60 protein-coding genes and 1 tRNA gene (2 of these 61 running past the window's edge) are annotated in these 54,890 nt (G+C 65.0%); 41 read left to right on the top strand and 20 right to left on the bottom strand.

The genetic code is table 11. The features are described 5' to 3' along the window. From der to BN3001_RS03280, 13 genes are all read left to right on the top strand, one after another. Positions 1-1,117: the 3' portion of a ribosome biogenesis GTPase Der gene (gene der, locus BN3001_RS03220; protein WP_058270360.1), read on the top strand. It extends 206 nt beyond the left edge of the window; the window shows 1,117 of its 1,323 coding nt (coding positions 207-1,323); the start codon falls outside the window, past its left edge; it ends in the stop codon at positions 1,115-1,117. Continuing rightward, complete coding sequence (locus tag BN3001_RS03225; protein WP_235815027.1) at positions 1,114-1,803, top strand: glycerol-3-phosphate acyltransferase; 690 nt, start codon at positions 1,114-1,116, stop codon at positions 1,801-1,803. Before der ends, BN3001_RS03225 begins: the two co-directional genes overlap by 4 nt. 1 nt (position 1,804) lies before the next feature. Then, positions 1,805-2,824 (top strand): NAD(P)H-dependent glycerol-3-phosphate dehydrogenase, encoded by a 1,020-nt coding sequence (locus tag BN3001_RS03230; RefSeq protein ID WP_082629947.1) that lies wholly within the window; start codon positions 1,805-1,807, stop codon positions 2,822-2,824. A gap of 8 nt (positions 2,825-2,832) precedes the next feature. After that, positions 2,833-3,510, top strand: coding sequence for a ribulose-phosphate 3-epimerase (rpe, locus tag BN3001_RS03235; protein ID WP_058270361.1), 678 nt, complete (start codon positions 2,833-2,835; stop codon positions 3,508-3,510). Between the two features lies 1 nt (position 3,511). Continuing rightward, complete coding sequence (locus BN3001_RS08620; protein WP_058270362.1) at positions 3,512-3,958, top strand: aminotransferase class V-fold PLP-dependent enzyme; 447 nt, start codon at positions 3,512-3,514, stop codon at positions 3,956-3,958. Positions 3,959-4,106: 148 nt separating this feature from the next. Continuing rightward, positions 4,107-4,730: an aminotransferase class V-fold PLP-dependent enzyme gene (locus tag BN3001_RS08625; protein WP_082629949.1), complete on the top strand. Its 624-nt coding sequence runs from the start codon at positions 4,107-4,109 to the stop codon at positions 4,728-4,730. A gap of 26 nt (positions 4,731-4,756) precedes the next feature. Continuing rightward, positions 4,757-5,482 carry a zinc ribbon domain-containing protein gene (locus BN3001_RS03250; RefSeq protein WP_058270363.1) on the top strand — a complete coding sequence of 242 codons (726 nt, stop codon included), beginning with the start codon at positions 4,757-4,759 and terminating at the stop codon, positions 5,480-5,482. After that, positions 5,479-6,729, top strand: a complete 1,251-nt coding sequence (coaBC, locus tag BN3001_RS03255; protein ID WP_058270364.1) for a bifunctional phosphopantothenoylcysteine decarboxylase/phosphopantothenate--cysteine ligase CoaBC — start codon at positions 5,479-5,481, stop codon at positions 6,727-6,729. The genes BN3001_RS03250 and coaBC overlap by 4 nt, the downstream gene beginning before the upstream one ends. Before the next feature lie 50 nt (positions 6,730-6,779). Then, entirely contained in the window at positions 6,780-7,619 is an 840-nt protein-coding gene (locus tag BN3001_RS03260; protein WP_058270547.1) for a deoxyribonuclease IV, read from the top strand. Next, on the top strand, positions 7,620-9,416 hold the full coding sequence (locus BN3001_RS03265) for an ABC-F family ATP-binding cassette domain-containing protein (RefSeq protein ID WP_058270365.1): 1,797 nt from the start codon (positions 7,620-7,622) through the stop codon (positions 9,414-9,416). 14 nt (positions 9,417-9,430) lie between these two features. Continuing rightward, complete coding sequence (locus BN3001_RS03270; RefSeq protein WP_058270366.1) at positions 9,431-11,179, top strand: ABC transporter ATP-binding protein; 1,749 nt, start codon at positions 9,431-9,433, stop codon at positions 11,177-11,179. Next, positions 11,179-13,041, top strand: coding sequence for an ABC transporter ATP-binding protein (locus BN3001_RS03275; RefSeq protein WP_058270367.1), 1,863 nt, complete (start codon positions 11,179-11,181; stop codon positions 13,039-13,041). Before BN3001_RS03270 ends, BN3001_RS03275 begins: the two co-directional genes overlap by 1 nt. A gap of 82 nt (positions 13,042-13,123) precedes the next feature. Next, positions 13,124-13,690, top strand: coding sequence for a cysteine hydrolase family protein (locus tag BN3001_RS03280; RefSeq protein ID WP_058270368.1), 567 nt, complete (start codon positions 13,124-13,126; stop codon positions 13,688-13,690). Between the two features lie 24 nt (positions 13,691-13,714). On the opposite strand, the gene BN3001_RS03285 is transcribed toward BN3001_RS03280, so the two are convergent. Beyond that, on the bottom strand, positions 13,715-14,497 hold the full coding sequence (locus BN3001_RS03285) for a GntR family transcriptional regulator (RefSeq protein WP_058270369.1): 783 nt from the start codon (positions 14,495-14,497) through the stop codon (positions 13,715-13,717). Positions 14,498-14,686: 189 nt separating this feature from the next. Here BN3001_RS03285 and deoC point away from each other — a divergent pair, with 189 nt between their 5' ends. The 4 genes from deoC to BN3001_RS03305 all read left to right on the top strand — a co-directional run bounded on the left by deoC (position 14,687) and on the right by BN3001_RS03305 (position 16,798). Further along, positions 14,687-15,418, top strand: a complete 732-nt coding sequence (gene deoC / locus BN3001_RS03290; protein ID WP_058270370.1) for a deoxyribose-phosphate aldolase — start codon at positions 14,687-14,689, stop codon at positions 15,416-15,418. Between the two features lie 68 nt (positions 15,419-15,486). Then, positions 15,487-15,915: a kinase/pyrophosphorylase gene (locus BN3001_RS03295; RefSeq protein ID WP_058270371.1), complete on the top strand. Its 429-nt coding sequence runs from the start codon at positions 15,487-15,489 to the stop codon at positions 15,913-15,915. Positions 15,916-16,019: 104 nt separating this feature from the next. Then, positions 16,020-16,096 (top strand) — tRNA-Pro (locus tag BN3001_RS03300). Between the two features lie 255 nt (positions 16,097-16,351). After that, positions 16,352-16,798, top strand: coding sequence for a hypothetical protein (locus BN3001_RS03305; protein ID WP_058270372.1), 447 nt, complete (start codon positions 16,352-16,354; stop codon positions 16,796-16,798). Positions 16,799-16,903: 105 nt separating this feature from the next. On the opposite strand, the gene BN3001_RS08120 is transcribed toward BN3001_RS03305, so the two are convergent. After that, positions 16,904-17,146 (bottom strand): helix-turn-helix domain-containing protein, encoded by a 243-nt coding sequence (locus tag BN3001_RS08120; protein WP_082629951.1) that lies wholly within the window; start codon positions 17,144-17,146, stop codon positions 16,904-16,906. Positions 17,147-17,300: 154 nt separating this feature from the next. On the opposite strand from BN3001_RS08120, the gene BN3001_RS03310 reads away from it, so the two are divergent. Together BN3001_RS03310 and BN3001_RS03315 are read left to right on the top strand one after the other, a co-directional pair. Next, positions 17,301-17,531, top strand: a complete 231-nt coding sequence (locus BN3001_RS03310; RefSeq protein WP_058270373.1) for a hypothetical protein — start codon at positions 17,301-17,303, stop codon at positions 17,529-17,531. 149 nt (positions 17,532-17,680) lie between these two features. Then, a complete protein-coding gene (locus BN3001_RS03315; RefSeq protein WP_058270374.1) occupies positions 17,681-18,169 on the top strand; it encodes a helix-turn-helix domain-containing protein in 489 nt (162 codons plus the stop codon). 43 nt (positions 18,170-18,212) lie between these two features. Here the strand turns inward: BN3001_RS03315 and BN3001_RS03320 are convergent, their stop codons facing one another. The 3 genes from BN3001_RS03320 to BN3001_RS03325 form a co-directional block, all read right to left on the bottom strand. Further along, a complete protein-coding gene (locus tag BN3001_RS03320; protein WP_148362935.1) occupies positions 18,213-18,443 on the bottom strand; it encodes a hypothetical protein in 231 nt (76 codons plus the stop codon). Between the two features lie 16 nt (positions 18,444-18,459). Further along, positions 18,460-18,636, bottom strand: a complete 177-nt coding sequence (locus tag BN3001_RS08325) for a hypothetical protein (RefSeq protein ID WP_156410033.1) — start codon at positions 18,634-18,636, stop codon at positions 18,460-18,462. Positions 18,637-18,864: 228 nt separating this feature from the next. Then, the gene (locus tag BN3001_RS03325) at positions 18,865-19,632 is read right to left on the bottom strand and encodes a DeoR/GlpR family DNA-binding transcription regulator (RefSeq protein WP_058270548.1); all 768 of its coding nucleotides are present in this window, start codon (positions 19,630-19,632) and stop codon (positions 18,865-18,867) included. A 224-nt stretch (positions 19,633-19,856) separates the two neighbouring features. Here BN3001_RS03325 and BN3001_RS03330 point away from each other — a divergent pair, with 224 nt between their 5' ends. Genes BN3001_RS03330 through BN3001_RS08125 form a run of 6 tightly spaced genes read left to right on the top strand, consistent with a single transcriptional unit; the run spans position 19,857 to position 24,177 of the window. After that, the gene (locus BN3001_RS03330) at positions 19,857-20,573 is read left to right on the top strand and encodes a class II aldolase/adducin family protein (RefSeq protein WP_082629952.1); all 717 of its coding nucleotides are present in this window, start codon (positions 19,857-19,859) and stop codon (positions 20,571-20,573) included. 53 nt (positions 20,574-20,626) lie between these two features. After that, positions 20,627-21,079, top strand: a complete 453-nt coding sequence (locus BN3001_RS03335; protein WP_082629953.1) for a PTS sugar transporter subunit IIA — start codon at positions 20,627-20,629, stop codon at positions 21,077-21,079. A gap of 46 nt (positions 21,080-21,125) precedes the next feature. After that, entirely contained in the window at positions 21,126-21,428 is a 303-nt protein-coding gene (locus tag BN3001_RS03340; protein WP_058270377.1) for a PTS sugar transporter subunit IIB, read from the top strand. 47 nt (positions 21,429-21,475) lie between these two features. Further along, a complete protein-coding gene (locus tag BN3001_RS03345; RefSeq protein WP_058270378.1) occupies positions 21,476-22,900 on the top strand; it encodes a PTS transporter subunit IIC in 1,425 nt (474 codons plus the stop codon). A 38-nt stretch (positions 22,901-22,938) separates the two neighbouring features. Further along, on the top strand, positions 22,939-23,610 hold the full coding sequence (locus BN3001_RS03350) for a class II aldolase/adducin family protein (protein ID WP_058270379.1): 672 nt from the start codon (positions 22,939-22,941) through the stop codon (positions 23,608-23,610). Positions 23,611-23,631: 21 nt separating this feature from the next. Further along, positions 23,632-24,177, top strand: coding sequence for a hypothetical protein (locus BN3001_RS08125; RefSeq protein ID WP_197407445.1), 546 nt, complete (start codon positions 23,632-23,634; stop codon positions 24,175-24,177). A gap of 799 nt (positions 24,178-24,976) precedes the next feature. On the opposite strand, the gene BN3001_RS08710 is transcribed toward BN3001_RS08125, so the two are convergent. The 3 genes from BN3001_RS08710 to BN3001_RS03360 all read right to left on the bottom strand — a co-directional run bounded on the left by BN3001_RS08710 (position 24,977) and on the right by BN3001_RS03360 (position 27,366). Beyond that, complete coding sequence (locus BN3001_RS08710) at positions 24,977-25,138, bottom strand: MGMT family protein (protein WP_082629955.1); 162 nt, start codon at positions 25,136-25,138, stop codon at positions 24,977-24,979. Between the two features lie 676 nt (positions 25,139-25,814). Continuing rightward, positions 25,815-26,141 carry a hypothetical protein gene (locus BN3001_RS03355; protein WP_058270380.1) on the bottom strand — a complete coding sequence of 109 codons (327 nt, stop codon included), beginning with the start codon at positions 26,139-26,141 and terminating at the stop codon, positions 25,815-25,817. Continuing rightward, a complete protein-coding gene (locus tag BN3001_RS03360; RefSeq protein ID WP_058270381.1) occupies positions 26,128-27,366 on the bottom strand; it encodes a CHAD domain-containing protein in 1,239 nt (412 codons plus the stop codon). Before BN3001_RS03360 ends, BN3001_RS03355 begins: the two co-directional genes overlap by 14 nt. A gap of 298 nt (positions 27,367-27,664) precedes the next feature. On the opposite strand from BN3001_RS03360, the gene BN3001_RS03365 reads away from it, so the two are divergent. From BN3001_RS03365 to BN3001_RS03430, 14 genes are all read left to right on the top strand, one after another. Further along, positions 27,665-28,216 carry an RNA polymerase sigma factor gene (locus BN3001_RS03365; RefSeq protein WP_058270382.1) on the top strand — a complete coding sequence of 184 codons (552 nt, stop codon included), beginning with the start codon at positions 27,665-27,667 and terminating at the stop codon, positions 28,214-28,216. After that, complete coding sequence (locus BN3001_RS03370) at positions 28,197-29,297, top strand: DUF4179 domain-containing protein (RefSeq protein WP_082629957.1); 1,101 nt, start codon at positions 28,197-28,199, stop codon at positions 29,295-29,297. Before BN3001_RS03365 ends, BN3001_RS03370 begins: the two co-directional genes overlap by 20 nt. A gap of 130 nt (positions 29,298-29,427) precedes the next feature. Further along, positions 29,428-29,751, top strand: a complete 324-nt coding sequence (locus BN3001_RS03375) for an MGMT family protein (RefSeq protein WP_058270384.1) — start codon at positions 29,428-29,430, stop codon at positions 29,749-29,751. Between the two features lie 253 nt (positions 29,752-30,004). Continuing rightward, positions 30,005-30,505: an acyl-CoA thioesterase gene (locus BN3001_RS03380; protein ID WP_197407447.1), complete on the top strand. Its 501-nt coding sequence runs from the start codon at positions 30,005-30,007 to the stop codon at positions 30,503-30,505. A 142-nt stretch (positions 30,506-30,647) separates the two neighbouring features. Next, positions 30,648-33,230: an RICIN domain-containing protein gene (locus tag BN3001_RS03385; RefSeq protein WP_058270385.1), complete on the top strand. Its 2,583-nt coding sequence runs from the start codon at positions 30,648-30,650 to the stop codon at positions 33,228-33,230. 171 nt (positions 33,231-33,401) lie between these two features. Further along, a complete protein-coding gene (locus BN3001_RS03390; RefSeq protein WP_058270551.1) occupies positions 33,402-33,884 on the top strand; it encodes a deoxycytidylate deaminase in 483 nt (160 codons plus the stop codon). Positions 33,885-34,020: 136 nt separating this feature from the next. Next, positions 34,021-34,779 carry a CDP-alcohol phosphatidyltransferase family protein gene (locus BN3001_RS03395; RefSeq protein WP_235815028.1) on the top strand — a complete coding sequence of 253 codons (759 nt, stop codon included), beginning with the start codon at positions 34,021-34,023 and terminating at the stop codon, positions 34,777-34,779. After that, entirely contained in the window at positions 34,776-35,939 is a 1,164-nt protein-coding gene (locus BN3001_RS03400) for a D-alanyl-D-alanine carboxypeptidase family protein (RefSeq protein WP_058270386.1), read from the top strand. Before BN3001_RS03395 ends, BN3001_RS03400 begins: the two co-directional genes overlap by 4 nt. Positions 35,940-35,949: 10 nt before the next feature. Then, positions 35,950-36,786 (top strand): hypothetical protein, encoded by an 837-nt coding sequence (locus BN3001_RS03405; RefSeq protein WP_058270387.1) that lies wholly within the window; start codon positions 35,950-35,952, stop codon positions 36,784-36,786. Between the two features lie 92 nt (positions 36,787-36,878). Further along, on the top strand, positions 36,879-37,259 hold the full coding sequence (locus tag BN3001_RS03410; RefSeq protein WP_058270388.1) for a RidA family protein: 381 nt from the start codon (positions 36,879-36,881) through the stop codon (positions 37,257-37,259). A 48-nt stretch (positions 37,260-37,307) separates the two neighbouring features. Further along, entirely contained in the window at positions 37,308-37,742 is a 435-nt protein-coding gene (locus tag BN3001_RS03415) for an FHA domain-containing protein (protein WP_058270389.1), read from the top strand. Positions 37,743-37,745: 3 nt separating this feature from the next. Continuing rightward, positions 37,746-38,474, top strand: coding sequence for a transcriptional regulator FtsR (gene ftsR / locus BN3001_RS03420; RefSeq protein ID WP_058270390.1), 729 nt, complete (start codon positions 37,746-37,748; stop codon positions 38,472-38,474). 43 nt (positions 38,475-38,517) lie between these two features. Beyond that, positions 38,518-39,057, top strand: coding sequence for an adenine phosphoribosyltransferase (locus BN3001_RS03425; RefSeq protein WP_058270391.1), 540 nt, complete (start codon positions 38,518-38,520; stop codon positions 39,055-39,057). A gap of 181 nt (positions 39,058-39,238) precedes the next feature. Next, a complete protein-coding gene (locus BN3001_RS03430; protein WP_058270553.1) occupies positions 39,239-40,849 on the top strand; it encodes a ClC family H(+)/Cl(-) exchange transporter in 1,611 nt (536 codons plus the stop codon). 226 nt (positions 40,850-41,075) lie between these two features. On the opposite strand, the gene trxB is transcribed toward BN3001_RS03430, so the two are convergent. The 6 genes from trxB to BN3001_RS03460 all read right to left on the bottom strand — a co-directional run bounded on the left by trxB (position 41,076) and on the right by BN3001_RS03460 (position 46,567). Beyond that, complete coding sequence (gene trxB / locus BN3001_RS03435) at positions 41,076-42,023, bottom strand: thioredoxin-disulfide reductase (protein WP_058270392.1); 948 nt, start codon at positions 42,021-42,023, stop codon at positions 41,076-41,078. 267 nt (positions 42,024-42,290) lie between these two features. After that, entirely contained in the window at positions 42,291-43,580 is a 1,290-nt protein-coding gene (locus tag BN3001_RS03440) for a uracil-xanthine permease family protein (RefSeq protein ID WP_058270393.1), read from the bottom strand. 113 nt (positions 43,581-43,693) lie between these two features. Continuing rightward, positions 43,694-45,007 (bottom strand): NCS2 family permease, encoded by a 1,314-nt coding sequence (locus tag BN3001_RS03445; protein WP_058270394.1) that lies wholly within the window; start codon positions 45,005-45,007, stop codon positions 43,694-43,696. Positions 45,008-45,082: 75 nt separating this feature from the next. Further along, positions 45,083-45,535, bottom strand: a complete 453-nt coding sequence (dut, locus tag BN3001_RS03450) for a dUTP diphosphatase (protein ID WP_058270395.1) — start codon at positions 45,533-45,535, stop codon at positions 45,083-45,085. Further along, positions 45,532-45,981, bottom strand: coding sequence for a transcriptional regulator NrdR (gene nrdR / locus BN3001_RS03455; protein WP_058270396.1), 450 nt, complete (start codon positions 45,979-45,981; stop codon positions 45,532-45,534). Before nrdR ends, dut begins: the two co-directional genes overlap by 4 nt. A 151-nt stretch (positions 45,982-46,132) precedes the next feature. Beyond that, positions 46,133-46,567: a LysM peptidoglycan-binding domain-containing protein gene (locus BN3001_RS03460; protein WP_058270397.1), complete on the bottom strand. Its 435-nt coding sequence runs from the start codon at positions 46,565-46,567 to the stop codon at positions 46,133-46,135. A gap of 188 nt (positions 46,568-46,755) precedes the next feature. Between BN3001_RS03460 and lexA the strand changes: the two genes are divergently transcribed. Together lexA and BN3001_RS03470 are read left to right on the top strand one after the other, a co-directional pair. Further along, positions 46,756-47,406, top strand: a complete 651-nt coding sequence (gene lexA / locus BN3001_RS03465; RefSeq protein ID WP_058270398.1) for a transcriptional repressor LexA — start codon at positions 46,756-46,758, stop codon at positions 47,404-47,406. 40 nt (positions 47,407-47,446) lie between these two features. Next, positions 47,447-48,175, top strand: coding sequence for a heparan-alpha-glucosaminide N-acetyltransferase (locus BN3001_RS03470; RefSeq protein WP_058270399.1), 729 nt, complete (start codon positions 47,447-47,449; stop codon positions 48,173-48,175). On the opposite strand, the gene hflX is transcribed toward BN3001_RS03470, so the two are convergent. The 6 genes from hflX to rny form a co-directional block, all read right to left on the bottom strand. Then, positions 48,172-49,518, bottom strand: a complete 1,347-nt coding sequence (gene hflX, locus BN3001_RS03475; protein WP_058270400.1) for a GTPase HflX — start codon at positions 49,516-49,518, stop codon at positions 48,172-48,174. The genes BN3001_RS03470 and hflX overlap by 4 nt on opposite strands. Continuing rightward, positions 49,511-50,473: a tRNA (adenosine(37)-N6)-dimethylallyltransferase MiaA gene (gene miaA, locus BN3001_RS03480; RefSeq protein ID WP_058270401.1), complete on the bottom strand. Its 963-nt coding sequence runs from the start codon at positions 50,471-50,473 to the stop codon at positions 49,511-49,513. Before miaA ends, hflX begins: the two co-directional genes overlap by 8 nt. Further along, positions 50,470-51,837 carry a tRNA (N6-isopentenyl adenosine(37)-C2)-methylthiotransferase MiaB gene (gene miaB, locus BN3001_RS03485; protein ID WP_058270402.1) on the bottom strand — a complete coding sequence of 456 codons (1,368 nt, stop codon included), beginning with the start codon at positions 51,835-51,837 and terminating at the stop codon, positions 50,470-50,472. Before miaB ends, miaA begins: the two co-directional genes overlap by 4 nt. Then, positions 51,834-52,175, bottom strand: coding sequence for a stage V sporulation protein S (locus BN3001_RS03490; RefSeq protein WP_058270403.1), 342 nt, complete (start codon positions 52,173-52,175; stop codon positions 51,834-51,836). The genes miaB and BN3001_RS03490 overlap by 4 nt, the downstream gene beginning before the upstream one ends. Positions 52,176-52,279: 104 nt before the next feature. Beyond that, positions 52,280-53,368 carry an ATP-binding protein gene (locus tag BN3001_RS03495; protein ID WP_058270404.1) on the bottom strand — a complete coding sequence of 363 codons (1,089 nt, stop codon included), beginning with the start codon at positions 53,366-53,368 and terminating at the stop codon, positions 52,280-52,282. Positions 53,369-53,377: 9 nt separating this feature from the next. Next, on the bottom strand, positions 53,378-54,890 hold the 3' portion of the coding sequence (gene rny / locus BN3001_RS03500; protein WP_058270405.1) for a ribonuclease Y. It continues 41 nt past the right edge of the window; only the last 1,513 of its 1,554 coding nucleotides appear in the window; its start codon lies off the right edge, out of view — the gene reads right to left on this strand; the stop codon is at positions 53,378-53,380.

A 54,890-nucleotide genomic window follows, 5' to 3' on the forward strand; every position in this document is an offset into this window, starting at 1 on the left:
GTTCGCGCCGCGCATCCGCGAGCAGGCGCTGGTCGCCTGCGACGAGGCGGACGTCATCGTCTTCGTGGTCGATGGCAGCGTGGGGGTCACCGACGAGGACGAGGAGGTCGCACGCGTCGTGCGCGGCGCCCGCAAGCCCGTCCTGCTCGTCGTCAACAAGGTCGACGATCCCGCGACGCTGCTCGACAGCTGGAACTACTACTCGCTGGGCGTGGGCGAGCCGCGCCCCATCTCGGCGGGCCACGGCCATGGCACGGGCGACCTGCTCGACGAGGTCGTGGCGATCCTGCCGGAGGGGGACGAGCCGGAGCGTGACGAATCGGTGCTCAACCTTGCCATCATCGGCAGGCCCAACGTGGGAAAGTCGTCGCTCGCCAACCGCCTCGCCAAGACGAATCGCTTCATCGTCGCCGACCTCTCGGGCACCACGCGCGACGCCACCGACGTCATGATCAGCTGGAAGGGGCGCACCATCCGCCTGGTGGACACTGCGGGCATGCGCAAGAAGACCCAGGTCCACGAGGACGTCGAATACTACAGCCTCGTGCGGGCCCTGGCCGCCATGGACGAGGCCGACGTCTGCCTGCTGGTGATCGACTCCACGGTGGGCGTCACCGAACAGGACCAGAAGCTCCTGGGCATGGCCGTGGACCGGGGCTGCGCCGTGGTGATCGTGCTCAACAAGTGGGACCTCGTCGACACGGACGAGCGTCGCGACCACGTCATGGACTCCCTCGCCGCGCGCATGGGCTTTGCCTCCTGGGCGCCTGCGATCAACGCCTCGGCGCTCACGGGCAGGTCCATCGACCGCGTCCTCGCGGCCGCCCTCAAGGCCGACGCCGCCCACGCCATCGAGATCAAGACGAGCCAGCTTAACGCCCTCATCACCAAGATTCGCGAGAGCGGCCATACCGTCACGGACAAGGGCCGTCGCCTCAAGGTTCGCTACGGCACCCAGACCGGGCGCCGCCCGCCCGCCCTCACCTTCTGGTGCAACGCCCCCGACCTGGTGAACGACAATTACGAGCGCTTCCTGGAGAATCGCCTGCGCGAGGCCTTCGACTTGGAGGGTACGCCCCTGCGCCTGCGCTTCAGGAGGAAGGACGAGGCAAAGTGACGGGCTCACTCATCCTGACGACGCTGTCGTGCATGCTGGGCGCCTACCTTCTGTGCGGCATCCCCTTTGGCCTCATCGTGGCAAAGAGGTCCAAGGGGCATGTTGACGTCAGGACCGTCGGCTCGGGCAACATCGGCATGACCAACGTCGCGCGGGCGGCGGGCGCCAAGGCCGCGGCGGCCACCTTCCTCCTTGACATGGGAAAGGGCACCCTCTCGATGGCGGCAAGCCGTCTTGCCCTCGCCCATGCGGCGGGCGTCCCCGCCGGCGAGCTGGGCGCGACCGGTGCGCTCGCGCCACTTGCGGCCCTCGTCTTTCTCGCCTGCGTCTGCGGGCACGTCTTTTCGCCCTACCTGCGACTCAGGGGCGGCAAGGGCATCTCGGTGGGCTTCGGCGCGGGGCTGGTGCTCCTGTGGCCCATGTCGCTGGCCGCGCTCGTCATATTCCTCGCCTGCGTCGTTCCCACGCGCTACGTGTCCCTGGGGTCGGTGGCGGCGGCCGTCACCATGCCGTTCGTTGGCCTGCTGTTGGGCATGAGGCCGTCGGCGGCGCTCGTGGTGGCCCTCGCCTGCGGCGTCGTCGTCTGGCGGCACAAGGACAACATCCTGCGCCTGCGGCAGGGGAGCGAGCGTCGCCTTACGACGCGGGAGGGCGCCGGCGCGCGCGACGAGAGGGAGGGGAAGTGACGTGATCGGAAAGGTGCTGGTCATAGGCACGGGGTCCTGGGGCACCGCCGCGGCGGGGCTCGCCGCCGTCAACTGCGCCCAGGTCGTCCTCTGGGCACGCTCGCTCGAGGTCGCCCGGGGCATCAACGCCACTCGCAAGAATCCCCGTCATCTGCGCTCCTATCTGCTGCCATCCAACGTGACCGCCACGCACGACCGGGCGGAGGCGGCCTGCGGCGCCGAGGCGGTCGTGGTGGCCGTGCCCTCCAACCATCTGCGCTCGGTGCTGAAGGGGTTTACGGGCCTCATTGACGCCGAGGTGCCCGTCGTGGTCCTGACCAAGGGGATCGAGCCCACCTCGCACCTGCTCATGTGCGAGGTCGTCGCGGACGTCCTGGGCGGCGAGGCGCGCGTCTGCGCCCTCTCGGGCCCCAACCATGCCGAGGAGATCAGCCAGGGCATGGTGTCCGCCGCCGTCGTGGGGTCCGCGAGCGACCGGGTCGCCGGCCTCTTTCAGGAGCTCTTCCTCAACCCGCACTTCCGCGTGTATCGCACGGACGACCTCAGGGGCGTCGAGGTCTGCGCGGCCGTCAAGAACGTCATCGCCATAGCCTGCGGCCTCTCCGTGGGCTACGGGATGGGAGACAACGCCACGGCGGTGCTCATGACGCGCGGTCTCGCCGAGATGAGCCGCGTCGTGCATGCCCTGGGCGGCAACGCCATGACCTGCATGGGGCTGGCGGGCATGGGAGACCTCGTCGTCACCTGCTCCTCGGGGCATTCGCGCAACCGGACGTTCGGGGTGTCGCTTGCGCGGGGCGCGACGCTCGAGGGCTTTGAGCGGAGCACGGGGATGGTCGTCGAGGGCGCCCGCGCCGTCATCAGCGTCCGGGAGCTCTCGCGTGAACTTCACATCGAGACGCCCATCACGGCGGCCGTTCACGCTATCCTCTATGAGGGACAAGGCTTCGAGGACGCGGCGCGCACGCTGCTCGCCCGCATACCCGACGAGGAGTTCTACGGACTGCCCACAAACGAATAGGGGAAGCTATGACGAGCGATGACGTACTGGTCGCACCTTCGGTGCTCTCTGCCGACTTCACGCGCCTGCAAGAGGAGCTTGATGACGTCAGGGGGGCCGACCTTCTTCACTTTGACGTCATGGACGGGCACTTCGTGCCCAACCTGTCCTTTGGGGTCGCCATCGCCCAGCAGGTCCGGCGCTCAAGCTCCCTGCCCCTTGACGTCCATCTCATGGTCGAGAACCCCGAGGAGGTCGTTCCCTGGTTCCTTGAGGCCGGCGCCGACGTCGTGACCTTCCACTGGGAGGCTCAGACCCATGCCGAGCGCCTCGTTGACCTCATTCATCGCTCCGGCGTCAAGGCGGGCGTCGCCCTCAACCCCGCCACGCCCGTCTGCTGCCTCGAGAGCATCATCGACGAGCTTGACCTCGTCCTGGTCATGACCGTCAACCCCGGCTTCGGGGGGCAGGGGTTCGTGGAGGGCTGCCACCGCAAGCTGCGACAGCTGACGGGCATGTGCCGCGACCACGGCGTCGAGCCCCTCATCGAGGTTGACGGCGGCATCAAGGCCGCCAACGCCTCCCAGGTGGTGCGCGATGGCGCGCGCGTCCTCGTCGCGGGGTCGGCCGTGTTTTCGGGCGACCGCGCCCGCAACGTCGAGGACATCCGTCGCGAGGCCCGTCGGGGCCTGCAAAGGAGCGTCTAGCGTGTCCGCGCCCGACCCCAAGACGTGCGACGACCCCAGGCGCCTCGTCTACCTTGACTACGCCGCCTCCGCACCGATCAGGCCCGAGGCCCTCGATGCCGAGCGCGCCTACGAGGCCTCCGAGATCGCCGGGGTCAACCCCAACTCCCTCCACACGCTGGGACGTCGCGCGGCCCGCGCCCTCGACGGCGCCCGACGTGACCTCGTCAGGGCCCTGGGGGGCGGGTTCAGGCCCCAGGATTTCATCCTCACCTCGGGCGGCACCGAGTCAAACAACCTCGCCCTGTACGGCCTGGCCCTTGGTGCGCGCGGTCGGGATCGCTCACGCCGGCGTGTGGTCATCTCGGCCATCGAACATGACTCCGAGCTGGACGTGGCGCCGTCCCTGCGCGACGCGGGCCTCGAGGTCACGCTCGTGCGGCCCGGCGCGGACGGGTCGGTCTCGTAAGGTAATAATATTACATAGACAACTTGAATTACATATTTTAATTTTCTTACGTGCTTGCCATGCTTAAACGTTTTTATGTCTTTAATTTTTGAATGCTTCGGCGACCACCCAGATCTACACTCTTTCCCCCCACGACGCGGGTGCCCTCATGCACGTCGACGCCTCACAGGCCTTCGGCCGCATACCCCTCGCGCTGGACGACGTGGACGCCGTGACCCTCGCGGCGCACAAGATCGGCGGCCCCGTGGGCGTGGGCGCCCTGGTCGTGAGGAGCCGCTGCCCGCTGCGGCCCCTCACCTTCGGCGGGGGGCAGGAGGCGGGCAGGCGGCCGGGCACCCAGGACGTTCGGGGCGCCCTGGCCTTCGCCGCCGCGGCGCGGGCCGTCTGCGCGCGCCTCGACGACACGCGCGTCGTCGTCTCGTCTCGCGCGCAGAGGCTCTATGACCGCCTGTGCGCCGAAGGGACGGGCATCGTCCCCACGACGACGGCCCAGATGGGCCCCGACCGCCTTCCCGGCATCGTTTCGGTCATGACGGGCCGCCTCGACTCCGAGACGCTCGTGCTCAAGCTTGACGAGCGGGGCTTCGAGGTCTCGGCGGGCTCGGCCTGCTCCTCGGGCTCGCTCGACGCGAGTCACGTATTGTTGGCCATGGGCATACCGCGCGAGCTGGCCCTGGGTGCGCTGCGCATCTCGTTTGACGAGCGCGTGAGCCCCCAGGACCTCGACCGCCTCGCCGACTGCCTGCTTGGCATCGTCGCAGACGCACGCTAGGCGTGCGCCTCACCCAAGGGAGGGACATGAACGATTACGAGGCGCTCCTTTCGTTGCAGGACATCGACCTCAGGCTCATCCGCATCAGCCGCCAGCTCAAGGCCATGCCTCAGGAGCGGAAGATTCAGATGAACGGGCGTTCGCGCAAGCGTCTTGCCAGCGAGCTCTCGAAGATCGTGGGGCTGCGCAAGGACGCGCAGATGGAGCTCGACGAGGCCGACGAGGCCCGCGCCCATCTGGTGGACGTCCAGGCCGAGGTCCGCGAGCGCGCGCTCGCGGAGACTGACCATCGTCAGATCCTGAGCTTCGAGGAGCAGCTCTCCTCGCTTGCCAAGAAGATGGAGAAGAGCGACCACGGGCGCCCTGCCAGGCTTGAGGCCCTTCGCAAGCTCGAGCGGGCCGAGTCGAACACGCACGCGCTGCTCGAGCGTCTTGACGAGCAGAAGCGCGCCCTCGAGGCGTCGCTGAAAGACGAGTCGGCCGACCTGATGGGCGAGGCCAAGGAGCTCGCCGAGCGGCGCCGGGCGCTGTCGCGCGTCGTGGGCCCTGAGGTCATGGGTCGCTACGAGGCCGCGCTCAAGCGCTTCGGCGGCCTCGCCGTCGAGCGCCTTGACGGGGCGATGCCCAGCGTCTGCAGGGTGTCGCTCAGACCGAGCCAGGTCGCGGCCCTCGTCAGGGGCCCCGCCATCGCCGAGTGCCCCTACTGCCACCGCATGCTCGTGACGACGCCTGCGACGGGAGAGGGAAGATGATGAGCGAGACGAGCACGGCGGCGGAGCGTCCGGCCTCGCGCGCGCCCCACGTGCTGCTCGCCGTGAGCGGCGGCATCGCTGCCTACAAGGCCTGCGAGCTGCTTCGCATGCTCCAGAAGGCGGGCTGCGACGTGCGGGTGGTCATGAGCGAGGACGCCGTGCGCTTCGTCGGCGTCGCCACCTTCCAGGCCCTGAGCGGACACCCCGTCGTCACGAGCCTCTTTGGCGACGCGTCCGACCCCATCCCGCACATCTCCCTGTCCGACTACGCCGACCTGTGCGTGGTGGCGCCCGCCACGGCCAACGTGATGGCAAAGATGGCGGCCGGCGTCGCGGATGACGCGCTCACCACGACGCTGCTTGCCGTGCGCTGCCCGGTCCTGATGGCGCCCGCCATGAACGTCCACATGTGGCACCACCCCGCCACCCAGGCAAACCTCAAGACGCTCCTGGGCCGCGGCGTGCAGGTCGTCGATCCCGCCAGCGGCCTGTTGGCCTGCGGCGAGACGGGGCAGGGCAAGCTCGCGGCCGTCGAGGACATCGCCGCCGCCGCCCTGGCGCTCGTGAGCCGTTTTGCCGCGGGCGCCCTGGCGGGCCGTCGGGTCGTCGTCAACGCCGGGCCCACGCATGAGGCCATCGACGCGGTGCGCTTCATCGCAAACTCCTCCACGGGCAAGATGGGCTATGCGATCGCCCGCGAGGCCGCCCTTCAGGGGGCCCAGGTCACGCTCGTCTCGGGCCCCTGCGCCCTGCCTGCGCCCGCCGGCGTGCGCAGGGTCAACGTGGTCTCGGCGGCTCAGATGCTGACGGCCACGTGCGAGGCCTTCGACGCCGCCGACGCCGCCGTCTGCGCCGCCGCGGTGGCCGACTACACCCCCGCCCGCCCGGCCGACCACAAGCTCAAAAAGGGTCGTGAGCCGCTGCGCGCGGTGGAGCTGAGGCAGACCGAGGACATCCTGGCGACGCTTGCCGAGCGCAAGGGCTCGCGCGTGGTCATCGGCTTTGCCGCCGAGACGGACGACCTCATCGCGAACGCCCGAGACAAGCTCGCTCGAAAGGGGGCCGACCTGATCGTGGCCAACGACGTCTCGCGCCCCGACTCGACGTTTGGCTCCGACACCAGTCGCGTCGCCCTCGTCGGGGCAGACGGTGTGGAGCAGCTGGACACGCTCCCGCTCGCGGACGTCGCCCGTGCCGTCGTCGGCAGGCTGGCGCGGCTCCTGGGGACGAGGGGGCGCCTGACGTGACGCGGCTGAGCCTGGGCTGTCACGTGTCCTGCGCCCGAGGCTACGAGGCCATGGGTACGGTCGCCCTCTCGCTGGGGGCGACGACCTTCGCCTTCTTCACGCGCAACCCTCGCGGCGGTGCCGCCAAGCCCCCCGCCCCTGACGACGTCCGTGCCCTGCGCACGCTTCTGGACAAGGAGGGCTTCGGGCGTCTCGTCGCCCATGCGCCCTACACCTACAACCTCTGCTCCGCCAGGCCCGACGTCGTGGACTTTGCCCGGCGGGCCATGCGCGAGGACCTCGCGCGCCTCGAGGCCCTGCCCGGCGGCTACTACAACCTGCATCCGGGCAGTCACGTAAGACAGGGTTCCGACCGAGGCATCGAGCGCATCGTCGAGGGTCTCAACGAGGTCCTCGTGCCGGGACAGCGCTCGACGGTGCTGCTCGAGACCATGGCGGGTAAGGGCACCGAGGTGGGGCGTAGCTTCGAGGAGCTCGCGCGCATCCTGGACGGCGTGCGATACCCCGAGCTCGTGGGCGTGTGCCTTGACAGCTGCCACGTGCACGACGCCGGCTACGACATCGCAGACGACCTTGACGGCGTGCTTGACGAGTTTGATCGCGTCATAGGCCTTGACCGTCTCAAGGCCCTGCACCTTAACGACTCAAAGAACCCCCGCGGGGCGCGCAAGGACCGCCACGAGCGCATCGGCGCCGGGCATCTGGGCCTGGCGTGCTTTGGCCGCATCGTCACGAACGAGCGGCTCGCGCGCCTGCCCATGATCCTGGAGACCCCTAACGACCTCGAGGGGTACCGCCGCGAGATCGCCCTCCTGCGCTCCCTCGCCGCCGAGGGGACGTCCGAGGGCAGCGCGCCGGAGCGACGAGGGACGAAGGAGGGGAACGCGTAGGTGGGCATCCTCATCGGACTGGAGAAGGTCTTCCACGAGTGGCCGGGCAAGAAGGTGCTCGAGGGCGTGACCATCGGCGTCAACGAGGGCGACCGCATCGGCATCGTGGGCAAAAACGGCGACGGCAAGTCCACCCTGCTTGACGTCATCGCGCGCGCCACGCGGCCCGACGCCGGCACGGTCACCTATCGCAACGGCATCAGGCTGGGCTTCCTGGGGCAGACGGACGCCCTGAACGACGATGACGAGGCCCTCTTTGCCATCGTGGGCGACGTGCCGGAGTATGAGTGGGCCTCCGACGCCCGGGTCAGGTCCATCATGGAGGCGCTCGTCGCGGACGTCGGGCGGCACCAGAGGGTGGGGGCGCTCTCGGGCGGTCAACGGCGTCGCGTGGACCTCGCCCGCGTCCTCATGGGCGACTGGGACGTCCTCGTCATGGACGAGCCCACCAACCACCTGGATGTCCAGGCCATCACCTGGCTGGCGGGCCACCTGCGGACGCGCTGGGCAGACGGCGCGGGGGCGCTCATGGTGGTCACGCACGACCGCTGGTTCCTCGACGAGGTCTGCGAGCACATGTGGGAGGTCCATGACGGCGTCATCGACCCCTTCGAGGGCGGGTACTCGGCGTACGTCCAGCAGCGGGTGGAGCGTCAGAGACAGGCCGCCGTCATGGAGGAGCGTCGGCAGAACGTCCTGCGCAAGGAGCTCAACTGGCTCGCCCACGGCGCCAAGGCGCGCAGCTCCAAGCCGAAGTTCAGGGTGGACGCCGCGCGCGCCCTCGTCATGGGCGACCCGCCCCTGCGCAACCAGGTCGAGCTCAGGCGCCTTGCCGTTGGCCGTCTGGGAAAGCAGGTCATCGAGATGAGGGACGTCCGGGCCGGCTACGGCGACGAGGTGGTCCTCGAGGACGTCAGCTGGCTCATCGGCCCCGGCGAGCGCATCGGCATCCTGGGCGAGAACGGGGCGGGAAAGTCCACGCTGCTCAAGCTCATGACCGGCAGGCTCCTGCCTGATCGCGGCTACGTGAAGGTCGGCAAGTCGGTGCGCTTCGGCATCCTCTCTCAGGACCTCGACTTCATGCACGAGCGGGACGACTGGCGCCTGAGCGAGCTCGTGGCCAGCTACAAGCGCTTCGTGCGCATCGACGGCAAGGACACGAGCGCCGATCAGCTGCTGGAGCGCCTGGGCTTTGGGCGGCGCGAGTGGCCAACCCGCATTTGCGACCTCTCGGGCGGGCAGCTGAGACGCCTTGCCATCATGTGCGTGCTGCTCGAGGAGCCCAACGTGCTCGTGCTGGACGAGCCCGGCAATGACCTTGACACCGACATGCTGGCCGTCCTCGAGGACCTCCTTGACGGCTGGCCCGGCACCCTTCTGCTCGTGACGCACGACCGCTACCTCATGGAGCGCGTCACGGACGACCAGTATGCCCTCATGGGGGGAGGGGTGCGCCATGTCCCGGGCGGCGTTGACGAGTACCTTGCCCTGCTGGGGGAGCAGGGCGCCCAGGACCGCGAGTCCTTTCGGCCGTGCCCCGAGCGCGCGCAACGGCCCAAGGCGGGTCTTGGCAACGTCGAGCGCCGCGAGCTCAAGAAGCGCCAGGGCGCCGTCTCGCGACGCCTCGAGAGGCTCCGGGACGCGCTCGACGAGCTGCGCGGGCGCATGGCCGCCACTTCCGCGACCGACTACGAGGCCCTGATGGCGCTGCAGGCCGAGCTTGACGCCACGTCGGGCGAGATCGCGGGCCTGGAGGACGAGTGGCTCGAGCTCGCGGAGCGGCTGGACATCGACTAGGGGCGGAGGATGGCGTGAGGGAGCTGCTGAGGCGTTTCGTGTTCTCGAGCTACCGCGGCCGCGTCGTGGTCGGGGTTCTCTGCAAGGTCGTCGAGGTCGTCTTTGACCTCATGACGCCGCTCGTCGTGGCGCGCATGATCGACGAGGGGGTCAGGGGGCGTGACGGAGGCCTCGTGCTGCGCCTGGGCGCCCTCCTCGTGCTCTTTGCCCTGATCGGCTACGGATTCACCCTGGTCTGCCAGAAGATGGCGGCCCTCGTGTCCCAGGGGACGGGCACCGACCTGCGCGCCGCCCTCTATCGCAAGGTCAACGAGCTGTCCTCGGCCGACGTCGACCGCCTTGGCATACCCTCGCTGGTGACGCGCGTCACCAGCGACGTCAATCAGGTGCAGGTGACGGTGGCGCTCGGGGTGCGGCAGCTCATCCGCTGGCCCCTTCTGGCCCTGGGCTCCATGGTGGCCGCCCTCGTGATCGACCTCAGGCTGGGGTTGGTGTTTCTCGTCTGCACCCCGGCCATAGGCGTGGTCTTCTGGTGGGTCACGAGCCGGTCGGTCCCCCTCTTTCGCGCCGTGCAGACCAAGCTGGACAGCATCGCCCGCATCACGCGCGAGTCGCTCGCCGGCGTGCGCGTCATCCGCGCGTTTGGCCAGGACGGGCGCGAGGAGGCCCGGATGGCCCGCGCCGCCGCCGCCCAGGCGTCCACGGCGATCGCCGTGGGGCGCCTCTCGTCGCTGCTCAACCCGGCCACCCTTCTCGTCATGAACCTTGGCGTCGTGGCCATTCTCTGGTCGGGCGCCTTGCGCGTGGACGCCGGACAGCTCACCCAGGGACAGGTCATGGCCTTCGTGAACTACATGGCGCAGACGCTCGTCTCCGTGGCCTACGTGGCCAACCTGGTCGTGACCTTCACGCGCGGCGCGGCTTCGGCCGGCCGCGTCATGGAGGTCCTTGACTGCGAGGTGACCCTCGATGACGCCGGCAACGCCGAGGTCGTCGCAGTCACTGATGCGCCGGCGGCATGCGCCCTGGAGCTTGAGGGGGTCTCCTTCACCTACGAGGGCGCCCCCGCGCCCGCGCTGAGCGACGTCTCCCTGCGCCTGAGGGCGGGCGGCACGCTCGGCGTCATCGGTGGCACCGGCTCGGGCAAGACCACGCTCGTCTCGCTGCTCCCGCGCCTCTATGACGTCAGCGCCGGGGAGCTGCGCGTCTTTGGGACCGACGTGCGCGACTATCCCTTCGGCCAGCTGCGGTCCCTCGTCTCGATCGTCCCCCAGAAGGCCTCCCTCGTCTCGGGCACCATTCGCAGCAACCTCGTCTGGCGCGACCCGACCGCTGACGACGAGGAGCTCTGGGCGGCGCTCGAGCTGTCCCAGGCGGCCGACTTCGTGAGGGCGAAGCCCGACGGCCTTGACGCGCGGGTCGAGACGGGCGGCAGGAACTTCTCCGGCGGTCAGCGGCAGCGGCTCACGATCGCCCGCGCCCTCGTGGGCGCCCCTCGCGTGCTGGTGCTCGATGACGCGGCCTCGGCCCTGGACTTTGCCACCGACGCGCGCCTTCGCGCGGCCCTGGCCGGCCTGAAAGATCGTACGACCTGCGTCATCGTGTCACAGCGAGTGTCGGCGGTCATGGGAGCCGACCAGATCCTCGTCCTCGACCACGGACGCCCGGCGGGTCTGGGCCCGCATCGCGAGCTTGTGGCGAGCTGCCCGCTCTATCGCGAGATCTGCCTCTCGCAGCTCAGACCCGAGGAGGTGGGCGCCTGATGGCCAACCCGTACGCCGCCGGCGGCTCCGGCGCCGCCATGCTCGCGAACGTCCGGGGCGACCTGGGCGGGGGACCTGACGCCACGCTGGACGGGGAGGGGGGCGGCGGCTACCCCGTGACGGTCGTGGCGCGCCGACTTTTTGCCTACGCGCGTCCCCACCTCGCCGCGCTCACGGGCGCCTTCGTCGCCTCGACGGCCTCGGTGCTCCTGCAGCTCTACGTCCCCATTCTCGTGGGCCGCTCCATCGACTGCCTCGTCGGCGCCGGCAGGTCCGACCTGGCTGGACTCGCGCCCGTCCTGCGCGAGCTCGCCCTCGTCGTCATTCTTGCCGCCGCCTTCCAGTGGCTTGCCGGCTACTGCACGAGCCGCCTGAGCTATCTGACGGTCCTCGACCTCAGGGTGGACGCCTTCGCAAAGCTGCGTCGCCTGCCGCTCTCCTTCATGGACGCGCATGCCCATGGCGACCTGCTGCAGCGGGTGGCCACCGACGTTGACCTCGTGGGGGACGGCCTCCTCCAGGGGCTGACCCAGCTTTTTGGCGGCATCGTCACGATCGTGGGCACCCTCTGCTTCATGTTCTCGCTCTCCGTGCCGGTTGGGCTGGTCGTCATGGTGGTCACGCCCCTCTCGATCGTGGTGGCCGGCGCCATCGCGCGCCGCTCGGCGTCGAGCTTTGCCGCGCAGCAGCAGACTCAGGGACAGCTCGGCGCCTACGTCGAGGAGATGGTCACAAACCAGAAGCTCGTCCTGGCCTTTGCCCGCGCCTCTGCCTGCGAGCGGGAGTTTGGCGCCATCAACGCTCGCCTGTACGAGGCGGGCCAGCGCGCCCAGTTCGTGAGCTCGCTCTCGAACCCCTCCACGAGGCTCGTGAACAACGTCACCTACGCCATCGTGGCCGTGGTGGGCGTGAGCTGCGTGATCGTGGGATGGCCCAGCGTGCTCACCGTGGGACAGGTTCAGAGCTTTCTCTCGTACGCCAACCAGTACATGCGCCCCTTCAACGAGGTCTCCGCCGTCGTGACCCAGGTCCAGTCCGCCTTTGCGAGCGCACGTCGCGTGTTTGCCCTGCTTGACGCCGCCGAGCTGTCCGCTGACCCCGTGCCGGGCGCGCGCGTCGCGCATCCTCGGGGCGCCATAGACGTCGACCACGTGGATTTTTCCTATGTGCCCTCCCGTCCCCTCCTGCGCGACGTGTGCCTCCATGCCGAGCCCGGCAGCCGCATCGCGCTCGTTGGCCCCACCGGCTGCGGCAAGACGACCCTCATCAATCTCCTTTTGCGCTTCTACGAGGTCGACGCGGGCAGCATCAAGGTGGACGGCATCGACGTGAGGGACATGACGCGCGCGCACCTGCGCTCCCTCTTTGGGATGGTGCTCCAGGAGACCTGGCTCTTTGAGGGAAGCGTGCGCGACAACATCGCCTACGGCCGACCGGACGCCAGCCCCGCGGAGGTCGAGGATGCCGCCCGCAGGGCCCATGCGCACAAGTTCATCATGCAGCTTCCCCAAGCGTACGACACCCTGCTGGGCGAGGACGGCGGCTCGCTGTCACAGGGGCAGCGGCAGCTGCTCTGCATTGCTCGCGTGATGCTCGCCGACCCCGTCATCCTCCTTCTTGACGAGGCCACGAGCTCCATCGACACCCGTACCGAGCTTCAGGTGCAGGACGCCTTCGACACGATGATGGAGGGGCGCACCTCGCTGGTCGTGGCCCATCGCCTCTCGACCGTCCGCGCCGCCGACGTGATCCTGGTCATGAGAGACGGGCGGATCGTGGAGCAAGGGACGCACGAGGAGCTGCTCGGGGCGGAGGGCTTCTATGCCCACCTGTACGAGAGCCAGTTTGAGGGCGTTCGCTAGGCACGACGCGGGCGGGGGGTCGCGGACCCAAGTTCATGCCGACCGCCGCCCTGACAGTTGACATACGAAGAGGGGAGCAACCATGCAGATCACGAGGACGAGGACGGCCCTGCTGGTCATCGACGCCATCGAGGCGTCGGACGCGGTCTATGAGCCCGACCGAGCGACGGCGGCGTATCGCGCGGGCGTCGCGCGAGTGGTGGACGCCTGTCACGAGGCCGGCGTGCCGGTGCTCTTCTGCAACGACGCGCATCTGCCGGGGCTGGACCAGGAGCTGAGGCTGTGGGGAGACCACGGCATCGCGGGCAGGACGCGCATCTTTCCCGAGATCGATCGCAGGGAGGGGGACCGCATCGTTCCCAAGCGGCGCTACTCGGCCTTCTTTGGCACTGACCTTGATCTGACCCTGCGGGAGCTGGGCGTGACCTGCGTCATCGCGGTGGGGGCTGACACCAACATCTGCGTGCTCCATACCCTCGCCGACGCCTACTTCCTCGCCTATGACTCCATCGTGGTCGAGGACGCCACGCTCACCTTTCTCTGCGGCACGCAGGAAGGGGCGATCGAGCACTGCGTGAAGTGCTACGGGAGCCAGGTCGTGACCGTCGCCGAGCTCGTCGGCGCACTCGGCGAGCACACGACTGCCTGACGGCCGCGCCTGTCGGGCCGGAGCCTAGGTCGTGATCTTTGACATGGTCGTTCCGTGCGTGTCCAGCGTCAGCTGGAAGCGATTGCGGTCGGCGCGCAGGATGATGACCGAGGCCTCGAAGGGTCGCCCGTGCGCGTCGAAGGTCGTGCGCAGCGTGCGCAGGGCGGCCATTCCGGGCGACAGCTCCAGGACGGAGGCCTCGCGGGCGTCAAGGTTGATGGCCTCGTAGACCTCGACCGCCCGCGCGGGCATGCGGCCCGACGCCTCGGCGATGAGGGTGTAGAGCGACGACTCCAGGGCCTTCTCGTCGATCTTGGGACAGACGGCGACGGGGACGTAGGCGACGACGTACTGCAGGGGCTTGCCGTCGGCGTAGCGAACGCGGCGAATCTCCCAGACCTCCGTCCCGTCAGGCACGTCCAGCCGTCTGGAGATGCCGGCCCTTGCCTTGACGCGCCCGAGGCGCAGCACCTTTGAGCTGGGAACCTTGCCGAGCGCGGATATCTCGGCCGTAAAGTTGAAGGACGTCTCGAGCGTGTGGGACTGGCGCTGGTAGACGACGAAGGTGCCCCGTCCCCGCTTGCGAATCACGTGCCCCTCCCTCACCAGGTCCGCGAAGCAGCGTCTGACGGTGCCGCGCGAGAGTCCGAGCGCGCGGGCGATGCTCTCCTCAGTGGGAAGCGGCGTCGTCTCGTTGAGCGCGCGCGTGGCGACGACCTGCAGGATGCGCTCCTTGAGCTGCTGATAGAGGGGTTTGGCGAGGCTTGGGTCAAGCGGCTCGGCAGCCAGAGCGGTAAGGGGGTCCATGGGAGCTCCTTAGGATACCTATTAGTATATAAAGTACTGTACATAATAGCGTATTTCTCGTTCAGGCGCCGCGGCGGCGTCCGCCGTCGTACAGTACAGATGGCCGCCTGCTCGGCGGCAGACAGACGCCGTCAGGGCCTTAGGCCCGGACCATAGGATTGCCCTTGCGGGGGCAGAAAGGGGAGCACCATGAAGCCGACGAAGAAGGCAGCCGAGATGACCGTCCGCGAGCTCGCCCGCTACATCGACCAGTCAGTCCTCAAGCCCGAGTTCACCGTCGACGACATCAAGCGCTACTCCCAGGAGGGCATCGACTTCGGCTGCGCCACCATCTGCATCAACCCCTCGAGCCTGCCCATCGTCGCGCCCATGGTGGAGGGCACCGACACGGGCCTCTGCGTCGTCTGCGACTTCCCCTTCGGCCTCTCCACGACCGAGTCAAAGGTCAGGCAGGCCGAGACCTACTGCTCCCAGTACACGATCGAGGACCTCGACATCGTCGCCAACTACGGGCGCCTGCGCTCCGGCGACCTGGACTACGTCACCGCCGACATCAGGGCCGTCGTCGAGGCCTGCCACAAGCACGGCACGAAGGTGAAGGTCATCATCGAGACCGACGCCCTCACCCTGGAGCAGGTCGCCGCCGGCACCCGCTGCGCCGTGGCCGCCGGCGCCGACTTCATCAAGTCGTCCACCGGCTTCTTCACCGGCGGCGAGCAGCGCGGGGCAACGACCGAGGTCATCCGGGCCATGATGGACGCCGGCGAGGGCAAGATCGCCGTCAAGGGCTCCGGCTGCATCCGCACCCGCGAGCACTTCCTCGAGCTCATCGACATGGGCATCGACCGCATGGGCGTGGGCTTCCGCTCCACCCCCGTCGTGCTCGACTGCACCGTCGAGGACGCCAGGAAGCTCGGCTAGGTTCCATACCGCCAGGACGACGGGTCCCGCCCATCCTTGCTGGCCGTTTCGTTCGAGGGGAGTATTCCATGGCTGAGGAGCTGAGGGAGAGATCAGGAGAGAGAGCACAGGATCCTGTGACGGTGCATGTGGTTTCCGACTCCCTGGGGACCACCGCGACCGCCCTTGTTAAGGCGGCGGCTGTGCAATTTGCCGTGGGAACGGTGAGCGTGAGCTGCCTCTCCCATGTGAGCAATGTGGCACAGGTAGAGGAGTATCTCTCTCGCTTTGCACCAGAGGGACACGGCACCGCGCTCTTTCACACCATCCTCGACCCTCAACTGCGCGAGGAGATTCGCCACACGCTCGAGGACCGGAACATTTCCTCGGTGGACCTCCTGGGGCCGACAGTGGGCATGATCTCCCGTCTTACGGGGGTGGACCCGCTCAACATCCCCGGGCTCGTGGTCGATCGCGACGTGGACATCGTGTGCCACGTGGACGCCCGCGAGCTGTAGGGGAGGGCATCGTGGCACGTCAGGGGTGAGAGGAAATTTCTTCTTGCCACCGGCGGTGTTGAGTGTTAGATTATGTATTCGCGCACCAGCACGGTGGGCAACGGCGGGTGGTGGCGCAGCTTGGTAGCGCACTTGACTGGGGGTCAAGGGGTCGCTGGTTCGAATCCAGTCCACCCGACCAGAAAACAGCAGGTGGGACGGGGTAAAACCCGTCCCACTTTTTGTTTGAAGAGGGTTACAAACCACTAAGAGCCACTAAGCCCTAGCGCAAATTGACATAAATGCATAAAAATATGCATCCGTTCCGCTTTCCTACTAATTGCCACTGTCTACAGTTGCCAACTTAGTTTTCTCTTATATGATTAACTCACTATGAAGTCAATCGTATGCTATGTGACATAGATTTTCTACCGTAGAGAGAAGAGTAGGAGACGACATGCGCAAGATAATCAAGGGGAGGCTTTACGACACAGACACGGCGGTGCCGCTCACCGAGACCATCGCGTCGGGAGGCATCGACAACGTTTCGCGATGCGAGGAGAGGCTCTACCGCAAGCGGACCGGCGAATTCTTCCTGTGCGGATGGAGCGGGCCTTTGGGGCGCTACTCGAAGCCATGCGGCGAGAGCGGCTTTGGCAGCATGCAGGGAAGCGGGATCATCCCCCTCTCGCAGGAGGCCGCGCGCGAGTGGGGCGAGTACAACCTCGACACGGAGGACTACAAAAAGATTTGGGGCACCCCGCCGGAGGACGAGACGCGTCAGATAGGTGTGCAGGTGAGCGAGGCCACCTACCGCGCCATAAAGCGCGAGGCCGCCGACCTCGGCATTACGATGGGCGCCGTCGTGGACCGTCTCGCGGAGGCACTCCCGTTCGCCGACTAGGAGTGGCCGCCCGACGCGCTCGTAGGAGCAAACCCCGCCTCGGCGGGGCATTTTTTGTCGCTTTTTACCCTTTGCCTCATGGCTTGCCGCTTACCGCCAGAAGAACTAGTGTTCTCTAACTGTAATGCCATCCGAGAACCCCGTTAGAAAATTAGGATTGGAGTTGGTTACGTTGGCAATTGCTACGAGATTTTCGGCACTTGGAGTTCTAAGCCCGCGCTCCCAGTTAGACACGGTTTGCTTATCGACCCCGATACCTTCGCCTAGCTCAACCTGGCTGATGTGCGCCGTAGTGCGAGCAATGCGAATACGGTTACCTATCAATCTCTTGATTTCAGAAACTTCCATCTGGAACTCCTTGCTAGGGTGGTAGGCCGTTATTTATATTGTAGATAAAAAACAGTTGATATAGTAGAACGAAAGGCCTATATTGTTCTTGTCTCTTAGTAGGTCGTTTACCTACTAAGAGACAAAAACCGCCTACCAGTGAGGGGAGCACACCATGAGTGGCATCGAGACAAGGGCATATGCAGACGACGACAGCATCAGGATCTATTACCTTAAGGACGGGGAGACGGTCTGGGCTAGCCGGTACACGAGCCTTGAGGACGCCACCTATGTAGCGCAAGACTTCATCGGCCTTGCCACTCAGTGCATGGACCCCATCGAGGAGGGCTGGCCCGGTGAGCAGCTTGACGAAGCCGCCGAGCTTGGCACCCCCATCACCACCTAACTGCACGACGCCAGGACTGTCGACACCGACTGCATCAGGCCCGAGAAGGCGACCACGGCATACGAGAAGGCCTTCGCGAGGGCGATTTACGAGACCGCAAAACGGAAACGGGGGCGGGGCTGCCTCGACCCCCACATGACTGGAGGCATATGGAGGGCGGCAGGGCGAGGCGCGGCGGGGAGAGCTTCGAGCGCCAGAAGAGGGAGCGCCCGAAGGCGGAGTTTCGCGCCTTGCGCGAGACGATCGGCATGACGCAGGGGTTCCTCGCAAGCGCCCTCATGGTGGGCGACAGGAGCGTGCGCAGGTGGGAGGGGCCGGACGACAGGTACTACCCGCCAGACGACGCCTGGGACCTCGTTGACGCCGCGCTCAGGCGGCAGAGGCGCGTCGTGGCACTCGCCCTCGCGAGGGTGGACGAGACGGCGAGGGAGCGGGGAGGCTACCCCGACGTGGTCACGCTCACGTACTGGTCAAGCGACGAGCAGTACGTGGCGGGCAGCCGCGTTTCCGACGGCGGAGACTGGCGCATGGCGAACGCGAACAGCCGCCTGATAGCCTTCGCGCTCAGTCGTCGCGGCGTCCGCGTCGCGTGGTCGGACGGCCCCACGGCGCCCGGTCAGGAGCGCATCGAGGCATAAGAAAAGCCCGCGCGCCAAAAGACGCGGGGGCATCTCTCACGGTCTACTTTGTCGATACGCTCAGCTCGATGCTGGCGAGCTTGGCCGCGACGGCGTCAGAGACCGCCTTGGCCACGGCTTCTGGGTCGGCGCCCCTCGTCGCCGCAAGGGTCTTCACGGCCTCGGTAAGCACGGCCACCTCGATCACGAGCCTGCCGCAGTAGGTGTCTATGTAGCGTATGCGCTCGGCCAAGCCCGCGCCGCTCGTCTCAACAAGGCGAAAGTCTGCCTGCATGAGGCGCCCACCGGCCTCAACCACCATCTCGGCGCACCCGCTCAAGAAGACGAAAAACAACAAGAAACTTTGTCTTTAGATCTACGAAAGCCATATCATCATATTTACTTGATAATAGAAGATGTTCTGCCAATTCAGCGTTGAAGCATGGAAAAGTCCAGCCAAGGCTGTCTTTTTTGCTATCAAAACGCATGTGGAATCCTAAAGATCAATGGCGTTAAAAGCTAAACACGGACCTTTAGTGTGTGTAGATAAGATCGAGGTCTGGAAACACTTTTTTCTTTGCAGAAAGCCTGGTAGCAAGAGGTCAGATAGGCACTGGAAGCATCATAAGGTGCAGGATGAAGGGTGGTCCATCTGTGGGGCGTAGCCGCGGGTAGGTTGTTATTCTCTGTGTAGGAGATGCACGAGGTCTTGAGACTCAGACTTCGTCCGTATCGATCAGAAGGCAATCTGCCCTGTCCAGGCTTTCATGCCACCCTTTGCTCAGAGGCTCATCGGTGATTATCCCCGTCGCTTCCGTGAAGTCGCAGAGATGGACAAAGGACGTGTTATCGAACTTGGAATGGTCTGCGACAAAGTAGGTATGCTGCGAATGTTCGAGAACAATCCTTCTGACATCATTCCAACGGTCGGTGGAATCTGTGATGCCGCTGTTCAGGGATAGGGATCGGCAAGAGAGAAATGAAGTGTCGACGTAATAGCGCGCTATGGTCAGTTTTGCTATAGGTCCGTAAAAGGCCTTCTCCGTTGGGGAATAGTTGCCACCGATGCCAATGAGCTTGATGTTCGAACACTTTGCAAGCATGTTCAGAATCATCAGGTTGTTGGTCAGGACCGTAATTCGCATGTCCTGCAGAACCTTCGCTATATAGAAGCAGGTCGTCGAGTTATCCAGGAAAATGGTGTCCCCGTTACTGACAAAACGTAGACAGCGCGCAGCGATGATTTTTTTGCTGTGGCGGTAGGCGGTCGTTCGGATATTGACATCTACAAGATTGTCAACACCTGTCTGGACATATGCTCCTCCATAGGAACGCCTGAGAGTCCCTTTGGATTCGAGGTCCTTGAGATCTCTCCGGATGGTTTCGTCCGTCACCGAAAAGATCTGGGCAAGTTCCGTTACAGAAGCGCTCTTCTTTTCGCGAACGATCTCTGCAATTTTCTGACGTCTGACCGCACCAATCATTGTCCACCAGTCCGAGGGCATAGAGAATCACGTTAAGACACTAATTATTACTCTTTTTGCTTGTTCTTGTACGTCTTTTTATGAAAACCCGTTCACCGAAAAATCAACAATATATGACACAAATCAAAAAGAATCTCACATAAACAAAAAAGAAACGTGTAATATCAGGCAATGTACTATGTGTTCTTGTTGATAGATGTTGATTTTGAGAGGTGGTGAATTCAATGAAACAGATATTCATGTCTGAAAAGGAGGCTCGTCAGGCAATTGTCGAAGTAGGAAGGCGCATGTATGGTCATGGCTATGTCGTCACTAACGACGGTAACATTTCCGTCCGGACTTCTCGATCGGAGATAGTTGTTACGCCGACTGGTGTTTCCAAGGGATTCATGACGCCAGAGATGATGGTGAAGATGAATCTAGATGGCGAAGTGCTTGATGCAAAGGACACAAAGCCTTCCAGCGAAGTGAAAATGCATCTGCGTGTCTACGCAGAAGACGACAATGTGACGGCGGTTGTCCATGCGCACCCCATCTACGCGACGTCCTATGCAATTGCGGGCATTCCGCTGGATGAACCGATTTTGTCTGAAGCGATGCTCCAAATAGGAGCTGTGCCTATTGCAAAATATGCGAAGCCCGGAACATATGATGTTCCGGATGGCATCGCGGCGTTCGTGAAGGGCTATGGGGCAGTACTTCTCTCGAACCATGGCGCCCTGACATGGGGGACGACGCTCGGTGAAGCATTTTCCCGCATGGAGGTGCTCGAGAACTATGCACATATCAGCTTTGTTGTAGGCCTGCTCGGTGGTGGACGAGGTCTTGATGCGGAACAGGTAGCCGGGCTGGCCGGAATCCGGAAAGAGATGGGTCTTGCGGCGATTTCCATGCCCGTGGGTCGGCAAGAAAAGGAAAACGGAGAAGACCTGATTCCGTAAACGTCACGGATTCTGCAGGTGCGCGCAACGAATGTGGTGAGGGGTATTTCGAAATGCTGTTGAGGAAAGAACTTGTCTATGTCAATCTCAAAGCTTTGTCAAGAGAGGACTTACTTCGAAAGCTTGCAGGTGAATTTCTGAAAGAGGGGTTGGTCAAGCCGTCTTTTCCCCAGGCGATCCTTGACAGGGAGGCAGTTTATCCCACAGGACTTCCTGCTGTTGCGTTTGATATAGCCATTCCTCATTGTGCAGCTTCGAATGTCAACGAAACGTCTATGGCGGTTGCTACCCTGGAACATCCTGTGGAATTCCAGCAGATGGGGTCAGCAGATATAACGCTGCATCCTGAAGTCGTTTTCATGCTTGCCATCCAGGATCCCGGCAAGCAGTTGGAGATGCTCCAAAAGATCATGGGAATCATACAGGATCGCGGGCTGCTCGAAAAGATTCGCAGCTCGAAGAATGCCGATGAGCTGTATGGTTTGCTGTCGCCAAAGGTCAATTAAGGTCAGGCTGTCGGAAGGACCGGCAAAAGCGAGAAAGGAAGCAATCATGCTCAAGAAAGTAAAGTTCCTGTCAGTGTGCGGTTCAGGTGTGGTGACCTCCCACATGATGGCCAATAAAATCGTCGACATGCTCTCTGATGAGGGCTATGACGCAGAAGCTGACGAATGCAACCCCTCCGAGCTCGATGGATATCTGATGCGCGGAAACTATGATTTCATTGCCAATTCGAGCCCCATTGGCGACGCGCATGGAGTGCCTGCATTCTCCGCAATGGGCCTCATCACGGGACTGGGAGACGAGGAGTTTTTGAAGCAGGTGCTTAATCTTCTTCAGAAAAAAGACAAGTAAGTGCTTTTGCTCGGGCAGCAAGCTTGGATATAACAGAAAGGGAAAGAATGGACGCATTCCTCAATGCCTTGAATCTGTTCTTCACGACATTCAAGGCTGCCGTTTTTGTTCCTGTATTCATTTTCATCATTGCCCTTGCCATGGGCGTAAAACCCAAGAAGGCCTTCTTCTCTGCGCTGTCAGCTGGTGTAGGCCTTGAGGGCTTTTCGCTCGTTATCGGCACGTATAGCCCGATTCTCCAGCCTATCGTCGACAACATGATCAATTCGGTTGGTATCAATCTTCCTGTCGTTGATCTTGGCTGGCAGACTACTTCCATCATTGCCTATTCCTATCAGGTTGGCATGATCTACATTGCAGTTGCAATTGCCCTGCAGGTCATTCTCTATCTTGCAAAATTCACGACCATTTTCCAGGCAGGAGACCTCTGGAACAACTACTCGTACTTTGCATGGGGTTCCTGCCTGTTTGTACTCACGGGTAATTTCTGGCTTGCAATGGCATGCATGATCGTACAGCAGCTCTACACGCTGCTCTGCACCGAAATAATCGCTAAGCGTTGGTCTACCTACTACGGTTATCCCAACTGCTCCATTGCGTCTCTTCACACTGCAACCTGTGGCATTATCGCGGTTCCCCTAAATCTTCTTCTTGATAAGCTCGGCCTCTACAAGACCAATGCTGATCCCCAGACCCTTCGCCAGAAGCTCGGCTTCATCGGCGAGCCTATGACCCTTGGTCTATTCCTTGGGCTTCTGATTGGCGTCATTGGCGACTTCAATAAGTTGGGAGAGCTTGCTACTTGGGGAGAGATTACGACTTGCGGCATCGCCACGGCAGCTGTTATGGCAGTGTTTCCGAAAGTATCCGGCATCTTTGCCGGATCTTTCTCGGCCATTACCGAAGCCGGCAAGAAGAAGATGAAGAAGGCCGGAGCCAGCAATCGTGAGTGGTATCTTGCCGTCAACGATGCTACGGGCTACGGCGAGGCCGCAACGCTAATCACCGGCATCTTGCTTATGCCGGTTACGCTGCTTGTCGCATTCATCCTGCCGGGCAACCTCACGCTTCCAATGCTCGATCTCGTTGCTATTCCGTATATCATCCAGCCTTTCGTTGCCTGCTCCAACGGAAACATTGTCAAGTCGTTCATCGGTGGCTTGGTTTTTATGATTATCGACCTGTACTGCTGCTCGTTGACAGGCGCTGCATTCACGCAGGTGGCAATCTCTACCGGCATTGATATTGGCTCCTACGGCATGATTACCTCCCTTGTCATCCTTGGACAGCCAGTCGGAGCCATCATCTTCCTGGCATTTCTTAGCCAGAACCCCATTATTATTGCGATCGTGATTGCCATCTACGCCGTTTGCTACATTCTCGTTCACAAGAACATGGCATCCATCCATGAATTTATCGAGAACTCTGCAGTGAACCACCAGATTGGTGCTCCAACAGCGACGGTCGAATAGCGGTTTTCCGACGTTATCAAAGAAGGAGACTCGTTTCCATGCCTTCATCTAAAGATGTGAAGCCCGATCTTCAGGAGCTTGTTAGACTCTCGGGTGTCCGGATGATTGATTCTGGTCTTACTGTGGCAACTTGGGGCAACATCAGCTGTTGCGACAGAGAGACGGGCCTGATGTATATCACGCCCAGCGGTATGAACTACCATGAGATAGTCTATGATGATATCAATGTATACGATTTAAAAGGCAACCTTGTCCAAGGCCATCGTCGTCCGTCTATCGAGCACGATATGCATCGCGGCATGTACAATGCGCGCCCCGAGATATCGGCTTGTGTGCATACCCATCCCATTTTTTCAACCGTATTTTCGTCGATGGGTGAGAACATTCCCATTAACCTTCACGATGAAGCAGCGCAGGCGTTAGGTGATACCGTGCGCTGTGCGGACTACTGCCTTCCGGGGACGATCGATCTGGCAAGTGCTGTAGTGAGGGCCATGGGGGAAAAGGCAAATGCATGCCTGCTCCGGAATCATGGAGCCGTGTGCATTGGTGAAGATATGGACGGTGCGTTCAAAGTTTCGACTGTCCTTGAAATGGTCGCGGAGATTTATTGGCGCATTCGCGCTACAGGTAGCACCTATGTCCCCATATCTGATGAAAACGTCGCTGCGATGCAAATGTTTGTCAAGACTAAGTACGGCCAGTATTAGATTTGCATGGAGAGACAGGCCATGAAGTATACATATAAGTTCAAAATTGATGTGCCTACTTTTCGGAAGGCGCTGTATTTCAATGCCTTTGCTCGTAACCGTGCTCAGCTGGGATTTGTGGCCGCTGCATGGGCAGGAGCTGCAGTCCTTGCCGGTTTGGACCTATTTGGCAGGCTAGAACTTACCAATGTTGTCCAGATTTGCTACATCGTGGTACTTCTCTCAATGCCGCTTCTTATCTTCTCGTGCGAGCGCGGGTGGCGTGAATATCGGGATAGTGGGCTGCAAGAACGCGAACGAAGCGTTTCTGTCAGTGAAGACTGGGTGAAGTTTTGCATAAGTGGAGATGCAAATTCAGATAAGGTCGAGTGGCATAATATATCTGCTATTTTCGAACTTTTTGATGAGTTCGTCATCTACCGTGATGCCGATCAGATGGTTGTTCTCCCAAAATCAGTGATTAGTAATGAGGATATGCTAGTTCTACGCAGCCTGTTCATCAGGAAGTTGGGAAGAAGCTATAAGCTGCGAGCTTCTGTACCTGAAGGAGCATGTATTAAAGCATGATGACGAACGGGGATTGATCCAATTTCGGAGCAGAGGGGCTGTATGCCTCTCTGCTTTTTGCTTTATTACATTTTTACCTATGTTGTCGTCCTCTTGGCTGAGAAGTCCGGCTTACTGAACTCGAGAAAGGTCCATGGTCTCGAAGTGGGTGGTGTTTCTCTGGAACCGGATGGCGGATTGAGCCATTGAGGGATGCGTTATTGGGTTGCTTTTCCACCAGTCGAGTATCTCTCGCTGCTCTTTTTGCAGAGCCTCCTGCCATGGTCTTCATCTCCCACGCGCCGAAATGCTCGCTGAGTTCATGGAAATCTACTGCATCCATTTCTGTTATTAAGGGTTTAACTGGAACTGGAGCTGCGAAATCTATGCAAAACCCCAAGCATCTCGATAGCCTCTCATGTAATTCCAAAGACGTATGATCCGCATAGATTTTAAAACTTGCTGTCCATGACATTTACAGGGATTACAGGACGAGGACCAGAAATACGAGACAGGAAGCTGCTGCTTGCGACTGACAGTATGTGATCCGGAGCACAGTTGTTTTTGTCCCTCGAGCCTCCAGGCCCTCCAAGCTGCTGACTCTCCAAGATGTCTAGGGTTCCGTTCCCAATGAGAGCGGCTTATAAGCTTTGCTGTCATATGGATGCTAAAAATTTGGAAATTTGTCAGTTTTAAACATAATAAGTTGATTTGTATGGCAATCAAAAATGTTCCAGCGACAAGCGCATGGCATGCAGGCTATCGCGTAATTCCTGGATTCTGCGAATTGTTTCATCCTCACGGATGCTCGAGGTTTCTTTCATGATGCCCTCGTGCTAAAGGTAATCTTTTCATCGATGCCGCTGCTGAAGTTTGTCAGGTTGTCGTTGATTCCAATGACGCAGTGGCAGGCAACAATGACGGGATAGATGTTGCGGATGATGGCACCTCCGACGACATGAGGAGACAAGCGCCTTCCTATCTTTTTTCATGATGTCCTTGGTTATGTCGCCGTGGGTCATTGTTTTGCCGCAGGGAATAGCGAGCTGGACAGTGCGGACACTTCTCTGGACTTGGTGCCGCATGGCGCCAAGGGAGGTTCTCAGGGATCGGGACGCCTGTCTGCAAAATGGCGGTCCAGTCTGTCTCGCTCCTTCTGCAGAATGTCCAGATCGTTTCTGCTTTCCATCGTGTCGCCCAGGCCAAATCCGAAACGGTGGGCGCTGCCGACGATGGGGTGGGGCATCCCCTGAAATACACAGGCCATTCTTCCTGTTGGCCAGGCATGCCTTTACGACCGTCCTCTAGACGGCATCCGTCTTGGCTCGTGCGTCTGTTCCTGCTCCCGGCGTCTCTCGCCCGGAAGGATGCAGACGGAAATATCCGTCGCATTTCATGTGCAGAGGATGGTCCATGGTGCAGAAGCCTGCTGCCGGTCGAGAAATATCGGATGTGGGATCCCAGCTGCTGTCATTATTATGGTGTGGAAAGAGACAATGTGAAAGCCTCTTCGTTACGTTCGAGAGTGCATATGCATCCGTTATCGGTTGCAAGAATAGGAGATGCTCAGAGACTCCTGGCGCAGCGGGTGTCGGAAGGGCAACCCCCCTTTACTCATGATTTCAATTGCCGAACCGTCATCGCGTTCGAGCAGCCCTTTAGTCTACCGACATGGGAGCCGTGCTTAAGCGTCCGAGATTCGAGATCTCCAGCACACACTTCGCTCGTTTGGCAAAGAAGAGCGCCCGGTACGCGCATGCTGTAAAGAGATAGGACCCCCGCGAGAGGTACCGCATGGCCTTGGCCTTGGGAAACGCGATTTGCCTTTTTGGGGTGAGCTTCGGCTTCTTGATCATCCGTACATCCACCATCTCCACCCTTCCGACGTGTTTCGCGGCCGCCTCGGCCCTGGTCGAGCTGCAGTCGGGGATGAGGGCGACGCCTCGCGCGTCCTGGACCACATCCAGGTGCTCATGCCCCTTCAAAGAGCCCCCCTGTCGCCCTCCACGTCTTGAGGCCTTCCATCAGCACGTGCTCGTCGGCCGCCTGTCTCTCCGCCATGTGCTCGAGCTCCGCGCACCACGTCTGACCCGCGCTGCAGGCCAGCCTCCCCAGCAACTGCTGGTTGGTGCGGGCGTCGCAGAGCTCCCCCAGGCGCGTCTGCAGCTCCTTGAGTCGTGGTTCCGTCCCCTCGAGGGACTCGGGGCATCCGAGGCTCTCGATGACGTACCGCAGCCGCTTTGTGGCCTTCCTGAGCTCGTGCGTTGCCGTGACGTTCGCAAAGTCATGGGCGTCGAGTCGCAGCTGGAGGTTGAGGGCCTCATTAAGACAGGTCTCGTCCCCATGGCGCGCCAGGGCGTCCTCGTCGAGCTCGAGCGCGCCGAGGGCTTCGCGCAGGGAGCCGAGCCTGGTGGGCAGCGTCCCGTCCACCATCGCGTCGAGAAACCCCTCCATAGACGTCGCACGTCGCTGCATCAGCCTCGTGACCAATGCCCGCGCTGCGTCCGTCGTCAGCTGTCCCGCCTCTTCCGCCTCCTTCAGGCGTGCGCACAGCACGTCGGTCTCGCGCACGTCCGATAGGCTTCGTGCGAGATCGCGCAGGATCTGGCGCGCCTGGCGGTTGGGGGCACTCCTTGTCCACGGCCGCATGAAGTCAAGCAGGGAGCGCAGGGTTCGTGCCCTCACCCGCACGTCATGAACGGACTCCCCGTCGCCGCCCTGAAGGAGGCGCAGGAGTGCCGCGCGAAGTGCTCGTTCCAGCTCGTCCAGGTGTCGTGTCGCTGACGTCTCGGCATGCTCGCGCGTCGCTGACGAGCGAAAGAGGTGCGTCCGCCCGCTCTCGTCGATGCTCCAGCGAACCTGAGAGGAGGGTGCGTCGCCATCCAGGTCGAGCAGCACGGCAATGCGGTCTGACCCTCCCGTCGAGCAGAGGCAGCGATACGTCTTTCTGAACAGCCTTCGCGGCTGTATGACGGCAAGCCGCCCTTCATAGCCCATGACGGCGGCGAGGACCTCCCCCAGGCCGGGGCCGGGCGCACGCTGCAGCCGTGAGCCGGGTGGCAGCAGGCCCTCGCCGGGCTCCGCCGACGCGAGCCAGCGGGTCGGCAGGTCGCCCGCAAGCAGCGAGCAGCGCCTGAGCAGCTCTTCCGAAGAGACGGCATGTCCCGACGTCCGCCGTGGCTCTGTGAGGAACAAGACCCAATGGTCCATGGCGCACCCCCCTTGCACGGTCGTTTCGCATGGCCTCGGCCGTTCGCGCTCATGCCTCAAGTATCGCCCTTGGTCGGGCACCAAAGGCGCGCATGCGGGGGAGAGGCGCGGCGGCGTCGGGGAAGGCGACACAGCCCCGGCCCGCGCGACGATCGCGTCGCAGGATGAGGGGCTGCGGGCGCATCGGCGAGTGACATCGGCGTTCTTGTCAGCTTTGGCACCGTGCGTCGTGTCATACGTAGAGAGGGTCCCTGCTCGGGTATGACGACGAAAAAGAAGGCATGTGCGCGGAGGAAGCATGTTCACACTGACGAGAGATTCCGCCCGACGGGGCCGACGGAAGCGAGGACGAGCCGAGCAGCTGGTGGAGGCCTATGCCGACCTCATTCTGCGCCTGAGCTACAGCTACCTGCGCTCCACGCAGGACGCGGAGGACATCTGCCAGACGGTGCTGCTTCGGCTTCTCATGACCGACCCGCCCATACGCGACGAGGAGCATGAGCGAGCCTGGGTCATTCGCACCACGGCAAACGCCTGCAAGGACGTCCTTAAGTCAGCCCGACATCGTCGGGTGGTGGCACTTGACGCCATCGGCGAGGTCCAAGGCCCGGCGACGGACGACCCCGCCGAGCTCGCGAGCGACGCGGGCGCGGAGGCGCTCGCCGCCGTTATGGAGCTGCCCGACGTCTACCGCGAGGCGGTGCACCTGCACTACGTGGAGGGATGCCCCATAAGGGAGGTCGCCCGCCTCACGGACTCTACGGAGGCGGCCGTCACCAAGCGTCTGAGCAGGGCACGCAAGATGCTGCGCACAAGATTGGGGGAAGACCATGGCCGAGCCGATGGATGACTACAAGAGACGGATGAAGGCGCTGTCGTTCTCTGACGAGGCAAAGGGGCGCCTGGTGACGAGGCTCGTCGAGGCGTCGACGCAACAACGGGCGGGGGAGGCGGACTGCCGTCGGCGCCACATGGCGCTGAGGCCCGTTGCGGCGGCTGCCGCCCTTGTCGCGGCGTGTGCCCTCGGCGGTCTGGGCGTGGCATATGCCGGCGGCTCCCTCGTGAGCGTGTCGGACTTCTTCGGGGACGTCTTCCAGGGCGCCCCGGCACAGACTGACGTCGTCAACAAGGTGGGACGTCCCCTGGGCGCCGTCGCGCATGCGGACGGCATCAGCGTGAGCGCCGACGCCGTCATCGGTGATGGCAAGAACGTCGCCGTGGTGTACAGCATCACGCGCGACGACGGCAGGCCCCTGGTTGGCGCCGAACGGGGTGGCGACGCAATCGTCCCGCTCATGTTCTCGACGAGCGACCTGCGCATCGCGGGCGTCACGGGAAGCTACGGCAGCAGCTACTTCTACGACGCGGACCCTGCGGACCCCTCCGTGCAGTACGTGCAGCAGCTGTCGATGAGCGGGAGCTCAATCGTCGGCAAGACGGCTCACGTGACCTTGGCCGGCCTCTCTGCGACCGACGCCGCTTCGCAGCAGGCCACGCCCCTCTCGTCCGGCAGCTGGAACCTCAAGTTCGACATCAACTACGAAGACAGTGCACGGGCGCTGCCGGCGGGTGAAGACATCACGTTCAACGGGCTCTTTGCCACCGTGAGCGAGGCGTCCGTCTCGCCGATCGCGCTCAATCTGCGCTACGTCGTCCATGATGCGGCGGGCCTGCCCGCGGACGCGCCGAGCGGAAAGCTGCCCGCATACATGGAGGAGCGCACAAGGCAGCTCCTTGACCTGGGCACCATCACCATCACCATGGCAGACGGAAGCGTCGTCACAATCAAGGACAACGGCGGCGGCATAGTCTCAGAGCCCCGCGACGGCGTGATCGAGGTCGAGAAGAGCGTCTTTCTGCCGCAGGGAATCGACGTCGGCCGGCTCGCCTTCGTCACGGTGGGCGGCGCGACCTTACCCGCAGGCGCATAGCGTCCCCGTCCGACATCATCGCACGCTCAGAGGACGTGGCTTGCGCACTGCGTGTCGGTGGCTCACGATGGGCACGACGACAGGAGGGGCGCGACGGACGACGTCGCGCCCCGCACAGGGGGAGGCAGACATGGCGCGCGCCGACGGCGGATTCTTTGATAGATGCTATGAAGTGGTCCGACAGATACCGTGCGGACGGGTGGCAAGCTATGGGCAGGTGGCAGCGCTGATGGGTGAGCCGCGCAAGGCGCGTTTCGTGGGCTTTGCGCTCCATAAGAGCCCGGGTGCGGCAGCGGGCGTTCCCTGCCATCGTGTGGTCTTCAAGGACGGGATGCTGGCGCCGGGCTTTGCCTTTGGCGGTCCCGACGCCCAGAGAGATCTGCTCGAGCACGAGGGCGTGGCATTTTTACAGGACGGGCGCGTGGACATGGAGCACTGTCAGTGGCTCAAGTAAGTCTCAAATAAGTCTTAGGCAAGTCTATATCATGTCGTACCCATATCATTCAAAAACTCTCAAGTAACTCGTAAGTCACCAGATATAAGACCCTTTTTCATGCCGCACCCCTACGACCCGACACCAACGCGATCCATCAGTCGTCGCACCGCGCATCGCTTGTGAGCGACCTCGTGATCTTTAGGCAGGTAAGCCTCACGACATGCCGTAGACTGTGGGCGTCGGGTCCATGCAGTCGGAGAGGGGGCCGCGTATGGCCATGGAACATGAGGAGCGACGTCCCTGCAAGAGACGGGAGGACTCCCTGACCGAGACGGTCCATGTGGTCATGCATGCCGACGCCAACCCCGGGGGGCGTATCTTTGGCGGCAGGCTCATGGAGTGGATCGACATGGTGGGAGGTATCGCCGCCATCAGGCACTGCGGCGGTTCCGTGACCACGGCCTGCGTGGACAACCTCAACTTCATGGCGCCCGCCTACGTGGGCGACATCGTCGTCATGCGCGCCTTCGTGACCTTCGTGGGCCGCAGCTCCTGTGAGGTGCGCGTCGAGACCAACGTCGAGAACGTGGCGACGGGGGAGCGTACGCTCATCAACACCGCCTACCTCACGGAGGTCCATGTGACGCACGAGGGCCTCGTGGCCCCCATACCCTTTGGACTCGCGCTTGACGACCCCGACGTGCGTCGGGAGTGGGAGCTGGCCCTGCGCCGCCGGGAGATTCGGGGGATCCGCCGCTCGTCGGGCGTATAGGATTGCGGGGGCGTGGGGCGGGGGTGCCCGTCCATAGCGAACGACTCGCACCGACTTCTTCTGTCACCGACTTCCCTGATATACGATGGTCGTATCAGCCACTCTTCAGTTCTCAGCCACCATTCGAAGAAGGTCGTGCTCGATGATGTCCTCTCGCCTCGCCTCGCTCGGTGTCGCCGCGGCCCTCATGCTCGGGCTGCTCAGCGCCACCCCCGCCAACGCAGCTGACGTTGCGCCCGCTCTTGCGCCGACGCCATCACAGGGGCAGCCCGTCGCCAGCGACACGCTCGGCGCCCCCACGAAGGACCTTGGCGAGCAGCCGGCCCTCCGGCCGGACGACCTGCCCGGCGAGACGCCCGCTCCGCAGGACTCAGGCGCCTCTCTTCCCGCGGCGCCGCAGAACGACCCCGTCTTCCTGGGACGGCCCGTCCCTGCCGTCCCGACCGCCGACGAGCTGGCGTCACGCAACGTCGACGGGCGCCTCCTGGCGCCAGGCACCTACGCCGTCCACGCCCTGGGCAAGTCGCTCGACGTCGCCGGGGGCAGCGACGCGGACGGCGCCAACGTCCAGCTGTGGCAGGACAACGGCACCGCCGCTCAGCAATGGCAGGTGCTTGTCGATGCAAAGGGATACGTGACCTTGCGCAATGTCCGTTCGGGCAGATGCCTTGACGTTACCGGGGGGCGCGCCCGCGACGGCGCCAACGTCCAGCAGTACGGCGGCAACGGAACCATCGCCCAGTCGTGGGTGATCGACAGGACGGATGCCGGCCTCGTGCTGCGCCCCGCGCTCGACTGTGGCCTGGCGCTCGACGTTGCCGGGGGCAGCGACGCGGACGGCGCTAACGTCCAGCTGTGGCAGGACAACGGAACGCCGGCGCAGGTCTGGTCGTTCACCCTCTCCGACCTGGGCAAGGCGGTCGCCCGCAACGAGGGCGGCGCCATCTTGGGGTCGGGGACCTACGTTCTGACGGGCGAGGGGTCCGGCAAGGTCGTCGACGTGGCGGCGGGAAGCTACGAGGCCGGCGCCAGGGTCCAGACCTACGAGCGAAACGGCACCGGGGCGCAGAGCTGGATCGCCACGGTTGACGAGCAGGGCTACGTGACGCTCTGTAACGCCCAGTCGGGGAAGGTCCTGGACGTGCGTCACGGCATCGGGTGCGAGGGGACTCCCGTCCAGCAGTACGATCCCAACGGCACGGGCTCCCAGAGGTGGGTGGCCCTTCCCTGCGGAGCGGGTCTCGTCTCGCTGCGCTGCGCCCTTGACCTGACGCTTGCCCTGGACGTCCGGGCGGGCTCACTGGCAAACGGCGCGACGCTCCAGCTCTACGCCGCCAACGGCACGCAGGCGCAGGCCTGGCGCCTTGAGGCGGCGCCCGCCGCCGCAATCGCCCCAGGGTGGCACCGCCTGGCCCCCCTCGCGGACCTCACGCGGTCGCTTGACGTTCCCGGCGGGTCGACGAGCGCCGCAGGCCTCCAACTTTACGCCGCCAACGGCACGCAGGCGCAGTCCTGGTGGGTGAGGCATCTGGGGGGTTCGAGCTACGCGCTTCAGGCGAGCTGCTCGGGCCTCTATCTTACCGACGACGATGGCCGGCGTCAGGCGCCCGACGCGGGTGCGCGGAGTCGCTGGGGCGTCTCGTACGCCCCGTCAGGCGGCTACGTGCTGACCAACGAGGCGACGGGTGCGCGCCTCGACCTCGGTCAGGGTGCGCGCTGGGCCGCCCTGTGGGCGACGAGCGGCGTGCGCGCCGGCTTCTACGAGGTCTGCCTGGCCGCAAATCCCTCGCTTCGTCTTGATGACGAATACGCCTCCAAGACCCCTGGGACCAGGGTACAGCTTTGGTCGGGCAACGGCACCCTTGCCCAGCGATGGTGGCTTCGCGAGGCGGGAGGGGGCGCACTCACGCTCACCAACTGCAACTCCGGGCTGGCCCTCGACGCGCGAGGAGCAAATCTCGGTTCCGGGACGGACGTCCGGCAGTGGCCCCGCGGCGGCGGTGCGACGCAACGCTGGCTCATCACCATGGGCGCCTCGGGGCTCGAGCTGCGCTCGGCCGCCGAAGAGGCGGTGCTCCAGGCCTGTGGCGAGACGATGAGTGCCGGCGCGGGCGTGCGGCTCTTTGAGCCCGACGGATCTGTCGCCCAGTCCTGGCGTCTTGCTGCGGCGCCGGCGCCCTCGAAGATCGGCTATCAGAACCCGGCGGGCCACTACCAGGTTTCGAGCTGGAACGTCGTCGTTCCCGGCGGCCACGGCATCTTTTCCTACGCCTCGCCAAGCGTGATCGGGCTTGAGGCCACGCGCGAGGACTGCGTTGACGCGTTCGTGCGGCGCGCGTACGACTATCTTGGCACCCCCTACGTGTGGAACTACTCCTGCGCCCCCGGGGTGGGCGTGGACTGCATCGGACTGGTGTTTCAGTGCGCCTACGCGACGGGCATGGACCTGGGTAGCGCTGTGTACGAGAGCGACTTCAACCCCTGGAGCCATGTGTCGTCAGGCCCCCGGGGCTGGCACAGCCATGACGCCAACAACTTCTGGAACTACGCACGGGCGCAGAAGGTTCCCTACGAGGACCTCCGACGCGGCGACGTCATCTCCTATGCGGGCCATGCGGCCATCTACGTGGGCGGCGGCAAGATGATCGAGGCGTATTCGCGCGCCACGGGGGTGAGGCTCACGGCGGTGCGCCCGGGCCGTGGCTGCATCAGGCTCTTCAGCTAGAGGTCGTACCAGTTCGGGGGCCTTGGGCCGAGGCCGCGTCGATGGCGCGTCGGCCGCTCGCCGCGGCGCCCCCGCGCCGAGTGGAGCGTCTTTCTTATGGGGTGAGGGGCACGTCCTCTTTTTGACCCTCTATACTGCTCAATGTACGCTCAGGACGACGAGAGGGGCACCATGCCGGGCAAGCGAAGCGACGTCATCTCGTGGGACGAGTTCTTCATGCGGGTCGCCATCGCGGCGAGCCTCAGAAGCAAGGACCCCAAGACCCAGGTGGGTGCCTGCATCGCCGACACCAACCACCGCATCCTCTCCGTGGGGTACAACGGCACGCCCTCGGGCATCACGGATGACGCGTTTCCCTGGGAGGACTCCGATGACCCCCTCTTTGACAAGCACAACTACGTCATCCATGCCGAGGCCAACGCCCTGCTCAACTATCGCGGCTCGCTCAAGGACGTGCAGGGGGCTACGGTCTACGTGACGCTCTTCCCCTGCCAGGAGTGTGCCAAGATGCTCATCCAAGCGGGCGTCGGCGAGGTCGTCTACCTGGACGACAAGTACCATGACACGCTGGGTGCACAGGTCTCTCGCACCGCCCTCGAGACCTGCGGGGTCACGTATCGCAGGATCGAGCTGAGCGACGACGCGCTCGGCTAGGAACATGAGCGCCTGCTCACGGCACGGCTACGGCGCTCTCGCGCGCGGCGCGAGGTGACGAAGGCGTGATTGCCGCCTTGGGCCCATGTACGCGCACCCACCCATCGGGTAGGATAGTGCACCGTAATGACGTCACGTGGAAAGGCCCGAGGTGTCCGAGAAGACGACGCGCATGCTCGATGACGTCCGTGGTCGCGTTGACCCCGACGTCCTCGCCGCGCAGCAGAGGGGGAGCGTTGCCGCCCCGGTGGGCACGCCGGACAATCCCTCCGACCGCGTCCTCACGCTCGCCAATCTCATCACGGCCTGCCGCCTCGCACTGACGGTCGCGTTTTTGGCGCTGTTCGTAAGCGGGGTCAACCGGTCGCTCGCCCTTGTCTGCTATGCCGTCGCCGCGCTCACCGACTTCGTTGACGGGCAGGTCGCTCGCCGCACGCAGACCGTGAGCTGGCTGGGCAAGATCATGGACCCCGTCATGGACCGCGTGCTGCTCTTTACGGGCGTGCTGGGCCTCATGGCCACAGGCGAGCTGCCCGCGTGGGTCGCCGCCTTCGTGATCCTGCGCGACGGCTACCTCTTCGTGGGCACGCTCATCCTGCAGCGCTACCGTCGGCGCCCGGTTGACGTCATCTACATTGGCAAGGTCACCACCGCGCTGCTCATGTCCGGCTTCGTCCTCATGCTCCTCGGCGTCCCGCACATGGGCGGCCTGGGCGTCACGGGGGCGTCCTGGCTTCCCGTCCTCAATGCCCATGGGGGTTCCGTGGGCGTGCTGCTCGTGTACGCGGGCGTGGTGCTCTCCGCCATCACGGCGGGCGTCTACACCGCAACCGGCATCCGGATCATGAGGCGCGCCCGCGCCACGCGCAGGGGCGCGGAAGGGGAAGCGTCATGACGAGAGAGGCGCGCAGACGCCCGTCACGGCTGCTCCTTACGCTCGCTGTCATGCTCATGGCGGCACTGCTGACGCCCGCGAGGGCATGGGCCGACGAGCCCGCTCTGAGCGAAGCCCAGGCCTATGTCCTTGTTGACCAGGGCGGCAACGTCCTTGCCTCCCAAAACGCCGACCAGCAGATGGAGCCCGCCTCCATAACCAAGATCATGACGGCGATGGTCGCGCTCGACTCGGGCAAGGACCTTGACGACGCCTGCACCCTCACGCGGGTGACCTATGACTCCAATGCCCAGCTCGCGGGCATCGCGACGGGCGACGTCATCAGCTTCAGGAACCTCCTGCAGGTCATGCTCGTCTATTCCGCCAACGACGCGGCCGACAACGTCGCCCTGGCCGTCTCGGGGTCCACGGAGGACTTCGTGGCGCGGATGAACGAGAAGGCCCGCGAGATCGGCATGACGAACACGCATTTCTCCAACACGCACGGGCTGTCCGAGGACGCTCACCGCTCGACCGCCGAGGACCTCGTCAAGATGGGCGCATATGCGCTCGAGCACTATCCCTTCATCGCGCGGACGGTGCGCATGCGCTCGGTCACGGCGACCTTCGCGGGGACGCAGACGACCTACGCCTCCACCGACGAGCTCATGGACAGCTACGCGGGGCTGATCGGCATCAAGACGGGCTCCGTCGAGTCGGGCTACACCTTCCTCGGCTGCTCGGAGCGCAGCGGCGTCAGGCTCTATAGCTGCGTGTTGGGCTGCGCCACCAACGCCGGGCGCTTCGGGGACACGGCTCGCCTCATGGACTGGGGGTACGAGAGCCGCTACCAGCGCAGGACGCTGTCGCGCGCCAAGCTCCCCGTGCGCATCGTCAACGCCTCCACGAGCTTCTTCGGCCGCCTGCTGGTCGTTGCCGGCATGGATGCGAGCGGCCTCGTCCTGCCCGAACGAGACATCGCGTGGAGCTCGACGATGCTGCTGCCGGGGTCGTTGGTTGACCCCGGATCGGGGTACGGGAGCAGCGTCTGGACACAGGACGGGCGCACGGTCTGCGCCGAGACCTATCTGGCCGACACGCAAACGCGTGACCTTCCCCAGGTCAACGTGTTCGCGCTGCCGCTCTTCGTCAACATGGACGAGCTTCTTGGCGCGGCATGAGGGGAGGGCCATGGACCTGACGACGCTCAAAGATGAGCAGCTGGCGCTCGGCGCCCGCTTTGAGGGGGAGGGGGGCACACTGGCATCCCCCTCGTCCTATGTGGGAGAGCCCCGTCCTGAGGACCTTGAGGACGGCGTAGCCCTGGTGGACCTGAGCGGGATGCTCCTGCTTCTTGCCTCGGGCGCTCAGGCGGCGTCCTTTGGCGGACTCGCGCTCGCCGGGCCCAAGCTCGCCGTGGGCGACTGCGCCCTCCAGGCGTCGCTGCTGGGCGACGGGGCGCTGGCGTCGGTCCCCCTTGTCGCGCGCACGGGTGACGCGGAGCTGCTCGTGATGGACCCCTGGCCGCGTCACGAGCTGTTGCGCTCGTGGCTGGGCTTTCTGAGGGACGTCGAGCAGGACGGCGTGAGGCCTTTCGAGAGCCTCGACCTTGACGACATGAGCGATCGTCTCGTGCCCCTGGCCCTCGTCGGCTCGACGGCGCGCCTCGTCCTTCAGGACTACGTCCGAGGCACGGAGCGCCTGCCGGAGCCGGGCGAGGTGGTGAACCTCGACCTGGACGGTCACATCACGACCATCGTGGCGTCCCCCGCAGGCGCCGGGGACGCGTGTTTGCTGCTGCTCGTGCCGCCCGCCTGCGCACGTGTCGTGTGGAGGAGCCTGCTCTCCTTTGCCGTCGTGACGCCCCTGGGGCATGAGGGCTTCCTCTCATGGTCCCGGCGACGGTGGAGGGCGCTCAGAAGCTGCGCGTCGCAGGACAGAATACGGGTGCCGCGCGCGCAGCTGGAGCGCGACGGGCTCGTGCGCCCCGGGCGCGACTTCGTGGGCGCACGAGGGTTGGATGACTGACGGCCCCACAACGGCCTCGGCGCCAGGGGCCCTTCGTGCGCCGTGGGCCGTGCGACTGCCGCAGGCGAGGATGGCGACCGGAAGGAAGGCATATGAAATACTCGATCAACGCACCGCACGTTCCCGACGCCCCGGGCCCCTTCTCGATGGGCACCACCGCGGGGCGCCTCATCTTCACGGCCGGTCAGGTCGCCCTTGACCCGCGCCATCCCGACCGAATCGTCGAGGGTGGGGTGGCGTCGCAGCTGGAGCGCATCCTTGACATCGTCGAGGAGCTCCTCGGGGAGTGCGACTGCTCGGTCGTGGACGTCGCGAAGGCGACGCTGTACCTCGCCTGCCTTGACGACCTGCCCGAGGCCGAGGCCGTCATCTCGCGGCGCTTTCCCGCGCCCGCGCCGGCGCTTTCGGTGGTCGAGGTCTCGCGCCTCCCCCTGGGCGCACTTGTCGAGATGGACTGCATCGCCTGCAGGTAGTAGGGTTAGAATAGCTGTGCTAGCACCTTGATGATGGGAGCGTGCACTATGGATCAGACCAAGAAGAACGGCGCGGACATGGACGCCACCGAGATCTTCAGGATGCCGTCCACGGACTCCACGTCGCCCGACCTCATCGGGGGCGCCACGCCCGCGCGGCCGACGCTCTCGATCGTGAAGGGTCCCCAGACGGGATCCGTCTTCGAGCTGGGCACGGTGGAGATCTCCATCGGTCGCGACCCCTCCAACGCCGTCTTTCTCAACGATATGACCGTCTCGCGTCGCCATGCGCGCATCGACCTGTCGGGCATCTCGTCCGGCTACGCCACGATCGAGGACCTGGGGTCGCTCAACGGCACCTGGGTTGACGGGGCCATCGTGAACAAGGCGGTCCTCAAGGACGGGTCCACGGTGCAGATCGGCACGTTTCGCATGGTCTTCCACACCAACCGGAAGCCCACGAGGATCGAGACCGGTGCCTAGCCCATGCCAGATGCCGGGTATCTCACGATAGGGAAGGTCGTCAAAAGGCTGCAGGCGCAGTACCCGGACCTCTCCATCTCAAAGGTGCGCTACCTTGAGGACGAGGGGCTGCTCACGCCCTCGCGCACCCCGTCGGGCTACCGCCTGTACTCACAGTCGGACATCCATCGCCTGGAGACGATTCTCTACCTGCAGAAGAATCGATTCATGCCCCTGCAGGTCATCAGGGACCAGCTGGAGGGCAAGAGCGGCGACGCGCTGTCAGGGGCCCTCGCCGCCAGCCTCACGGAGGCGCAGCAGGAGGGCGCCGCGGCCCAGGACCGCCTCTATCCCATCGATCGCGTCCCCGAGCTCTTCGGCACGTCCGTGAGTCTGGTGCGTCAGTGCTCCGACGCCGGGCTCATCGTCCTCAAGAAGTCGCCGCACGGTCGCGACCTGGTTGACGGGCACGACATCCCCCTCATACGAACCTGCAACGAGCTCCAGCACTTTGGCATCGCCCCCAAGAACCTTCGCCAGTACGTCACGGCGGCCAACCGCGAGAGCGCCCTCTTTGAGCAGGCCCTCATGGTGTACGCACGCAAGGCGGGCGGCGTCGAGATGGAGCATACGAACGAGACGCGCGAGCAGTTTGCCAACGCCCTCCAGCAGATACTGATACTTACGAGCCAGGTGCACGACACCCTGCTCAAGCGGCAGATCAGACGGGCCTTCTCACAGATGGGGGAGTAGGAGGCCGCCTGGCTTGACCGCACGATTGACGAAAGGACCTTTCATGCCCCAGGACGACGGCACGCTCGAGAGCCACATCATTGACATACCGGACTATCCCGAGCCGGGCGTCGTCTTCAAGGACATCACGCCCCTTCTCGCCTCGCCTGCGGGATTGCGCGAGGCCGTCGATAGGATGGCGGACCACTTTACGGACGCGGGAATCACGAAGGTCATCGGTGCGGAGGCGCGCGGCTTCTTGGTGGGCGCCCCGGTTGCCTACAAGCTGGGGGCCGGCTTCGTGCCGGCCCGCAAGCCCGGCAAGCTCCCTCGCGCCGTGTATAGCGAGTCGTATCTGCTGGAGTACGGCACGGACGAGCTTCAGATACACCAGGACGCCATCCAGGCGGGCGACAGGATCCTCATCGTGGACGACCTCGTCGCGACGGGCGGCACGGCGGTGGCGACGGCCAAGCTTGCGACCAAGGCCGGCGGGGAGGTCGTGGGCTTTGCCTTCCTCCTCGAGCTTGCCTTCCTCGACCCGCGTACGACCATCGGGCGGGAGTTTTCCCAGGAGGTCTTCACGCTCGTGACGGTCAGCTAGGCACCGTCCTGCCGGCTTGCGACGGTCGCCTGAACCCCTTGCGCCGCAGCTCTGACGGGTCACGTCGGCTTTTTCGTCGCCGACTGTCGCGAGGGCCGCGTGCCACCCCACGCATCGTGGCGCGTCGCTCCCACCAAGGGATATGATGGAACCCTCGCACGCGAGGGAGGGAGAGGGCGCGATGCCCAACAATCGAGCGGACAAACAGGTGAGCAGGCGCTTCTCGCGGCGCTTTCAGGTGGACATGATCTGGGAGGGGGCCCTTGTGGGCCTGGCGGGAGGTGGCGTCGTCACGCTGTATCGCCTGAGCCTCACCCGCGCCGAGGTCCTTTTGCGCCAGCTGCTTGCCCTCATGCAGCGACAGCCCCTTGCTATCGTGGGCCTCGTGGCCCTGCTCGTCGTCTCGTGCCTGATCGTGGCAAAGCTGGTGAGCTGGGAGCCGTATACCCAGGGTTCGGGCATTCCCCAGATCGACGCCGAGGTCATGGGCCGCATCGACATGCCCTGGCATCGGGTGGTGCTGGCAAAGTTCGTGGAGGGGACCCTCCTGACGCTCTCGGGCCTCTCGCTGGGCCGTGAGGGTCCCAGCGTGCAGCTGGGCGGCATGGGCGGCAAGGCCGTCTCGCGGGCGCTCAAACGCGGCAGGGGAGAGGAGCGTCTGCTTGTCACCTGCGGGGCGGCGGCGGGCATGTCAGCCGCGTTCCATGCGCCCCTCACGGGCGTGCTCTTTGCGGTGGAGGAGATTCACAAGGAGTTCACCCCGTCGCTCATCGTCTCGGCCATGGCGTCGGCCGTCGCCGCGGACTTTCTCGTCTCGCAGGTGCTCGGCGTCACGCCGGTGCTGCAGCTGCGCTTCGTGCGCGACCTGCCGCATGCCTACTATCTGGCGGTGCTGGGACTGGGGCTGCTCTGCGGCGTCCTGGGGTCGCTTCACAACCAGGGCATGTTCCTGCTGAGCGAGCGGGCCTTCGCGCGTCTCGGGCGCCTTCCCTTCGTGGTGCGCCTCGCCGTGCCCTACCTGCTCTCCGGCGTCGTGGCATGCGTCGCTCCGGTGCTCTTGTGCGGTGGCGACGCCATCGTCGAGGTCCTCGGGAGGCCCGACGCGCTGCCCCTGCTGACCATCGTGGGCCTGCTGGTGGGGAAGTACCTCTTCACCAGCGTCTCCTTTGCATCGGGGGCGCCGGGCGGCACGCTGTTTCCGCTCTGCGTCATGGGAATGCTCATCGGTGCCCTCTACGGGAGCCTTCTCGCGCACGTCACGGGCATCCAGGGCCTCTTTGTCGTCAACTTCATGGCCTTGGGCATAGCCGGCCTGTTCTCCTCGGTCGTGCGTGCGCCCGTCACGGGCGTGGTGCTCGCCTTTGAGCTCACGGGGAGCTTCAGCGCGCTGCTGGCGGTATCCATCGTGTCCATCGTGGCATACGTGATCGCCAACGTGCTGGGCAGCGACCCGTTCTACGAGCACCTGCTGGCAAACCTGCTGGGCGTGAGGAAGGTCACCTCGTCCGTGCGCGGTAACGTGACGGGCGAGAAGGCCCTTCATTCCTACACGGTGGGCGCGGGCAGCCGCCTTGAGGGCAGACGCCTGTGCGACGTTGACTGGCCGGCGTCCTCCCGCATCGTGACGATCGACCGCATGGGCACGGACATCGTGCCCACGGGCTCCACGATGCTCGAGTCGCTCGACAGCATCCTGGTCATCATGGACGCCGACAGCGAGGACCAGATTCAACCCAAGATATGGGACCTGTGTCGGAGCTCTCTGGCTACGGCGCGCACGCCGCGACGCTAGCGTCGCACAAGGAAACGGCGGTGTCGCACAAAAGGGCACGACGCGTCTGTCGTCACGTGTGCGACCCCACTCGGTCCACCCGGGACCCGTCCGCGCCTGCGAGGGTAGGCGAAAAAGGCCCTCGCAGGCGCGATCGGAGGCAGGACCCCAGGCTCCTAAAGCGGGCGTTTCTTTTACTTTACATAAGATATATTATCATATTTTTAGGAGGCGGCGGAGGGGGGTGCTAGCCCTCGACGGGCTGTCCCAGATACGACGCGACGCTCGTCGCGGCGATGGCGCCGTCCGCAGCGGCCGTCACGATCTGTCGCAGGCTCTTCTGCCTCACGTCACCAGCGGCAAAAAGGCCCGGAACCGTCGTCTCCATGCGCTCGTTTGCGACCACATATCCCTGGCGGTCAAGCTCAACGAGGTCCTTGACGAGTCCGGACGCAGGCACGCGACCCACGAAGACAAAGACGCCAAACGACCCCTTGTCGAAGGTCTCGGTGGTCAGCGCACCCGTCTCGTTGTTGCGGAAGGTCACGCTCTGCAGCAGCCCGTCTCCCCCGACCGCCGTGATACTAGTTAGGTACCTAACTTCTAGTTTCTCGCTCTCGGCGACCTGCTTCGCCACGGAGGCCTGGGCGCGCATGTGGTCCTTGCGGACGACCATGGTCACCTTGTCGGCAAACTTGGTGAGAAAAAGGGCCTCCTCGGCCGCGGAGTTGCCGCCGCCGATCACGAAGACCTGCTTGCCGCGGTAGAACATGCCGTCACACGTGGCGCAGTATGACACGCCATGACCGCCAAACTCCTCCTCGCCGTCAAAGCCCGCATGGCGCGGCGTGGCGCCGCCGGCGAGGATGACCGCTCTGGTGACGTAGCTCGCTGCGGAGGTCGTCACGGTGAAGAGCCCGGACGACTCGTCGCGGCTGATGGAGCGTACGTCCTCCATGACGATGGCCGCTCCCAGGTCCTTGGCCTGCCTTTGCATGGCGTCGGTGAGCGAGAAGCCGTCGGTGTGCGGCACGCCAGGATAGTTGTCAACCTCGTTCGTGAGGATGACCTGCCCGCCGACGGCCTCCTGCTCAAGCGTGACGGCGTCAAGCAGCGCTCGGGCGGCGTAGATGGCGGCGGAGAGCCCCGCCGGGCCCCCTCCCACGATGACGAGGTCCCTGATGTTATCTGTCATGAGGCAACCCTTCGTTGTTGCGATGGCACTACAGGGACTGTTGTACCCAACTACGGGGCTCAACCATGGGCGGGTCGGTCGCGACATGACGCTCGTCCTGCCTGACGGCGCGCCCGGTGCATGGCAACAATTGGCCGCTGGCGGCGCAACATGGCGAGTTGGCGCGTGCGACCTGCGTCAACGTAGCCAAACACGACATTGATACCAAAACGTGGCGGCAAACGGCCTAATGTTGGTATGTCCGTCGTGTTTTGGCCACGAAGGACGTCACGATGACGATGACTCCACGTCCGACTCCGCCTTCGAGGCTGCCGGCGAGGAGGGCAGGATGAGGTTGAGCGCGATGCCCGCGAGCGCCGAGGTGGCCATGCCAGGCAGCGTGTAGGAGCCCAGCGGGATTGCCGCACCCGACGTCTCCATGCCGACGCCCAGGATGATGACGACGGAGGCGATCATGAGGTTGCGGTTCTCGTCAAAGTTCACGCGATTTGCCACGAGCATGCGCAGCCCGTTGGAGGCGATGAGACCAAAGAGGAGAAGGCTCACGCCCCCCATGACCGGCGTGGGGATGGTGCTGATGAAGGCGGCGAGCTTGGGGCAGAAGCCGCCCACGAACAGGGCAAAACCAGCGGCGTACCAGAACACCTGGGTCGCATACACGCGCGTGACGCTCATGACGCCGATGTTCTCGGCATAGGTGGTGGTGGGAGGGCCGCCGAGAAAGCCGGAGATCATGGTCGAGATGCCGTCACCGGCCAGGGAGCGCGGCAGCATGGGACGATAGTCGCGTCCCACGATCTCGCCGACGGCAAGCAGGTGGCCGATGTGCTCGATGACGACGACCAGCGCGACCGGCGCGACGAGCGCGACGGCGCCCGGGTCAAGCTGGGGCATCTGCACGGGAGGCAGGCCCAGCCAGGCGGCATCGGCGACGGCCTGCACGTTCACGAGCCCCAGGGGGATGGAGACAAGGTAGCCGACGATGATGGCCAAAAGGATGGGAAGCGTTCCTAGGAGGCCTCCCCTGCTGGAGAACGCGACGGCGGCAATAAGCGTGACGGCGGCGACGAGGGCGCCCTCGGCGACGAACGAGTCCGTCGCCGCGTTGAGGGCCATCCGCACGGCCGTGGCGGAGAGGCCCACGCCAATGACCACCATGACGGATGCGACGAGCACGGGCGGCAGAAGCCTGTCGAGCCATCCCGTGCCGACGAGCTTGATGATGCCGGCAACGACCAGAAAGACGACGCCCGCCGCGACGACGCCCGAAAGCGCCGTGGACAGGCTTCCCGTGGCGGCGGTCGCCGCGATGATGGGGCTGATGAACGCAAAGGAGCTGCCAAGATAGCTGGGAATCTTGTTGCGCGTGACGAGCAGGTAGCAGATCGTGCCGATGCCCGAGCACATGATGGCGACGTTGGGATTCAGGCCCGTGAGGACCGGTACGAGCACCGTCGCGCCGAACATGCTCATCATGTGCTGGATGCCGAGCGGTATGGCCCTCGAGCTGCTCATGCGCTCGTCGACGCCGATGACCGATCGAGTGGTGCGTGCCATGCGTCTCCCTTCATTCTGGGTGTGGTCCCGCGAGGCGAAGGCTTCGCGGCAAGTTACGCCTCAAAGGTCAAAAAAAGGGCCCGACCTCAGTCGGGCCCCGGACGGCCTCGCCGCTAGGAGACGAGGAAGTAGATAACGAAGGCGGCCGCCGCAACCCACATGAGGGGCTTGATCTTCCTGACCTGGCCCGTGGCGAGGGCGACGACGACATAGCCGATGAAGCCCAGACCGATGCCGGACGAGATGGAGTAGGTCATGGGGATGCCGGCGACGATGAGGAAGGCGGGAAGGCCCTCGAGAAGGTCACCCCATGCGATCTCGGCCGCCTCGGACAGCATGAGGTAGCCAACATACACCAAGGCGCCGCAGGTGGCGGCCCCGGGAACCACGGCGATCAGGGGTGCGAAGAACGCGGCGAGGATGAAGAGCAGACCGCAGGACACGGACGTGAGGCCCGTGCGCCCGCCGTCGGCGGCGCCGGAGGCGGACTCGACGAAGGAGGTGATGGAGGAGGCGCCCACGAGGCCGCCCATCCAGGCGGCGCAGGAGTCCACGACGAGAATCTCTCGCATGTTCTCCACGTTGTCGTCCTCGGTGAGGAACTCACCCTGCTTCGCGACGGCCATGGCGGTGCCCATCGTGTCGAAGAAGTCCGACATCATGAGCGAGAAGGCCAGGATGAGCAGGGTGGGCGTCGTGACGACCTTGGCGAGGCCGATGACGCCGGCCTGGTCGGCCTGGAAGGGCGCCCCAAAGGACGAGAAGTCGGGCAGCGAGACGACGCCCGCCGGCATGGCCGTGAGCCCCAGGGGGATGCCCAGGACGACGGCGACGAGGATGCCCAGGAGCAGGGCGCCCTTGACGCCCAACGCCACGAAGGTGACCGTGGCAACGATGGAGATGACACCCAGGATGAACGAGGGGCTCGTGACGTCGCCCAGCGAGACCAGCGTCGCGCCGTCACCGTTGATGATGCCGGCATTGGCGAGGCCGATCATGGCGATGAAGAGGCCGAGCCCCACCGAGATGCCATGGCGCAGCGACACGGGGATGGCGTCCATGATGGCCTCGCGCAGGCCGCACAGGACCAGCAGCAGGATGACGACGCCCTCGACGAAGATGACGCCCATGGCGGCGTGCCAGTCGCCGTCGCAGTACGACGTGGTGGCGACGACGATCATGGAGTTGATGCCGAGCCCGGAGGCCAGGGCGATCGGTCGGTTGGCGAAGACTCCCATGAGAATCGTCATGACGCCGGCGCCAAAGCAGGTGCTGGTGATGGTGGCGGAGATGGGGACGCCCGCGCTCGAGAGAATGAGGGGGTTCAGGGCGATGATGTAGGACATCGCCAGAAACGTCGTCAGGCCGGCGCGAAACTCCTGCGAGAGGGACGATCCCCTCTCGGACATCTTGAAGAGCTGTTCCATGCGTTCCTTCCTTCCAGCATGTTTGGATGGGTCCTTGCCGCCACGACGCTGGCTCGGCGGCATCGTGCGACGGCGTCAGACGCCGCTGGAGCCAAAGCCCTGCGCGCCGCGGTCGGTCTCGTCAAGGGCGCTGACCTCCTTGAGCGTCACGACGGGGACGCGCTTGATGACGAGCTGGGCGATGCGCTCGCCGCGCTCGATGCGGATGTCATGGACCGGGTCAAGGTTGATGGCGCAGACCTTGAGCTCGCCGCGGTAGTGGGCGTCGATGAGGCCGGGGGTGTTGGCCATGGAGAGGCCCTTCTTGAGGGCGAGGCCGCTGCGCGGCTGGACGAAGCCCCCGAAGCCCTCGGGGATGGCGACGGCGAGCCCCGTCGACACGAGGCGCCGCTCAAAGGGCTTGAGCGTCACGTCCTCGTTCGAGCGCAAATCAAGCCCCGCGTCGCCCTCATAGGCATAGCTTGGCAGCTGGACGGTGGGATCGAGGCGGCGTATGGGAAGGGTGATGCGGTCGGGCTGGTGCGTCATCGGGCAAGACTCCTCAGTTCCTCGCTGAATTCATCGACGTCCTTGAAATCACGGTAGACGGAGGCGAAGCGCACGTAGGCGACCTTGTCAACGTCGGCAAGGCGCTGCAGCACCATCTTTCCCAGGTCCTGGGAGTCAACCTCGGACATGCCGTTGTCCCTGAGCTCCGAGACGATCTCGTCGATGAGGCCGTCGAGCTTCTCCATGGGGACGTCGCGCTTGATGGTGGCCGCGACGAGGCCCCGCATGAGCTTGCCCCTCTCGAAGGTCTCCTTGTGACCGTCCTTCTTGACGACCAGAAGGGGCATCTCCTCGCGCCGCTCGTAGGTGGTGAATCGCGTGCCGCAGCGAACGCATTCCCTGCGGCGGCGGATGGCGTCATTGCTCTCGGAGGGACGCGAGTCCACGACCTTGGACTCCTCGCACCCACACTTCGGACAGCGCATGTATCCCCCTATCAAAGTGACAACGGGACGATAGCACAAGACGTCCGGTCGCGGCAGGCCCGAGGTCAATCGTCCTGAATATGAAACAAAGCAGGACGCCGGCAAAGCAAGGCCGCGATGGTGCCTGAGGCTGCCCCTGGGCGGGCCCCTCCTAGGAGGCGGGGACGACGAGGCGGTCCCCCGGCCGGACGCGCGCCCCGTCGAGGCCGTTTTGAACGCCGATCCAGGAGGCGACGTCCTGGGTCGAGACGCCGTCCAGGCGGGACCTTTGGGCGATGTCCCAGACGCTGTCCCCCTGATGCACGACGACGACCTGCGTGGGGGCGGCCTCGAGCAGGGCGGCCGCGCGGCGCTGCGCCCCAGACGAGAGCAGGCCGACGGCCACGAGGGCCGCGAGCGCAAGGACGACGCCTGCCGCGGTGAGGCGCCAAGGCACGCGGGCGTGCCGCGGCCGACGCATGGCCGGGGCGTCCGCGCGGGACCTGCCTCCCGTGATGAGCGTGAACAGCGGGCGCTCCTCGTCCTCGGGGGCCGAGGCGTCAAGGGCGGCAGAGGGCAGGGCAATGGCGGCGATGGCGGTGGGCATGATGGCTTCTCCCCTGTCGTAGGTAACTGGGATAGGTATAGCAGGCGGACCCGACAGGAATGCGATTAGAACACACGTACTTAGAACACATGTGCTATACTACGAACACGCAGGGCGGCTGTCAAGTGAAATAAGAACATATGTTTTCATTCCGCCCCGTCGCTCGGCGACCACCGCAAGGGGGAGACATGTCCAAGGACAAGCTCAGCAAGAGGCAGGCGTCCATCTACGACTACATCTGCGCGTATACGGCCGAGCACGGCTATGCGCCCTCGGTGCGCGAGATCGGCAAGGCCGTGGGGCTCGCCTCCCCCTCCACCGTCCACATGCACCTTAAGGTGCTCGAGGAGCGCCAGCTCATCAAGCGGGCCAGCAACAAGCCCCGCACGATCGAAGTCAAGGGCCCGGAGCGTCCCTCCGACGCCGTCGGCGTGGCCCCCGCCACCCGTGACGTCAACGTCGCCATGCTGTCGTTGCCGCTCGTGGGCCGCGTGGCCGCCGGCACCCCCATCCTGGCCGAGCAGAACGTCGAGGAGGAAGTCGCCCTGCCCGTCAGCCTGGTGGGCGACGCCTGCTCGTTCCTGTTGCGGGTCCGCGGCAGCTCCATGATCAACAAGGGCATCCTCGACGGCGACGTCATCGCCGTCCACGAGCAGCCGGACGCCTCCGACGGCGACGTCGTCGTGGCGCTCGTCGATGACGGAGCCACGGTCAAGACGTTCTATCGCGAGAAGGGCCGGATTCGCCTGCAGCCCGAGAACGACGCGATGGAGCCCATCTACGCCACGAACCCGCGTATCGTGGGCAAGGTCGTGGCGCTGGTGCGCTCCCTTGCCTAGCGCCGCGCGCCCACGAACCCCGCCTGCCCGCCCTGGGCGTTTGGCGACGGTTGACGCCCTCAAGGGGCTCACGGTGATCTCCATGGCCCTCTTCCACTGGTGCTATGACCTGAGTCATCTCTTTGGGGTGCCCCTTGCGTTCTTTCGGCCGCCTCTTCTGGATGTGTGGCGCGCGTCCATCAGTTGGACCTTCCTGTTCGTCGCCGGCTGGATGTGCTCCTACTCACGCAGCCTGCCGCGCCGCGCCGCCAGGTACCTGCTCGTCGCGCTGGGGATATGCGCGGCCACGAGCGTGGCGGGCGTCGATGCGCCCATAAGCTTTGGCATCATCTTCTGCATGGGGGCCAGCACGCTTCTTGCCGCCCTGCTGGGCCGCTATGGCCTCCCGCGAGGAGGTGGGGCCACGACGCTGGCCCTCGTCGCCCTCTTCGTGCTGAGCCTCAATGTTCCTGCCGGCTTTTTTGGCGCGGGACCCGTTCTGATGCGCCTGCCGCAGGGGCTCTACGCCACCCCCTGGCTTGCCTGGCTCGGCTTTCCTGACGCCCTCTTCTGCTCGGGGGACTACTACCCCCTTCTCCCCTACGGCCTCATGTACCTGGCTGGCGCGAGCTTTGGCAGGGGGCTCTCGGCGACGTCGACGCCCACGGCGCTCGGCAGGTCCGTGTGTCGCCCCCTCGAGTGGCTGGGCAGGCACTCGCTCGTGGCGTATCTGGTCCACCAGCCCCTGCTGCTGGCGCTTGGGGCCGCGCTGACAGGCAAGGTCCCTTAGGACCGGCCGTCCTCGACGTCCTGGTCATGACGCTCGCGTCCGCCAGACCGGGTGTCTGCGCAGGCGTATCGCCGGAGCGTGTCTGCCAGGCGTGCGGGCACCCGCGCCGTGACGAGCAGACCCTCCTGCAGGTACTGCTCGCGCATGATCTGGCAGCGCTCATGGATCAGCTTCTGAAGGAGCCCCTTGTCATAGGGGATGAGGACGGTCATGGCCCGGTCGCCCTCGCCCGCCTTCTGCGCCACGCTAACGAGCAGCGCGTCCAGGCCTCGACCGTCCAGCGCCGAGACGAGAAGGGCGCTCGGATGCGCGCCCATGACGCCCGCCAGGTCCGTCTCGTCAAGAAGGTCGCACTTGTTGTAGACGATAAGCGAGGGGGTGTCGGCGGCGCCGATCTGGCCGAGCACCTGATCGACCGCCTCGAGCTGCCTGTCGCGCTGGGGGTCAGAGGCGTCGGCGACCCTGAGGATCAGGTCGGCGGCGCGCGCCTCGGCCAGCGTCGACTTAAAGGACTCGACGAGCGTGGTGGGCAGCTTTTGGATGAACCCCACGGTGTCGGTGAGGGTGACCTTGCGCCCCGCGTCCAGTGACAGCGCCCTCGTGGTGGGGTCGAGGGTCGCAAACAGCTCGTCCTTGGCATACACCTGCGCGCCCGTGAGCCGGTTGAGCAGGGTTGACTTGCCGGCGTTCGTGTAACCGACGAGCGCGACGCGATAGACGCCCGAGTCCCATCGCGCCTTGCTCTGCACGCGGCGGCGCCCCTCGAGCGCCTTAAGCTCGCGCCTCAGCCAGCTGATGCGGTCCCTGATGAGACGGCGGTCAACCTCGAGCTGGCTCTCCCCCTGGCCAAAGCGGCTCCCGATGCCGCCGCGCGTCTGCTCGCCCACGAGGTGGCCCCACATCCCGCGCAGGCGGGGCAGCACGTACTGCAGCTGTGCGAGCTGGACCTGGAGCCTGCCCTCGTGCGTCTTGGCATGCGTGCCAAATATGTCAAGTATCAGGGCGGTGCGGTCGATGACCTTGGTCGGCTCCCCCATGACGCGTTCGAGGTTGCTCTGCTGCGAGGGGCTCAGCTCGTCGTCAAAGATGACGACGTCGGCATGGAGCGACCGTGCCAGGCGGGCGATCTCCTCGGCCTTGCCGCTGCCGACGAGGGTGCGCGGCACGAGACGCTCGAGGCGCTGGGTGACCACGGCGACGACGTCGGCGCCGTCCGTGTGCGCGAGGCGGCCGAGCTCCTCGAGCGAGTCCTCGAGGGACCAGCTCGCGTCTCCCAGATCAACGCCGACGAGGATGGCGCGCTCGCGCGCCGGGGCCGTGGGCCGCGGGGTGAACCTAGCCATCCGCAGCACCGACCTCCCGCGCCTCCGCAAGGGCGTCGAGGACCTTCTCCGCCGTCTCCTCGGGCGTCATGAGATCCAGGTTGAGCGTCCGGGCGCGACCGTCCCTCCTGATCCAGGAGAGCTGGCGCTTCGCATAGCGCCGCGTGCGCGTGACCATGAGGCGTCGCGCGTCGTCGAGCGTGGCCTCGCCGCGCAGCACCGACACAAGCTCCTTGTAGCCGATGGCCTGCGCCGCCGTCGTGTCATCGATGAGGGCCCCCTCCTCCCACAGCCCGCGCACCTCATCGAGAAGCCCCGCCTCGAGCATCTGGTCCACGCGCCGCTCGATGCGCCGGTAGAGACGCTGGCGGTCCATCATGAGCGCGAAGATGAGCGTGTGGTAGCGCGGGCGACGGTCCTTGAGGCCCTCGTGCGTGCGCGCGTAGCTCAGCCCTCGCTCCCATAGCTCGAGGGCGCGCATGACGCGGCGGGAGTTCTGCGGGTGGATGAGGCGCGCGCTTTGGGGGTCGAGCTCTGCGAGTCGGGCATGCAGGCCGGCGGGGCCCAGCGTTCGCAGCTGCTCGTCCAGGCGCTCCCGCACGCCGTCTGCCAGCCCCTCGGGGCCCGGGGGAAAGTCCATCTCGTCGATGACGGCGTCAAGGTAGAGTCCCGTCCCGCCGCAGAGGACGGGCGTGAGCCGCCGTGCGAGGAGGCGGTCGAGCTGCGCGCGTGCCTGGTCCTGGAAGAGCCGTGCCGAGAAGCTCTCGCGAGGGTCGGCGACGTCAACCATGAGCAGGGGCGCCCGACGGGCGCCGACGGGCGTCTTGGCGGTGCCGACGTCCATGCCACGATAGACCTGCATCGCATCGACGGAGATGACGGCGGATCCCAGGCGCTCGGCGACGCGCTCGGCGACGGCGCTCTTGCCGGAGGCCGTGGGGCCGACGATGGCTATGACGGGACCGGGAAGGCTCACCGAGGCTCACCTTCGAGCGACCCGCGCAAAAACCAGGGGCGCGCGTCTTTCACGCGCACGTCGCAGAGCGTTCCTGCCAGCGACGCCGCCGACCTGTCTGCGGGAAGCGCAAAGAGGACGGTCTGGTTCTTGGGGCTGTGCCCCACCATGACGCGCTCGTCGCGCTTCGAGGCGCCTTCGACGAGGACCTCGACGACGGCGCCTCGCTCGCCTTGGTTGGCGGCGAGCGCGCAGTCCTCCACCACCCGGGCAAGGCGCTCGAAGCGTCCCTGGATGACGTCGCGCGGCGTGTCGTCGGCGATCTTCGCCGCAGGCGTGCCCGGGCGGCGCGAGTAGATGAAGGTGTAGGCGGACGAGAAGCCCACCTCGCTCACGAGGGAGAGGGTGTCCGCGAAGTCCTTCTCGGTCTCGCCCGGAAAGCCCACGATGATGTCCGTGGAAAGGGCGATGCCGGGGACCGCCGCCCTGAGGTCGGAGACGATCTTGAGGTACTGCTCGCGCGTGTAGCTGCGGTTCATGGCCTTGAGAATGCGCGTGGAGCCGCTCTGCACCGCCAGATGGAGGTGGGGCATCACGGCGGGGACCTCCGCCATGGCCCGTATGGTGTCGGCTGAGAGGTCCTTGGGGTTGGACGAGGTGAAGCGAACGCGCTCGATGCCGGTCTGGCCCACGCGCCGCAAGAGCTCTGCAAAGCGGGGCTCGCCGTACAGGTCGCGACCGTAGGAGTTGACGTTCTGGCCCAGGAGCGTGACCTCGCGCACGCCTTCGGCGGCCAGGCGCGCGACCTCGTCAACCACGCGCTCCATCCGTCGGGCGCGCTCGCGGCCGCGGACGTAGGGGACGATGCAGTAGGTGCAGAAGTTGTTGCAGCCGTACATGATGGGCACCCAGGCATGGAAGCTCGAGGCACGACGCGAGGGCAGGTCGGCCGAGAAGCCCCTCCCCTCCTCGCCCGTGTCCGCCACGACGCCCGTGCCGTCGCCCTCCAGGGCCTCGACAAGCAGCTCGGGCAGGGACGCCAGGGCGCTCGTGCCAAAGACGACGTCCACGTTGGGGACGAGCTGGGACAGATTCGCGCCCTCGCGCTGTGCGATGCAGCCCCCCACGGCCACGACGCGCCGACCGGACGGGGCCGCAGGCAGCCGCGAGAGGTTGGAGGCCTCGCCGTACAGGTGCGTGTCGGCCTTCTCGCGCACGGAGCAGGTCATGAAGACGACGACGTCCGCGTCGGCGGCGTCGCTGACCGCGATGCAGCCGCACGAGTCCAAAAGGCCGCTCACGCGCTCCGCGTCATGAAGGTTCATCTGGCACCCGAAGATGCGGACGAAGTAGGTCTTGCCGACGAGGCTCCTCTGATCCGTCACGACGCCTCGCCGCCCATGTGCGCGCCGCCGTCGGAGGTCTCGGGCCCAAGACAGCTCGACGAGCTTTGGGCGCTGATGCGATGCACGTAGATGGCGATGCGGATGGCCGTGCGCGTCTCGCCGCCGATCTCGATGTCCGAGAACGTGGGCGCGCAGGAGATGTCAACGCCCGTGGGGATGAGAAAGCCGCGGGCGATGGCGATGGCCTTGACGGCCTGGTTGACGGCCCCGGCGCCCACGGACTGTATGTTGACGGGCGCGCCGTCCTTGACCATGCCCGCAATGGCGCCGGCGACGGAGGCGGGAGAGGACTTGCTCGAGACCTTGAGGAACTTCATGAAACTCTCCTGTTGTGCGATTACCTCGTTTGAGCTGCGACGTCTGCGTGTTGGATCGATGCGTGCGAGAGTGGGCCTGTCTGCCTATGGTACCGCAGAACCCCTCAGTCATCCTGCGAGACGCGGAAGGTGACGACCACCTTGCCGCCTGTGGCGCGCACCTCGGGGTCTTCCATGAGGTCAAGGTAGTACCGGTCGGCCAGGTAGGAGAAGTCCTTGCGCATGAGGCGCGAGAACGCGCTGGCGTCGCGCGCGTCGATCCTGAGCCGACGTGCCTCGCGATAGATGTCCGCCGGCTTGGCGACGCCAGGACCCCTGCGATCGAGGCGGCGCGTGAGCGTGGCGTAGACGCTGCGCACCGGCTTGATCTGCCCTGAGCACACGCGATGCGCCGTGCGCTCCCCCATCTCGAGCCCGACGGAGCGGGCCGCGTCGAGGAGCTCCGTCGCGTCGGCGGCGGCGGGAAAGCGCTCGAGCACTCCCAGGTCGTCAAGGCCGTCAACGAAGAGGAGCTCGCTGGGACCGCGTACGAGGCCCGTCTTGCTCCGCAGGGTGGCGGCGACGTCGGAGGGCGATCCCACCCACACGTCCAGGCTTCCATGCTCCTCCAGGGCAAACTCGCAGCAGCGCCTGATGATGTTGTGCGGCCCCCTCGTCAGCCGACGCTCTCCGTCCTCGCCCACCTCGAACGCAGGCCAGCTCGACTGGTCCTTGCGCTCGGGCAGCCGGGTGACGTCAAAGGTCACCTTGACGGCCGTACCGCGTCCGGGGACCGTGGCGCTCACGCAGGAGCTCGCGGCGTTCTCCCGGACCGAGAAGAGCGCCATGCCCCTGCCGTGGACGCCCCAGCGGTCCTGGCGAAAGCTGTCCAGCTTGGAGGTGACGCGCGCGTCAAAGACGCGTTCGCGCAGGTCATCCGGGATGCCGCAGCCGTCGTCGAGCATGACGAGCGTGCGGGTGTCCCCCTCGCGGGACAAGGCGAGAAAGACGTGGCGGGCCCCGGCGTCGCGGGCGTTGCGCAGGAGCTCGAGCACGGCGTCCTCCACGCAGCGGACGTCCTGCTTGGCCTGACGACGCTCCGCCTCAGAGACCCTGAGGCGGACGAAGCCCTCCCCGAGGTTCTCCTCGACTCGCAGCGAGCGGTCGAGGCCGACGTCGGAGATGAAGTCTGCGAGGTCGTCGGAGGCGGACATCCGTGCCGCCTATTTGGCGATGCCCACGGCGCGCGACTCGCGGATGACGACGACGCGCACCTGCCCGGGATACTGCATGCCGTCCTCGATCTGACGGGCGATGTCGTGGGCGAGGACCGTCGCCTCGGCGTCGGAGACCTTCTCGGGCTGCACCATGACGTGCAGCTCGCGACCGGCCTGCATGGCGTAGGTGCGCTCGACGCCCTCGTGCGCGTTGGAGATCTCCTCGAGCTTCTCGAGGCGCTTGATGTACGCCTCGGCGCTCTCGCGGCGGGCGCCGGGTCGTGCCGCCGAGATGGCGTCGGCGGCCTGCACCAGGACGTCAAGCACCGTGTTGGGCTCGATGTCCGCATGGTGCGCCTCGACGGCGTGGACGATCTCGGGGCGCTCGCCCAAGCGACGGCAGAGGTCGGCGCCGATGACGGCATGCGGCCCCTCGACGTCATGGTCGATGGCCTTGCCGATGTCGTGCAGAAGGCCGGCGCGCTTGGCGGGCGTCTCGTCAAGACCCAACTCGGAGGCCATCATGCCGCAGAGCGAGGCAACCTGGACCGAGTGCCTGAGGACGTTCTGGCCAAAGGAGGTCCGGTAGCGCAGGCGGCCGAGGACCTTGATGAGGTCGGGATGGAGGTCTTGGATGCCGCAGTCAAAGGCGGCCTGCTCGCCGGCCTCGACCACGCGCTCGTTGACGAGCGTCTCCGCCTTGGCGTACATCTCCTCGATGCGCGCGGGATGGATGCGCCCGTCGGCGATGAGGTTTTCGAGGGCGACGCGGGCCGTCTCGCGGCGCACGGGGTCGAAGCTGGACAGAACGACGGTCTCGGGCGTGTCGTCGATGACGAGTGAGACGCCCGTTACCTGCTCGAACGTGCGGATGTTGCGCCCCTCGCGCCCGATGATGCGCCCCTTGAGGTCGTCGGAGGGGATGTGAACGGACGTGACGGTGATCTCGCTGGCCTGGTCCGAGGCGCAGCGCTGAATGGCCGTCGAGACGATCTCGCGCGCGGTCTTGTCGGCCCGGGCGCGCACGCGCTGCTCGGACTCGCGCAGGATCTGCGCCTCCTCGCGCACCGCGTCCGCGCGGACGCGGTCGAGCAGCTCCCTGTGGGCGTCCTCGCGGGTCAGGACGGCGATGCGCTCGAGCTCCGCCGTCTGCTTGCCAAAGAGCTCGTCAACCTCGACTTTTCGCTTGTCGATCTGACCCTGGAGGCTCGAGAGCTGATGCTCCTTGCGATCGAGGGCGTCGTTGCGGCGGTCAAGGGACTCCTCGCGCTGCATGATGCGATTCTCCATGGCCTGAAGCTCCTGCTTGCGCTTCTTCTCCTCGCCCTCGGAGCTCTGCTTGAGCTTGAGAATCTCCTCGCGTGCCTCGACGAGGGAGGTCTTTCGCGCGGTCTCGGCGTCACGCTGGGCGTCCTCGGTGATGCGGCGCGCCCGTTGCTCCGCCTCGCTGACGACTCTCGCGGCCTCCTGGACCTTGGAGTTGTTGGCGTTCGAGACGAACAGGTAGGACCCGATCGCC

It is taken from the genome of Olsenella massiliensis, assembly GCF_001457795.1.
GTDB classification, from domain to species: Bacteria; Actinomycetota; Coriobacteriia; order Coriobacteriales; family Atopobiaceae; genus Olsenella_F; species Olsenella_F massiliensis.

Coding starts and splice junctions, on each gene's coding strand:
- BN3001_RS03345 (WP_058270378.1), top strand. CDS start 21,476: ATGGACGCATTCCTCAATGCCTTGAATCTGTTCTTCACGACATTCAAG.
- BN3001_RS03445 (WP_058270394.1), bottom strand. CDS start 45,007: ATGGAACAGCTCTTCAAGATGTCCGAGAGGGGATCGTCCCTCTCGCAG.
- BN3001_RS03250 (WP_058270363.1), top strand. CDS start 4,757: ATGAACGATTACGAGGCGCTCCTTTCGTTGCAGGACATCGACCTCAGG.
- BN3001_RS03275 (WP_058270367.1), top strand. CDS start 11,179: ATGGCCAACCCGTACGCCGCCGGCGGCTCCGGCGCCGCCATGCTCGCG.
- BN3001_RS03415 (WP_058270389.1), top strand. CDS start 37,308: ATGGATCAGACCAAGAAGAACGGCGCGGACATGGACGCCACCGAGATC.
- BN3001_RS03295 (WP_058270371.1), top strand. CDS start 15,487: ATGGCTGAGGAGCTGAGGGAGAGATCAGGAGAGAGAGCACAGGATCCT.
- BN3001_RS03390 (WP_058270551.1), top strand. CDS start 33,402: ATGCCGGGCAAGCGAAGCGACGTCATCTCGTGGGACGAGTTCTTCATG.
- BN3001_RS03350 (WP_058270379.1), top strand. CDS start 22,939: ATGCCTTCATCTAAAGATGTGAAGCCCGATCTTCAGGAGCTTGTTAGA.
- BN3001_RS08625 (WP_082629949.1), top strand. CDS start 4,107: ATGCACGTCGACGCCTCACAGGCCTTCGGCCGCATACCCCTCGCGCTG.
- BN3001_RS03425 (WP_058270391.1), top strand. CDS start 38,518: ATGCCCCAGGACGACGGCACGCTCGAGAGCCACATCATTGACATACCG.
- BN3001_RS03405 (WP_058270387.1), top strand. CDS start 35,950: ATGGACCTGACGACGCTCAAAGATGAGCAGCTGGCGCTCGGCGCCCGC.
- BN3001_RS03430 (WP_058270553.1), top strand. CDS start 39,239: ATGCCCAACAATCGAGCGGACAAACAGGTGAGCAGGCGCTTCTCGCGG.
- ftsR (WP_058270390.1), top strand. CDS start 37,746: ATGCCAGATGCCGGGTATCTCACGATAGGGAAGGTCGTCAAAAGGCTG.
- BN3001_RS03285 (WP_058270369.1), bottom strand. CDS start 14,497: ATGGACCCCCTTACCGCTCTGGCTGCCGAGCCGCTTGACCCAAGCCTC.
- BN3001_RS03495 (WP_058270404.1), bottom strand. CDS start 53,368: ATGTCCGCCTCCGACGACCTCGCAGACTTCATCTCCGACGTCGGCCTC.
- BN3001_RS03360 (WP_058270381.1), bottom strand. CDS start 27,366: ATGGACCATTGGGTCTTGTTCCTCACAGAGCCACGGCGGACGTCGGGA.
- BN3001_RS03490 (WP_058270403.1), bottom strand. CDS start 52,175: ATGAAGTTCCTCAAGGTCTCGAGCAAGTCCTCTCCCGCCTCCGTCGCC.
- BN3001_RS03385 (WP_058270385.1), top strand. CDS start 30,648: ATGATGTCCTCTCGCCTCGCCTCGCTCGGTGTCGCCGCGGCCCTCATG.
- rpe (WP_058270361.1), top strand. CDS start 2,833: ATGACGAGCGATGACGTACTGGTCGCACCTTCGGTGCTCTCTGCCGAC.
- coaBC (WP_058270364.1), top strand. CDS start 5,479: ATGATGAGCGAGACGAGCACGGCGGCGGAGCGTCCGGCCTCGCGCGCG.
- BN3001_RS03335 (WP_082629953.1), top strand. CDS start 20,627: ATGCTGTTGAGGAAAGAACTTGTCTATGTCAATCTCAAAGCTTTGTCA.
- BN3001_RS03305 (WP_058270372.1), top strand. CDS start 16,352: ATGCGCAAGATAATCAAGGGGAGGCTTTACGACACAGACACGGCGGTG.
- BN3001_RS03310 (WP_058270373.1), top strand. CDS start 17,301: ATGAGTGGCATCGAGACAAGGGCATATGCAGACGACGACAGCATCAGG.
- BN3001_RS03380 (WP_197407447.1), top strand. CDS start 30,005: ATGGCCATGGAACATGAGGAGCGACGTCCCTGCAAGAGACGGGAGGAC.
- dut (WP_058270395.1), bottom strand. CDS start 45,535: ATGACGCACCAGCCCGACCGCATCACCCTTCCCATACGCCGCCTCGAT.
- BN3001_RS03260 (WP_058270547.1), top strand. CDS start 6,780: ATGGGTACGGTCGCCCTCTCGCTGGGGGCGACGACCTTCGCCTTCTTC.
- trxB (WP_058270392.1), bottom strand. CDS start 42,023: ATGACAGATAACATCAGGGACCTCGTCATCGTGGGAGGGGGCCCGGCG.
- BN3001_RS03315 (WP_058270374.1), top strand. CDS start 17,681: ATGGAGGGCGGCAGGGCGAGGCGCGGCGGGGAGAGCTTCGAGCGCCAG.
- hflX (WP_058270400.1), bottom strand. CDS start 49,518: ATGGCTAGGTTCACCCCGCGGCCCACGGCCCCGGCGCGCGAGCGCGCC.
- BN3001_RS03375 (WP_058270384.1), top strand. CDS start 29,428: ATGGCGCGCGCCGACGGCGGATTCTTTGATAGATGCTATGAAGTGGTC.
- BN3001_RS08125 (WP_197407445.1), top strand. CDS start 23,632: ATGAAGTATACATATAAGTTCAAAATTGATGTGCCTACTTTTCGGAAG.
- BN3001_RS03410 (WP_058270388.1), top strand. CDS start 36,879: ATGAAATACTCGATCAACGCACCGCACGTTCCCGACGCCCCGGGCCCC.
- BN3001_RS03330 (WP_082629952.1), top strand. CDS start 19,857: ATGAAACAGATATTCATGTCTGAAAAGGAGGCTCGTCAGGCAATTGTC.
- BN3001_RS03440 (WP_058270393.1), bottom strand. CDS start 43,580: ATGGCACGCACCACTCGATCGGTCATCGGCGTCGACGAGCGCATGAGC.
- BN3001_RS03400 (WP_058270386.1), top strand. CDS start 34,776: ATGACGAGAGAGGCGCGCAGACGCCCGTCACGGCTGCTCCTTACGCTC.
- BN3001_RS03325 (WP_058270548.1), bottom strand. CDS start 19,632: ATGATTGGTGCGGTCAGACGTCAGAAAATTGCAGAGATCGTTCGCGAA.
- lexA (WP_058270398.1), top strand. CDS start 46,756: ATGTCCAAGGACAAGCTCAGCAAGAGGCAGGCGTCCATCTACGACTAC.
- BN3001_RS03340 (WP_058270377.1), top strand. CDS start 21,126: ATGCTCAAGAAAGTAAAGTTCCTGTCAGTGTGCGGTTCAGGTGTGGTG.
- nrdR (WP_058270396.1), bottom strand. CDS start 45,981: ATGCGCTGTCCGAAGTGTGGGTGCGAGGAGTCCAAGGTCGTGGACTCG.
- BN3001_RS08325 (WP_156410033.1), bottom strand. CDS start 18,636: ATGCGTTTTGATAGCAAAAAAGACAGCCTTGGCTGGACTTTTCCATGC.
- BN3001_RS03365 (WP_058270382.1), top strand. CDS start 27,665: ATGTTCACACTGACGAGAGATTCCGCCCGACGGGGCCGACGGAAGCGA.
- BN3001_RS03320 (WP_148362935.1), bottom strand. CDS start 18,443: ATGCAGGCAGACTTTCGCCTTGTTGAGACGAGCGGCGCGGGCTTGGCC.
- BN3001_RS08120 (WP_082629951.1), bottom strand. CDS start 17,146: ATGGAAGTTTCTGAAATCAAGAGATTGATAGGTAACCGTATTCGCATT.
- BN3001_RS03370 (WP_082629957.1), top strand. CDS start 28,197: ATGGCCGAGCCGATGGATGACTACAAGAGACGGATGAAGGCGCTGTCG.
- deoC (WP_058270370.1), top strand. CDS start 14,687: ATGAAGCCGACGAAGAAGGCAGCCGAGATGACCGTCCGCGAGCTCGCC.
- BN3001_RS03460 (WP_058270397.1), bottom strand. CDS start 46,567: ATGCCCACCGCCATCGCCGCCATTGCCCTGCCCTCTGCCGCCCTTGAC.
- BN3001_RS03280 (WP_058270368.1), top strand. CDS start 13,124: ATGCAGATCACGAGGACGAGGACGGCCCTGCTGGTCATCGACGCCATC.